General features: G+C 42.7%; 53 protein-coding genes, 1 pseudogene and 1 CRISPR repeat array (2 of these 55 cut by a window edge). Of the genes and pseudogenes, 50 read left to right on the forward strand and 4 right to left on the reverse strand.

The features are described 5' to 3' along the window. The 3 genes in view from QGT46_RS06625 to QGT46_RS06635 are tightly spaced (at most 53 nt apart) and all read left to right on the forward strand, a layout consistent with a single transcriptional unit that may run on beyond the window. Positions 1–1,136 carry the 3' portion of a fructose-bisphosphatase class III gene (locus QGT46_RS06625; RefSeq protein WP_006565581.1) on the forward strand. It extends 820 nt beyond the left edge of the window, so the window shows 1,136 of its 1,956 coding nt (coding positions 821–1,956); its start codon lies off the left edge, out of view; it ends in the stop codon at positions 1,134–1,136. A 12-nt stretch (positions 1,137–1,148) separates the two neighbouring features. Further along, entirely contained in the window at positions 1,149–1,631 is a 483-nt protein-coding gene (locus QGT46_RS06630) for a gamma carbonic anhydrase family protein (RefSeq protein WP_006565580.1), read from the forward strand. Between the two features lie 53 nt (positions 1,632–1,684). Further along, positions 1,685–3,370 (forward strand): S8 family peptidase, encoded by a 1,686-nt coding sequence (locus QGT46_RS06635; RefSeq protein WP_148458707.1) that lies wholly within the window; start codon positions 1,685–1,687, stop codon positions 3,368–3,370. Between the two features lie 367 nt (positions 3,371–3,737). Here QGT46_RS06635 and hydE read toward each other — a convergent pair whose 3' ends face one another. Then, the gene (gene hydE, locus QGT46_RS06640) at positions 3,738–4,787 is read right to left on the reverse strand and encodes a [FeFe] hydrogenase H-cluster radical SAM maturase HydE (protein WP_148458706.1); all 1,050 of its coding nucleotides are present in this window, start codon (positions 4,785–4,787) and stop codon (positions 3,738–3,740) included. 297 nt (positions 4,788–5,084) lie between these two features. On the opposite strand from hydE, the gene upp reads away from it, so the two are divergent. The 14 genes from upp (at position 5,085) to QGT46_RS06710 (ending at position 19,993) form a co-directional block, all read left to right on the forward strand. Continuing rightward, a complete protein-coding gene (gene upp / locus QGT46_RS06645) occupies positions 5,085–5,717 on the forward strand; it encodes a uracil phosphoribosyltransferase (protein ID WP_148458705.1) in 633 nt (210 codons plus the stop codon). A 111-nt stretch (positions 5,718–5,828) separates the two neighbouring features. Further along, entirely contained in the window at positions 5,829–7,655 is a 1,827-nt protein-coding gene (typA, locus tag QGT46_RS06650) for a translational GTPase TypA (protein ID WP_148458704.1), read from the forward strand. Between the two features lie 105 nt (positions 7,656–7,760). Next, positions 7,761–8,396 (forward strand): single-stranded DNA-binding protein, encoded by a 636-nt coding sequence (locus QGT46_RS06655; RefSeq protein ID WP_024726720.1) that lies wholly within the window; start codon positions 7,761–7,763, stop codon positions 8,394–8,396. A gap of 192 nt (positions 8,397–8,588) precedes the next feature. Then, entirely contained in the window at positions 8,589–9,077 is a 489-nt protein-coding gene (locus QGT46_RS06660) for a cob(I)yrinic acid a,c-diamide adenosyltransferase (RefSeq protein ID WP_148458703.1), read from the forward strand. Positions 9,078–9,106: 29 nt separating this feature from the next. Beyond that, a complete protein-coding gene (gene dapA, locus QGT46_RS06665) occupies positions 9,107–9,991 on the forward strand; it encodes a 4-hydroxy-tetrahydrodipicolinate synthase (RefSeq protein ID WP_148458702.1) in 885 nt (294 codons plus the stop codon). Positions 9,992–10,003: 12 nt separating this feature from the next. After that, positions 10,004–10,759: a 4-hydroxy-tetrahydrodipicolinate reductase gene (dapB, locus tag QGT46_RS06670; protein ID WP_024726723.1), complete on the forward strand. Its 756-nt coding sequence runs from the start codon at positions 10,004–10,006 to the stop codon at positions 10,757–10,759. 80 nt (positions 10,760–10,839) lie between these two features. Continuing rightward, complete coding sequence (locus QGT46_RS06675; protein ID WP_148458701.1) at positions 10,840–12,033, forward strand: pyridoxal phosphate-dependent aminotransferase; 1,194 nt, start codon at positions 10,840–10,842, stop codon at positions 12,031–12,033. Between the two features lies 1 nt (position 12,034). Beyond that, positions 12,035–13,087, forward strand: a complete 1,053-nt coding sequence (gene hisC, locus QGT46_RS06680) for a histidinol-phosphate transaminase (protein WP_024726725.1) — start codon at positions 12,035–12,037, stop codon at positions 13,085–13,087. A 150-nt stretch (positions 13,088–13,237) separates the two neighbouring features. Beyond that, the gene (locus tag QGT46_RS06685; protein WP_024726726.1) at positions 13,238–14,110 is read left to right on the forward strand and encodes a DUF5688 family protein; all 873 of its coding nucleotides are present in this window, start codon (positions 13,238–13,240) and stop codon (positions 14,108–14,110) included. Positions 14,111–14,195: 85 nt separating this feature from the next. Next, positions 14,196–15,374, forward strand: coding sequence for a sporulation integral membrane protein YtvI (gene ytvI, locus QGT46_RS06690; RefSeq protein WP_148458700.1), 1,179 nt, complete (start codon positions 14,196–14,198; stop codon positions 15,372–15,374). Next, entirely contained in the window at positions 15,371–16,219 is an 849-nt protein-coding gene (gene thyA / locus QGT46_RS06695) for a thymidylate synthase (protein ID WP_024726728.1), read from the forward strand. Before ytvI ends, thyA begins: the two co-directional genes overlap by 4 nt. 9 nt (positions 16,220–16,228) lie before the next feature. Then, positions 16,229–16,726, forward strand: a complete 498-nt coding sequence (locus QGT46_RS06700; protein WP_148458699.1) for a dihydrofolate reductase — start codon at positions 16,229–16,231, stop codon at positions 16,724–16,726. A gap of 69 nt (positions 16,727–16,795) precedes the next feature. After that, a complete protein-coding gene (locus tag QGT46_RS06705; protein WP_148458698.1) occupies positions 16,796–17,866 on the forward strand; it encodes a branched-chain amino acid aminotransferase in 1,071 nt (356 codons plus the stop codon). A gap of 150 nt (positions 17,867–18,016) precedes the next feature. Further along, positions 18,017–19,993 carry a sodium-translocating pyrophosphatase gene (locus QGT46_RS06710; protein ID WP_024726731.1) on the forward strand — a complete coding sequence of 659 codons (1,977 nt, stop codon included), beginning with the start codon at positions 18,017–18,019 and terminating at the stop codon, positions 19,991–19,993. Between the two features lie 159 nt (positions 19,994–20,152). Here QGT46_RS06710 and QGT46_RS06715 read toward each other — a convergent pair whose 3' ends face one another. Next, positions 20,153–21,079, reverse strand: coding sequence for an MATE family efflux transporter (locus tag QGT46_RS06715; protein ID WP_301590077.1), 927 nt, complete (start codon positions 21,077–21,079; stop codon positions 20,153–20,155). Between the two features lie 61 nt (positions 21,080–21,140). On the opposite strand from QGT46_RS06715, the gene QGT46_RS06720 reads away from it, so the two are divergent. After that, positions 21,141–21,482, forward strand: a complete 342-nt coding sequence (locus QGT46_RS06720; RefSeq protein ID WP_301590079.1) for a hypothetical protein — start codon at positions 21,141–21,143, stop codon at positions 21,480–21,482. A 136-nt stretch (positions 21,483–21,618) separates the two neighbouring features. Here the strand turns inward: QGT46_RS06720 and QGT46_RS06725 are convergent, their stop codons facing one another. Further along, entirely contained in the window at positions 21,619–22,854 is a 1,236-nt protein-coding gene (locus QGT46_RS06725) for a peptidoglycan-binding protein (protein ID WP_024726734.1), read from the reverse strand. A 138-nt stretch (positions 22,855–22,992) separates the two neighbouring features. On the opposite strand from QGT46_RS06725, the pseudogene mraW reads away from it, so the two are divergent. From mraW to QGT46_RS06860, 27 genes and pseudogenes are all read left to right on the forward strand, one after another. Then, positions 22,993–23,671: pseudogene (gene mraW, locus QGT46_RS06730) on the forward strand (16S rRNA (cytosine(1402)-N(4))-methyltransferase). A 29-nt stretch (positions 23,672–23,700) separates the two neighbouring features. Continuing rightward, complete coding sequence (locus tag QGT46_RS06735; RefSeq protein WP_148458697.1) at positions 23,701–24,234, forward strand: ferredoxin domain-containing protein; 534 nt, start codon at positions 23,701–23,703, stop codon at positions 24,232–24,234. Between the two features lie 189 nt (positions 24,235–24,423). Further along, positions 24,424–25,125: a CRISPR-associated endoribonuclease Cas6 gene (gene cas6, locus QGT46_RS06740; RefSeq protein ID WP_095142870.1), complete on the forward strand. Its 702-nt coding sequence runs from the start codon at positions 24,424–24,426 to the stop codon at positions 25,123–25,125. Between the two features lie 11 nt (positions 25,126–25,136). Further along, positions 25,137–26,861 carry a CRISPR-associated protein gene (locus QGT46_RS06745; RefSeq protein ID WP_301590083.1) on the forward strand — a complete coding sequence of 575 codons (1,725 nt, stop codon included), beginning with the start codon at positions 25,137–25,139 and terminating at the stop codon, positions 26,859–26,861. Continuing rightward, positions 26,862–27,803, forward strand: coding sequence for a type I CRISPR-associated protein Cas7 (locus QGT46_RS06750; RefSeq protein ID WP_148458695.1), 942 nt, complete (start codon positions 26,862–26,864; stop codon positions 27,801–27,803). Between the two features lie 3 nt (positions 27,804–27,806). Continuing rightward, positions 27,807–28,565 (forward strand): type I-B CRISPR-associated protein Cas5b, encoded by a 759-nt coding sequence (cas5b, locus tag QGT46_RS06755; protein WP_148458694.1) that lies wholly within the window; start codon positions 27,807–27,809, stop codon positions 28,563–28,565. A 75-nt stretch (positions 28,566–28,640) separates the two neighbouring features. After that, positions 28,641–31,208 (forward strand): CRISPR-associated helicase Cas3', encoded by a 2,568-nt coding sequence (gene cas3 / locus QGT46_RS06760; protein ID WP_148458693.1) that lies wholly within the window; start codon positions 28,641–28,643, stop codon positions 31,206–31,208. A gap of 14 nt (positions 31,209–31,222) precedes the next feature. Further along, positions 31,223–31,720 carry a CRISPR-associated protein Cas4 gene (locus QGT46_RS06765; protein ID WP_024726740.1) on the forward strand — a complete coding sequence of 166 codons (498 nt, stop codon included), beginning with the start codon at positions 31,223–31,225 and terminating at the stop codon, positions 31,718–31,720. A gap of 11 nt (positions 31,721–31,731) precedes the next feature. Further along, on the forward strand, positions 31,732–32,730 hold the full coding sequence (cas1b, locus tag QGT46_RS06770) for a type I-B CRISPR-associated endonuclease Cas1b (protein ID WP_024726741.1): 999 nt from the start codon (positions 31,732–31,734) through the stop codon (positions 32,728–32,730). Beyond that, positions 32,731–33,021: a CRISPR-associated endonuclease Cas2 gene (gene cas2, locus QGT46_RS06775; protein ID WP_024726742.1), complete on the forward strand. Its 291-nt coding sequence runs from the start codon at positions 32,731–32,733 to the stop codon at positions 33,019–33,021. A gap of 411 nt (positions 33,022–33,432) precedes the next feature. Further along, positions 33,433–34,056: a CRISPR direct-repeat array (repeat unit 30 nt; unit sequence GATAAATAAAAACATTAGATGTATTGAAAT). Positions 34,057–34,526: 470 nt separating this feature from the next. Then, positions 34,527–35,426: a type III-B CRISPR module RAMP protein Cmr4 gene (gene cmr4 / locus QGT46_RS06780; RefSeq protein ID WP_148458692.1), complete on the forward strand. Its 900-nt coding sequence runs from the start codon at positions 34,527–34,529 to the stop codon at positions 35,424–35,426. Between the two features lies 1 nt (position 35,427). After that, complete coding sequence (cmr6, locus tag QGT46_RS06785; protein WP_148458691.1) at positions 35,428–36,507, forward strand: type III-B CRISPR module RAMP protein Cmr6; 1,080 nt, start codon at positions 35,428–35,430, stop codon at positions 36,505–36,507. Continuing rightward, complete coding sequence (gene cmr1 / locus QGT46_RS06790) at positions 36,482–37,291, forward strand: type III-B CRISPR module RAMP protein Cmr1 (protein WP_148458690.1); 810 nt, start codon at positions 36,482–36,484, stop codon at positions 37,289–37,291. Before cmr6 ends, cmr1 begins: the two co-directional genes overlap by 26 nt. A 2-nt stretch (positions 37,292–37,293) precedes the next feature. Continuing rightward, positions 37,294–38,691, forward strand: a complete 1,398-nt coding sequence (locus QGT46_RS06795) for a Cas10/Cmr2 second palm domain-containing protein (RefSeq protein WP_148458689.1) — start codon at positions 37,294–37,296, stop codon at positions 38,689–38,691. A 10-nt stretch (positions 38,692–38,701) separates the two neighbouring features. Continuing rightward, positions 38,702–39,790, forward strand: coding sequence for a type III-B CRISPR module-associated protein Cmr3 (gene cmr3, locus QGT46_RS06800; RefSeq protein WP_024726746.1), 1,089 nt, complete (start codon positions 38,702–38,704; stop codon positions 39,788–39,790). After that, the gene (locus QGT46_RS06805) at positions 39,783–41,075 is read left to right on the forward strand and encodes a hypothetical protein (protein WP_024726747.1); all 1,293 of its coding nucleotides are present in this window, start codon (positions 39,783–39,785) and stop codon (positions 41,073–41,075) included. The genes cmr3 and QGT46_RS06805 overlap by 8 nt, the downstream gene beginning before the upstream one ends. A gap of 19 nt (positions 41,076–41,094) precedes the next feature. Continuing rightward, on the forward strand, positions 41,095–41,967 hold the full coding sequence (locus QGT46_RS06810) for a CRISPR-associated protein (protein WP_301590090.1): 873 nt from the start codon (positions 41,095–41,097) through the stop codon (positions 41,965–41,967). Then, positions 41,933–42,397: a type III-B CRISPR module-associated protein Cmr5 gene (gene cmr5 / locus QGT46_RS06815; protein ID WP_024726749.1), complete on the forward strand. Its 465-nt coding sequence runs from the start codon at positions 41,933–41,935 to the stop codon at positions 42,395–42,397. The genes QGT46_RS06810 and cmr5 overlap by 35 nt, the downstream gene beginning before the upstream one ends. A 115-nt stretch (positions 42,398–42,512) precedes the next feature. Beyond that, the gene (locus QGT46_RS06820; RefSeq protein ID WP_024726750.1) at positions 42,513–42,734 is read left to right on the forward strand and encodes a hypothetical protein; all 222 of its coding nucleotides are present in this window, start codon (positions 42,513–42,515) and stop codon (positions 42,732–42,734) included. Then, positions 42,715–43,026 (forward strand): YbjQ family protein, encoded by a 312-nt coding sequence (locus QGT46_RS06825; protein ID WP_148458687.1) that lies wholly within the window; start codon positions 42,715–42,717, stop codon positions 43,024–43,026. Before QGT46_RS06820 ends, QGT46_RS06825 begins: the two co-directional genes overlap by 20 nt. A 155-nt stretch (positions 43,027–43,181) precedes the next feature. Next, positions 43,182–43,787 carry an epoxyqueuosine reductase QueH gene (locus QGT46_RS06830; protein ID WP_034548907.1) on the forward strand — a complete coding sequence of 202 codons (606 nt, stop codon included), beginning with the start codon at positions 43,182–43,184 and terminating at the stop codon, positions 43,785–43,787. Between the two features lie 181 nt (positions 43,788–43,968). Beyond that, a complete protein-coding gene (locus tag QGT46_RS06835) occupies positions 43,969–45,048 on the forward strand; it encodes a carbamoyl phosphate synthase small subunit (protein WP_148458686.1) in 1,080 nt (359 codons plus the stop codon). After that, positions 45,041–48,241, forward strand: a complete 3,201-nt coding sequence (gene carB, locus QGT46_RS06840; RefSeq protein ID WP_024726754.1) for a carbamoyl-phosphate synthase large subunit — start codon at positions 45,041–45,043, stop codon at positions 48,239–48,241. Before QGT46_RS06835 ends, carB begins: the two co-directional genes overlap by 8 nt. 171 nt (positions 48,242–48,412) lie before the next feature. Then, on the forward strand, positions 48,413–49,744 hold the full coding sequence (locus tag QGT46_RS06845; RefSeq protein ID WP_301590095.1) for a glutamine synthetase family protein: 1,332 nt from the start codon (positions 48,413–48,415) through the stop codon (positions 49,742–49,744). 33 nt (positions 49,745–49,777) lie between these two features. Continuing rightward, a complete protein-coding gene (locus QGT46_RS06850; RefSeq protein ID WP_051405181.1) occupies positions 49,778–50,335 on the forward strand; it encodes an ANTAR domain-containing response regulator in 558 nt (185 codons plus the stop codon). 34 nt (positions 50,336–50,369) lie between these two features. Further along, entirely contained in the window at positions 50,370–51,584 is a 1,215-nt protein-coding gene (locus tag QGT46_RS06855; protein WP_024726757.1) for an LL-diaminopimelate aminotransferase, read from the forward strand. Positions 51,585–51,758: 174 nt separating this feature from the next. Beyond that, positions 51,759–53,024, forward strand: coding sequence for an SH3 domain-containing C40 family peptidase (locus QGT46_RS06860; RefSeq protein ID WP_148458684.1), 1,266 nt, complete (start codon positions 51,759–51,761; stop codon positions 53,022–53,024). 366 nt (positions 53,025–53,390) lie between these two features. Here the strand turns inward: QGT46_RS06860 and ychF are convergent, their stop codons facing one another. Further along, positions 53,391–54,488, reverse strand: a complete 1,098-nt coding sequence (gene ychF, locus QGT46_RS06865) for a redox-regulated ATPase YchF (RefSeq protein WP_024726759.1) — start codon at positions 54,486–54,488, stop codon at positions 53,391–53,393. A gap of 143 nt (positions 54,489–54,631) precedes the next feature. On the opposite strand from ychF, the gene lgt reads away from it, so the two are divergent. The 5 genes from lgt to QGT46_RS06890 all read left to right on the forward strand — a co-directional run. Further along, positions 54,632–55,513: a prolipoprotein diacylglyceryl transferase gene (gene lgt, locus QGT46_RS06870; RefSeq protein WP_148458683.1), complete on the forward strand. Its 882-nt coding sequence runs from the start codon at positions 54,632–54,634 to the stop codon at positions 55,511–55,513. A gap of 195 nt (positions 55,514–55,708) precedes the next feature. After that, entirely contained in the window at positions 55,709–56,140 is a 432-nt protein-coding gene (gene mraZ / locus QGT46_RS06875) for a division/cell wall cluster transcriptional repressor MraZ (protein ID WP_148458817.1), read from the forward strand. A gap of 16 nt (positions 56,141–56,156) precedes the next feature. Then, on the forward strand, positions 56,157–57,092 hold the full coding sequence (gene rsmH, locus QGT46_RS06880; protein WP_148458682.1) for a 16S rRNA (cytosine(1402)-N(4))-methyltransferase RsmH: 936 nt from the start codon (positions 56,157–56,159) through the stop codon (positions 57,090–57,092). A gap of 19 nt (positions 57,093–57,111) precedes the next feature. Then, entirely contained in the window at positions 57,112–57,612 is a 501-nt protein-coding gene (locus QGT46_RS06885; protein WP_024726763.1) for a hypothetical protein, read from the forward strand. 12 nt (positions 57,613–57,624) lie between these two features. Continuing rightward, positions 57,625–57,671, forward strand: partial view of a peptidoglycan D,D-transpeptidase FtsI family protein gene (locus tag QGT46_RS06890; RefSeq protein ID WP_148458681.1) — the 5' end (the start) only. It continues 1,768 nt past the right edge of the window; only the first 47 of its 1,815 coding nucleotides appear in the window; it begins with the start codon at positions 57,625–57,627; its stop codon lies beyond the right edge, outside the window.

Consider the following 57,671-nt stretch of genomic DNA (forward strand, 5'->3'; position numbering starts at 1 on the left):
GTTATAAGGATGATCCCTGCGAACTGTTTACGATCTCGGGGGATGTCCAGGAAGAGGATGTCAGGGAGCTGGATCTAAATAAAAAGATGCACAAGGCCATTGCCGTCATTCAATTTAAACTGGAGGGCCGTCTGATCAGGAGAAGACCGGATTTCGGCATGGAGGAGCGCCTGCTTCTGGATAAGATCAACTATGAAAAAGGCACCATCTGTATGCGGGGAAAAGAATACCCGTTAAAGGATACTCATTTTCCGACTATCGATCCAAAGGATCCGTACCGGCTGACCAAAGAAGAAGAGTATGTGATGGAACATTTGATTACTTCGTTCAAATACTGTGCTCATTTGCAGGAACATGTGCGGTTTCTTTTTTCAAAGGGCAGCATGTATCTTACATATAACGACATGGTGCTCTATCACGGCTGCGTTCCGCTGAATGCAGACGGAAGTTTCCGTCAGGTGAAGATCAACGGAAAGAAATACGCGGGGAAGGCCCTCTGCGATGTGCTGGAACACCACGCCCGCCAGGGATATTTTGAGCAGGAAAATTCACCGAAGAAAAAGTACGGACAGGATATCATGTGGTACATATGGTCCAATGAAAATTCTCCGGTGTATGGAAAAGATAAGATGGCTACCTTCGAGCGCTATTTTGTGGAGGACCCTGACTTGAAAAAGGAGACGAAGGATTATTATTATCAGCTGATCGAGGAGGAGGCAGTCCTTTACCAGATACTGGAGGAGTTTGATGCCGACGGCATGAAAGGTCATGTCGTCAACGGCCATATGCCTGTCGCTGTCAAGGACGGAGAAAGCCCAATCAAATGCAAAGGAAAGCTGTTCATCATTGACGGAGGCTTTTCAAAGGCATACCAGAAAAAAACAGGGATCGCAGGTTATACTCTCGTTTCCAATTCTTACGGAATTAAACTGGTTGCTCATGAGCCGTTTAAATCCAGAGATTTTGTTATCCGTGAAGAAACAGATATACATTCAGATACGGTCCTGTCTAAAAAGGTGATCCGCAGGAAACGGGTCGGGGATACGGACAACGGAAAACGAATAAAGGAAAGCATTAAGGATCTGGGCTGTCTCGTGACAGCATACCGAAAAGGAGAAATTTCAGAAAGAATCTAAGGAGCAGACACTATGGAAAAGACATATTATCAGGCACCTACGGCTGCAGTGCTGGGAGACGTGGAATTGGGAGACGGAGTTTCTGTCTGGTTCTCCTCTGTGGTCAGGGGCGACGAAAACCGTATAAAGATCGGAAACCAGACCAACATCCAGGAAAACTGCACGGTCCACGTGGAGGAAGGCCATCCGGTTCTCGTAGGGGAGCGGGTGACGGTAGGACACAACACGATTCTTCACGGGTGCACTATTGGGGATGAGACAATGATCGGCATGGGAAGCATCATCATGAACGGAGCCGAGATCGGCACCCATTGTTTCATCGGGGCGGGAAGCCTTGTGACGGAAGGAACCGTGATCCCGGACGGAAGCCTTGCGTTCGGACGTCCCGCAAAGGTGGTCCGTCCGGTAACAGAAGTAGAAATCCGCCATATCAGGGAAAGCAGCCGGTATTATGTGGAAACTGCACAAAATCATCTCATAGAGAAAAAATCATAATTTCAATAGACATTTCATAACTATTAAGCAAGATTATTTTTAGGGAGAATTTTATGCCGGATGCTTGCATTGGTGCGGCAGTCAATGAAAATTACCGCGATTTTATTTCCGGATTCAGGACCAGTCCGAATGAACTTCGGGACTTTTATCACACAGACTGCATCACTCAGGTGAATTTTCAATATGCGATCGTCTATGTAGATGAGCAGCAGGCGGCTGCTTCCCCTGTCTCCAATTTTTCGGGAAATGCAATTCCCAGGTGCTACGGCCTCATGGATATGCAGGTTCTGGAGGAGACCGGGGCGGCCCAGGTGCAGCGGTCGGGGCTGGATCTCACGGGACAGGGAGTCCTGGCAGCAGTCATAGATACAGGGATCGACTATACCAATACTGTGTTCCAGCTGGGAAATCAGACTACAAAGATTCAATATATGTGGGATCAGACGATACAGGGAGAAGATCCTCCAATGCCTTATGGATATGGGACAGAATATACAAAAGAGCAGATTGATGAGGCGTTGCAGGCAGAAGATCCCCTGGAGATTGTTCCGAGCCAGGATACGTCGGGGCATGGAACATTTCTTGCAGGCATGATCGCGGGAAATGAAGTACAGGAAGAGAATTTTTCAGGGATCGCACCAGGGTCCGAGCTGGTGGTGGTAAAACTGAAACAGGCAAAAAGCTACCTGAAAGAATATTACTGTATTGACCCTTCAAAGGAAGTATATGCAGAACCAGATATCATGCTGGCGATCCGCTATGTTCTGGAGAAGGCAGATGAACTTAATATGCCGGTTGTGATCTATCTGGGGCTTGGGACCAATCTTTCTTCCCACACCGGAACTTCACCGCTGGCCAGGCAGATTTCAGCTCTGGCATACCAGCCGGGAATTGCGATCGTTGTGACCGGGGGAAATGAAGGGCAGACCAAACATCACTATGCGGGTACTCTCTCAGATGGAGAGGTTGTGGTGGAAATAAAGGTGGGACCGGGGGAATATGGATTTACGGCGGAACTGTGGGGCTTTCAGCCAAACCAGTTTTTTGTGGACATCGAATCGCCCTCCGGCCAGAGAACCGGTGTAATATCAGGAGGCTACAAGGGCAGAAGAAATATCACATTTCTGCTGGAACAGACGAGTCTCATCGTAGATTATTTTACCATTGACATATCCACTGGTTCGCCTTTTATCCGCATGAGATTCCGTGCCCCGGCAGAGGGAATATGGAAGGTTCATGTCACAGACGAAAATGTAGGGAGCAGGGAGTTTGACATGTGGCTTCCCATACGGAATTTTATCACCGATGAGACTTATTTTTTGGAATCCACACCGTATAATACACTGACTGCACCGGGAAACGCGGCACCGGTCATTACTCCTTCCACTTATAATCAGAGCAATAACAGTTTTTTTATCGAAAGCGGAAGGGGATATCCCAGGACCATGACCATACAGCCAGATTTTTCGGCGCCGGGTGTCAATGTGATCGGAGTCCTTCCAAGGAACAGGTTTGGGATGAAGACGGGCGCCAGTATTTCAGGGGCAGTGGTCGCGGGTCTTGCGGCACTGCTGTTGGAGTGGGGTCAGGTCAAAGAAAATGACTTGATCATGAACACGCTGAGACTGAAAAATTATCTGATCCGCGGAGCCAGGAGAGATCCGGACCGAAATTATCCAAACAGGGAATGGGGATTTGGGGCCGTGGATGTTTATCAGGCTTTTTTAAGAATCCGTTAGAGACGGCACTACAAAAGAAACTCCATGTTTGCAGACTTATTTCCAGTTTTTTTCATTTTGTTTCGGGAATAATTAATTTATAGTAACAAGCAGAATACACAGGAGTAGTAGGATGTAGAGAGATAATATTTATGAAAAGCTGTGCCCTTATGTAGAGAGGGCAAAAGGCGGAGACGAACAGGCCTTCGAGTATCTCTATCACCATTGAACAGAGAGCTGGTCCTTCAATGTGAATCTGCAGATGAGCGCAATCATCGCTGTGACAGTAATTGCGGCACTTTAACAGCAAGAGGAAATAAATCATTATATCATGCGGGAGCCATAGGAAATTCGGCAAGAAACTGCCGAACGGAAGGGGAGACAGGATTTATAAATATTCCCGGTAATCTCCGCGGCTAAATTCCAGGTGATAACCGATGCTTTCCATCCTGCGTCCGAGACAGCCTACGCATTCGGCGGCCTCATCTCCGGTGCAGATCTTGTTGTCGTAGAGAGCATAATCTTTCCTGACATCAATCGGGGAGAGATTCGGCATAACCACATTTGCACCGGCGAGGATTCCTTTTTCACGGCCGTTCGGATCAATTGTTCCAAGTGCCGTGGTGGAAGGCAGCAGGAGATGGTGATTCATCAGGCGCAGGATGCTGATCATATAAGTTGTGAGGTCCGCTGTGCCGGACGGCTCGTCCTTAAACGGTGTATCGTGATGAGGGATGAACGGCCCGATCCCTACCATTTTAGGATTCAGCTCTTTGATAAACAGAAGATCTTCAGCCAGATGGGCAGCCGTCTGTCCGGGGGCACCTACCATAAAGCCGGTACCGACATGAAAGCCGGCTTTTTTTAAGTCCCACAGGCACTGCTTGCGGCGGGCCAGTGACATCGTTTCGGGATGAAGTTTTTGATAGTGCTCCTCGGTGGCTGTCTCATGGCGCAGGAGATAACGGTTGGCTCCCGCCTCAAAGAGAGCCTGGTAGCTTTCCGGTGAGCGTTCCCCAAGGGACAGGGTGATAGCGCAGTCTGGATAGGATTTGCGCATGGCGGAGACAATAGAGACCATACGCTCATCATGAAAATAAGGGTCTTCACCTCCCTGAAGGACAAAACTTCGGTATCCAAGCTCATATCCGCTTTCACATGCGGAGAGAATCTGCTCCTCAGTCAAACGGTAACGGCTGACATTTGGGTTGGAACGGCGGATACCGCAGTATAAGCAGTCATTTTTGCAGTAGTTGGTAAATTCAATGAGCCCCCTTGGGAAAACTCCGGTGCCATATATTTTCTGAGCTTCTTTCCGGGCCAGGGATGCAAGATATTCGGCATCCTCTGCTGTCCTGTGTTCGATCAGGCGTATAAAATCTTCTTTTGGCAAAATCTGTTCTTTATATAATCGGTTTATCAACTCAAAATGGTTCATGAAGATCAGGTTCCTTTCTTGGCATATTATGAGTTTTTTACCACTATTTTCGTCATGCTTTGAAATGCATTCCTATAATCGTGGTAAAAAACTATCGTTGAATTGTTCTTTTCTTCACAGCCAGTTATAAACTTTCAACGTTTTCATAACACTATGTGTGGAAAATATCATATCATAATAAGAATAGAATAGAAAGCATTTCTCTAACTGCCGGTTTGTGATAAACTTTTGTTATAAGTTGAAGCGGGATTATCCGCTTCATATTGATACCACAGGAGAAAAAGAAAGGAAAGAAACATGAATGAGAATGTAACCGTTTTTAGCCATCCGTTAATCAAACATAAGATTTCCCAGTTAAGGGATGAAACGTGCAAGACCAAGGAATTCAGGGCACTGGTGGAAGAAATATCTATGCTCATGGGTTATGAGGTGCTCAGGGATCTGGAGATGGAAGAAATCGAGATCAAGACACCGATGGAGACAACCACGGCACCGATTATTAAAGGAAAGAAGCTTGCTCTGGTCCCGATTCTCAGGGCAGGACTCGGCATGACCGGAGGGATTCTGTCCCTGGTGCCGTCTGCTAAAGTAGGACATGTGGGTATGTACAGAGACGAAGAGACTCTGGAACCCAAAGAATATTACTGCAAACTGCCAGAAGAGATCGACCAGCGCATGATCCTGATCGTAGATCCCATGCTGGCAACCGGAGGATCTGCGGATGCGGCGGTTCAGTTTGTGAAAAAAAAGGGCGGAAAGCAGATAAAGTTTGTTTCCATCATAGCAGCGCCTGAAGGAGTAAAACGCCTGTCGGAGGCGCATCCTGACATTCAGATCTACTGTGGGGAGATAGACAGGGGATTAAATGAAAATGGATACATTCTGCCGGGACTCGGCGATGCCGGCGACCGTATTTTCGGAACGAAATAAAGAATGAATGAGGGAATTACATTGGGAAACAATGAGAGTAATATTTGAATCTTATATCCGAATGTGCTAAACTACAAAAGTTGACGTTTTTTAAAGGAAAGTGAGTAAAAGATGGTAAGAGAAGATATTAGAAATATTGCGATTATTGCCCATGTAGATCATGGAAAGACCACATTGGTGGATGAGTTATTAAAACAGAGCGGTATCTTCCGTGAAAATCAAGAAGTAGAAGAAAGAGTCATGGACTCTAACGATATTGAGAGAGAACGCGGTATCACGATTTTGTCAAAGAATACCGGCGTGCGCTATAACGATGTAAAGATCAATATTATTGATACTCCGGGACATGCTGACTTCGGCGGCGAAGTAGAGCGTGTGTTAAAGATGGTAAACGGAGTGGTTCTTGTAGTAGACGCCTTTGAAGGCCCTATGCCACAGACAAAGTTTGTATTAAAAAAAGCGCTGGAATTGGACTTGTCCGTGATCGTCTGTGTCAATAAAGTAGACCGTCCGGAAGCAAGGCCTGATGAAGTGGTGGATGAAGTACTGGAATTACTGATGGAACTGGACGCAGACGACAAGCAGCTGGACTGTCCGTTTGTCTTCGCGTCCGCAAAGGACGGATATGCGGTTGCCGATCTTTCCGATGAGAAGAAAGATATGAAGCCGCTGTTCGACACTATCATTGAACACATTGAGGCGCCGGAGGGAGATCCGGAGAAACCGACTCAGGTATTGATCAGTACCATTGACTACAATGAATATGTGGGAAGGATCGGAGTCGGCAAAGTGGACAATGGTTCTATCAAGGTAAACCAGGAGTATATGGTTGTAAATGCCCATGAAGAAGAGAAACAGCAAAAGGTCCGCATCACCAAGTTATATGAATTCGAGGGTCTTAACAAAGTGGATGTGAAAGAGGCAGGCATCGGTTCTATTGTTGCCATTTCCGGAATTTCAGACATTCATATCGGGGATACGATCTGTGACATGGATGAGCCGGCTGCAATCCCGTTCCAGAAAATCTCAGAGCCTACGATTGCTATGCAGTTCATGGTCAATGACAGTCCTTTGGCCGGACAGGAAGGAAAGTTTGTCACCAGCAGGCATTTAAGGGACAGGCTGTTCCGTGAATTGAATACGGATGTCAGTTTAAGGGTAGAGGAAAGCGATACCACAGACAGTTATAAGGTATCCGGCCGTGGAGAGCTCCATTTATCCGTTCTGATCGAGAACATGCGCCGTGAGGGTTATGAGTTTGCAGTGAGTAAAGCGGAAGTCCTCTATAAGGAAGATGAGAAAGGCAAAAAGCTGGAACCGATGGAGATCGCCGTAGTTGACGTGCCGGAAGAGTTTGCCGGAGCCGTCATCGATAAATTAAGCCAGAGAAAGGGTGAACTTCAGGGTATGAGTTCTGCCAAAGGCGGTTATTCAAGGCTTGAATTCTCTATTCCGTCCAGAGGTTTGATCGGATACCGGGGAGAATTTTTGACAGATACCAAGGGAAACGGCATTTTAAATACAGTATTCGACGGTTATGGACCTTATAAGGGAGATATTCAATACCGCAAGCAGGGTTCCCTGATCGCGTATGAAACAGGGGAGACTGTGACCTACGGATTATTTGCGGCCCAGGAGAGAGGAACGCTGTTCGTGGGAGCCGGAGAGAAGGTTTACAGCGGCATGGTCATCGGGCAGAACGGAAAAGCCGAGGACGTTGAGGTGAACGTGTGCAGAACGAAAAAGCTCACCAATACCCGTGCATCGGGTTCCGACGATGCTTTAAAGCTTTCGCCGCCGAAAATTTTAAGCCTGGAGCAGGCCTTAGAGTTTATCGACACCGATGAACTCCTGGAGATCACTCCGGAAAATATCAGAATCCGAAAAAAAATTCTGGACCCTACGATGAGAAAAAGACAGGCGTATAAGAAACAATAATGTCAAAACCTTCCGAATATTTTGTCGAAGGATTTTTCTTCTAATTGATGTCAGTTTAGAATACTCTGTATAGTACACGAATTGATACAAGAAGGGAGAAAAAGTATGACAGAAAAAGGAATCAATAATAATCAAGTGGAGGTAGCGGGCGAGATTATATCCACCTTTGAATACAGCCATGAGATTTTTGGCGAAGGTTTTTATATGGTCAAACTTTTAGTAAACAGGTTAAGCGAAGCGACTGATGAAATACCATTGATGATTTCCGAACGTTTAGTGGACGTTACAAAGGACTGCCGGGGGAAATATCTCAGGGCTTTCGGACAGTTCCGGTCGTATAACAAACATGAAGAAAACCATAACCATTTGATCTTGTCCGTCTTCGTCAGGGATTTGGAGTTCCTTGATTCTATGGAAGACGTGAAGCCGAATCAGATCCAGCTGGACGGGTTTATCTGCAAGCAGCCGGTCTACCGGATGACGCCGCTCGGAAGAGAAATCTGCGACATTTTGCTGGCTGTGAACCGCTCCTACGGGAAATCCGATTATATCCCTTGTATCTGCTGGGGAAGGAATGCCAGATTTGCGGGGAGTCTTGAGATCGGCTCCAGGATTGAACTTGTGGGAAGGATTCAGAGCCGTGAGTACCAGAAGCGGATCAGTGAATTTGAAGTTGTAAAGAGGACTGCATATGAAGTGTCTGTGAATAAACTGGAAATGAAGGTCCCGGAAGAAGAGTAAAAGCCTTTGTTTTGCAGGACATACGGGTAAGTCAGCATAAAATCGGGGGATTTCACTAGGTATTCCCGCAGAGCACACCGTATTTTAAACCCTTCGGGTGGACGTACTTCGTACGATAATGTATAGATTTTTTGCCGGAATGGTGATATAATAAAGCGATATTACTAAAGGAAGATTCTTTGAGGTGAAAAGATGAAAGGACGAGTGGAAGTTTACTGCGGCCAGGGCAAAGGGAAGACATCGTCGGCCTTAGGCCACTGCATCAAAGCAGCAGGACAGGGGAAGCAAGTCATTATTGTTCAATTCCTGAAAGGAAAAGACACGGAGGAAATCAGCTTTATAAGACGCCTGGAACCAGAGATCCAGCTGTTCAGTTTTGAGAAGTATGAACAGCACTATATGGATCTGACGCCTGAACAAAAGAAAGAGCAGGAGCATTTCATCAGCAACGGCCTCTGTTATACGAAAAAGGTCATTGACACCAGACAGTGCGATGTCTTAGTGCTTGATGAGGTACTCGGACTTTTAGATCTTGGACTTCTTTCTGAGGAGGAACTGGTGGCTTTGGTCGCCGAAAGGGACGAGGAACTGGAAGTCATCATGACAGGAAGAAGGCTGCCTGATTCTTTGAAGGACTGGGTGGATGACATCTACTGCATTAACGCAATTAAAGAATCATAAGGTTACATAAGAGATTAGGAGGAATGTATATGGCTATATTTACTGGAGCCGGCGTTGCATTGATCACGCCGATGAAAGAAGACTTATCAGTAGACTATGACCAGCTTGAAAGGGTCATTGACGATCAGATTGATCACGGCACCGACAGTATCATCATCTGCGGGACCACAGGGGAAGCATCCACGATGTCTCACAAGGAGCAAATCGAGGTCGTTTCCGCATGTGTTTCATGCGTCAACAAACGGGTTCCGGTCATTGCCGGGGCAGGTGCTAATTGCACAGACGAAGCCCTTTATCTTGCCAAGGAGTCGGAGAGAGTCGGAAGCGACGGGCTTTTAGTTGTAACTCCATACTATAACAAAGCCACACAGGCAGGCTTGGTCGAGTATTACACGAGTATAGGTAATTCTGTAAACATTCCTATCATTATGTATAATATCCCGGGAAGGACCGGAGTAAACATTCAGCCTGAGACGACGGCAAAGATCTTCAAATCAGTGGAGAATATTGTGGGTATGAAGGAAGCCAGCGGCAATCTTTCACAGGTTGCGGATGCCCTCTATCTGACGGACGGAGAACTTGACATGTATTCCGGAAATGACGACCAGATCCTTCCGGTCTTATCTCTTGGAGGTAAGGGTGTGATCTCTGTATTGTCCAACATCGCACCGCAGGAGACTCATGATATGGTCATGAAGTTCTTAAACGGAGATGTAAAGGGCAGCCAGGAGCTTCAGATGAAGTATATGGACGTGATCCATAAACTGTTCTGTGAAGTGAACCCGATCCCTGTAAAAAGAGCTATGGCAGAGCTGGGCTTTGGAGCCAATGCAGTGAGAAGGCCGCTTACAGAGATGGAAGAAGGCCACGCACAGGAACTCATTGAATCTATGAAAAAAGCAGGAATTCTTTAAGGAGCAGCACAAATGATAAAAGTAATGATGCACGGCTGCAATGGCGCTATGGGACAGGTGATCAGCGAGATCATCGAAGAATCCGAAAGTGCGGTCATGGCGGCGGGAGTAGACTTTAAAGACGACGGACACAATCCATATCCGGTATTTAAAAATTTGGAAGACTGCAATGTGGACGTCGATGTAATCATTGATTTTTCCTCCTCCAAAGCCACGGACCGTCTGTTAAGCTATGTGGCTGAAAAGCAGATACCGCTTGTCTTATGTACGACGGGCCTGAGCGAAGAACAGTTAAAAAAAGTCGAGGAGACAAGCAAAAAGACCGCAATTTTAAGGTCTGCCAACATGTCCCTCGGAGTCAATATTTTATTAAAGCTTGTGAATACGGCGGCAAAGGTGCTGGCAGATGCGGATTTTGATATTGATATCGTAGAGAAACACCATAAACTGAAAGTAGACGCGCCGTCAGGAACTGCCCTTGCGTTGGCAGACGCTGTCAATGAAGCGCTTCACAACGAGTATGAGTATGTTTATGACCGAAGCCAGAGAAGGATCAAGCGTCCGAAAAAAGAGATCGGCATTTCGGCGGTCCGCGGAGGGACCATAGTCGGACAGCACGATGTGATCTTTGCCGGACAGGATGAAGTCATTGAATTTCATCACACGGCCTACTCCAAAGCAATCTTTGGGAAAGGAGCAGTCAGCGCGGCAATCTACCTGGCGGGCAAACCGGCCGGCATGTATGACATGAGCGACGTGATCGGTTAAATAATGTTTGAAACCAAAGGCGGTACGGCTGATTATTCGTACTGCCTTTTTGTGAACATACGAAAGAAAGAGTGAGTTTTATGTTATCAAAAAAAGTATTAGAGTTATCGAAACAGCACTCCGTGATCCGGGATATTTTTGAATTCGGCATGGAGAGGGCCAAAGAAGTGGGAACTGAAAATGTATTTGATTTCAGCATAGGAAATCCATCGGTGCCTGCCCCTAAGGAAGTGGATGATACAGCCATGGAGTACATAAAAGGCGGCGATCCGGTGGCAGTCCATGGATATACAAGCAACGCCGGAATATTTGAGGTGAGGGATGCCGTGGCGGCGTCTCTAAACCGCAGGTTTGATACAACTTACAGCGCGGATAATATTTTCATGACCATAGGGGCTGCTGCTGCCGTGGGCATCTGCTTTAAAAGCCTGGTGGACGGGCCGGAGGATGAGATCATCACCTTTGCGCCTTATTTTCCCGAATACCAGGTATATGCTGAGGGAGCCGGGTGTAAGCTCACCGTTATACCGGCTGAGACTGAGACATTCCAAATTGATTTTGATAGGCTTAAGTCTGCCATCAATATGCACACGAAGGCTGTGCTGATCAATTCCCCGAACAATCCTTCCGGAGCCGTTTATTCCAAGCACACGATTCAGAGGCTTGCAGATCTTCTCACGAAGAAGCAGAAGGAGACAGGCCACAGCATTTATATCATATCTGACGAGCCATACAGGGAGATCGTCTATGACGGAATAAAGCTTCCCCACGTTCCGAAATATTATGACAACACATTAGTCTGTTATTCTTTCAGCAAATCCCTTTCCATACCCGGAGAACGGATCGGCTATATCATCGCACCGTGTGAGGCGGAAGATTACGGGAACCTTCTGGCTGTATTTATTGCTGCGGGAAGGCTGCTTTCTTATGTGAGTGTGCCTGCCCTGTATCAGAAGGTAGTCGGCGACTGTGTTGATCTCACGGCGGATCTCTCCGTATATCAGGCAAACAAGGACTTATTTTATAACGCCTTGACGGATATGGGCTACGAGTGTGTGGAGCCGGGAGGTGCTTTTTATCTGTTCCCCAAGGCTTTGGAACCGGACGCAAATGCATTTTGTGAGCGGGCAAAGAAGTATGACCTGCTGATGGTTCCGGGGGACAGCTTCGGATGTCCGGGTTATGTGCGGATTTCGTACTGTGTACCTACGGAACGGATTGAGAAGGCGCTGCCTCTGTTTCAGAAACTGATCGATGAATACAAGGAGAGATAAGATGAAATCTTGGAGAGATAATATAAGAAATGTAGTCCCGTATACTCCGGGAGAACAGCCGAAAGAGGACGGTGTGATCAAGCTGAATACGAATGAGAATCCATATCCTCCTTCTCCGAAAGTTTTAGAAGCAATGAATCATATTAAAAATCTGAGAAAGTATCCGGACCCGGCGGCGGCGGATCTCACAGAAGCGATCAGTTCCTATTACGGTCTGAATCGGGATGAAGTCTTCGTCGGAGTCGGCTCAGATGACGTTTTGGCCATCGCTTTTCTGACATTCTTTAATTCCGGAAGACCGGTGTTTTTCCCGGACATCACCTATTCATTTTATGATGTCTGGGCCGGCCTGTTTCAGATACCTTATGAGACCAAAGCCTTGGACGACGAGTTCGGCATACGTGCCGGGGATTACTACGGGGAAAACGGGGGAGTGATCTTTCCGAATCCCAATGCACCGACAGGGGCTCTTTTAGAATTAGAAACAGTCAGGGATATTTTAGATCACAACAGAGACGTTCTTGTGATCGTGGACGAGGCTTACATCGACTTTGGAGGTGAAAGCGCGAGAAGCCTGATTCCTGAGTATGATAATCTGCTGGTCGTACAGACGTACTCTAAATCCCGCTCTCTCGCGGGGCTCAGGATAGGATATGCCATGGGAAATAAAGAACTGGTCAAGGCCATGAACGATGTGAAGTATTCCTTTAATTCTTATACGATGAACGAGCCGGCCATTGTCATGGGAAGGGCGGCGATCGAGGACGAAGCTTATTTCCAAAAGACAAGAGAAAAGATTATAAAAACTAGAGAATGGTTTCAGGAAGAGCTGAGAAATATGGGATTTTCTTTTGCGGATTCTAAAGCAAATTTTGTCTTTGCATCACATGAATCTATTCCGGCCAAAGAATTATTTGAAGCGGCAAAGAGAGAGAAAATATATGTCCGGTATTTTAATAAGCCGAGAATTGACAATTATTTAAGAATTACGATCGGCACAGATGATGAGATGCAGACTCTGGCGGAGTTTTTGAAAAAACAAATAAGGCCATAGGATAAAGCAGGCAGGTCACGGAAAATTTCCGGTACTGCTTGCTTTTTTAAAAACTTTGAGGTAAGATAATAATGTAATTATTTCTAAATTATGGAATATACGAGGTGGGGTATGACGTAGACTTCCGTTTCAGCAAGGAAGGAGACGGTTATGTTGACCAGACCAGAGTTTTTAACTTATGTAGAAGAACACATACTGGAGTATGTGAAGGACCCGGAGGAAAAGCAGGCCTCCATCCGGCAGGTGACAAAGAACAATAACATCAGTTTAAACGGCCTCTGTATCGGAAAAGGAGAAGAAGTCTGCCAGCCTATCATTTATTTAGACTCCTATTATGAGGATTACCGGGAGGGAGCAGATCTGGGAGAGATCTTATGCAGGATAGGCGGGGTCTATGAGGACAGCAGGGCGGACAGTCCGATTGATACTTCCCTTTACAGGGATTACAGCCATATGAGGGATCTTCTGTTTTTCCGTCTGGTAAATTATGAGAAGAACAAAGAACAGTTAAAGGACTGTCCCTGTGAGAGAATCGAAGATTTGGCCGTGACTTACCGGTGGTTTGCCCATCACGACAAGAATGGGATGGCCAGTGCTCTGATCCGCAATCAGGATCTTGACTTATGGGGCATCACGAAGGATAAGCTCATGGAAGATGCAAAAGCAAATACAAAGAGGGTCTTTCCGCCGCTGCTCCGCCCTATGGAGCAGTTATTTCCGCAGATGGAGGCAGGAGGAGAACTATATGTCCTGACCAACGAAGAAGGACTTAATGGTGCGGGAACTGTCCTCTATGACGGGATACTCGACAGTTTTTCCGATCAGATCAAAGGTGGATTTTATATCCTTCCCAGCAGTATCCATGAGGTTCTGCTTGTGCCTGAAAAGGAAGGAAGTGATCCGGCGGCCCTTTCAGAACTGGTGAAAGAGGTGAACCGAACCGTGGTGGATGACGGTGAGATCTTGTCTGACCGGGTTTACTATTATAAAAAAGGGCAGAATGTATTTATGTCGAAAGTGTGAATTTTACATCCGGAGGGACTGTGACCTTGTCATCCGGAGAACGTTACTTTATAATGTAAATAATTAAAAACTGGGGTGATGAAAGATGAGACGTTGGGAAATATATCTGGAAATATTCATGGAACTTATAGTGATCGCGGGAGGGGCCTTTCTTCTGATCTTTTTTCTGCCTAAGTGCATCGGATTCTTATGGCCCTTTGTGGCCGCTTGGATTGTGGCGATGCTGGCCCATCCGGTGATCGCATTTTTGGAAGACAAAATCAGTCTTCCAAAGAGATTCGGCTCGGCATTGATCATCATTGCGGTGATCGCAGGCCTGATCGCACTGATTTCATTTATTTTCAGCCAGCTGGCAGCCCAGATCGTGGGATTTGCGGCCAACCTTCCGGATTTAAGAGAGACGGTCCAGACGCAGCTGATGAATCTTAAAGAACAGGCGGTGCACCTGCTGGATTCTCTGCCGTACGGAATGGGGGTAAAGTTTGATACGATGCTCGGTTCCACAGACAAGGTGCTGGACAAGGCGGTGAGTGCCATCGGGAATTACGGCATGGAGCATTCCGGCAATGTGGCCAAAGGCATGACCAGCGGATTTATCGGTACGATCGTTATGTTCTTTGCCTCATATCTGTTTATCGTGGATAAGGATAAGATTGTACAGGGGTATGAAAAGCATGTCCCGAGGATGGTCCGTCACAAGATCGGCATCTTCTACCACAATACACTGGGAGTTCTGGCAAGTTACTGCTGGGCCCAGGTAAAGATCATGGTCATTATCATTGCGATCCTCTGGATCGGTTTTATCGTTGCGGGGATCAGCTATGCATTTTTCCTCGCAGTTGTGATCGCAATTCTGGATGTGCTTCCGATCCTTGGGACCGGGACGGCGATCATCCCGTGGGCACTTTATAAGATCCTCACAGGAGACATTAAGACAGCCATTATACTGCTGATCATCTACGTGATCTGTCTTGTGACCAAACAGGTGCTTCAGCCCAAAATGATGGGAGACAGTATGGGGATTTCACCCCTTGCCACTTTATTTTTGATTTATATCGGCTTAAAGCTTTCGGGCATCGGCGGCATGCTTTTGGCTCTGATCCTAGGCATCTTCGTGTATAATCTATATAAACTGGGGATCTTTGACCGGAAGATCGCATTCTTCCGGCGAAGGATCGAGATGCTGACGATCAACAGCGAGAAGGAAGAAGAACAGATAAAAGAAGAACTGGACAGACGGGAAAGAGAGGGAAAAAAATCATGAGTTATGCAGATACTCTGTTTATCAATATGTGCAGAGATATTTTAGAAAACGGGACCAGCACAGAAGGAGAAAAAGTCAGGCCCAAATGGCCGGACGGCACACAAGCTTATACGATCAAGCAGTTTGGCGTTGTGAACCGTTATGATCTGTCAAAGGAGTTTCCGGCGCTGACACTGAGGAAGACGTTTGTCAAGTCTGCTGTGGACGAACTGCTCTGGATCTGGCAGAGGAAGTCAAATAACATACATGATTTAAAGAGTCATGTGTGGGATGAATGGGCGGACGAAGACGGCTCGATCGGTAAGGCATACGGCTATCAGATGAGGGTAAAGCATCAGTATGCGGAAGGTATGATGGATCAGGTGGACAGGGTGATCTACGACTTAAAGAACAATCCATACAGCCGCAGGATCATGACAAATATTTACGTTCATCAGGACCTGCATAAAATGAATCTCTATCCATGTGCTTACAGCATGACATTTAACGTGACCAAAAAACCGGGACATGAAAAGCTTGTTCTGAACGGCATCCTCAATCAAAGATCTCAGGACATTCTGGCGGCGAATAACTGGAACGTAGTCCAGTACTCGGTTCTGCTCTATATGCTCGCACAGGTATGCGGCATGGAGCCGGGAGAGCTTGTCCATGTGATCGCTGACGCACATATCTATGACCGGCACATTCCGGTCATAAAGGAACTGATCAAGCGCCCGGTTTATGACGCGCCGAAGTTTTCCATGAATCCCGATGTGAAAGACTTTTATGAGTTTACTGTGGATGACTTTAAGATAGAAGATTACAAAGCAGGGGAGCAGATTAAGGACATCCCCATTGCCATATAGGAGAGAAATATGAATTTGATTGTGAATGCGGACAAGAACTGGGGAATCGGCAGGGAAAACCAGCTTTTAGTTCATATACCAAACGACATGAAGATGTTCCGGCAGACTACGACAGGAAAAGTCGTGGTGATGGGAAGGAAGACATTAGAGAGTTTTCCAAACAGCATGCCTCTTCCAAAGAGGACAAATATTGTCATGACGACAGATCAGGATTACGACGGCCGGGGAGCCATTGTGGTCCACAGCGAGGAAGAATTGTTTGAAGAACTTAAAAAATATGCGGATGAAGACATCTTTATCATTGGGGGAGAGAGTATATACCGGATGATGCTTCCTTACTGTGATACGGCTTATGTCACCAGACTCGACTATGCATATGATGCAGATACCTATTTTCCGGATCTTGACGCACTGGAAGAATGGGAGATTGTAAAGGAAAGTGAAGAACAGACTTATTTTGACCTTGAATATGTATTTTTGAAGTATCAGAAACGGAATGACGATTGACAGAAGATTCAAAAAGTTTCATAATAAAACTTAATGAAAAACTACATATAACAGGAAGGAAGAGATAACATGTTAGATATCAAAGTTGAAAAGACACAGTGCCCGAAAGAAAAACCGGGAAAAGATGATCCGCTTCTGTTTGGGACCATTTTTACAGATCACATGTTTGTGATGGACTATGATGAGGAAAAGGGATGGTATGATCCGCGCATCGTTCCCTATGCTGATCTCACATTGTCACCGGCTGCAACGATCTTTCATTACGGACAGGGTGTCTTTGAAGGGCTGAAGGCATATAATTCAGAAAACGGAAATGTGAATTTATTCCGCCCGGACATGAATGCAAAGAGATCTAACCGTTCATCTGACAGGCTGTGTATTCCGGAAATTCCGGAAGAAGACTACATCCAGGCGATTGAGCAGTTAGTTGCTCTGGACAAGGACTGGATTCCAAGTGAGCCGGACCATTCTTTATACATCCGTCCGTTTATTATCGGAACAGATCCGTTTTTGGGCCTGAAGACTTCCAGATACTATCAGTTTATTATCATTCTGTCACCGGTAGGGCCTTACTATCCGGAGGGACTGGATCCTGTCAGCATCTGGATCGAAGATGACTACGTAAGAGCTGTACGCGGAGGTATCGGAGAAGCCAAGACCGGGGGCAATTATGCGGCCAGCATTTTATCCCAGGTGAAAGCACATGATGAAGGATATTCCCAGGTACTCTGGCTGGACGGAGTGGAAAGAAAGTATATTGAAGAAGTAGGAGCTATGAATATCTTCTTCAAGATCGCCGGCAAGGTAGTGACTCCGAAGTTAAACGGAAGTATTCTGCCCGGTATCACCAGAGACTCAGTTATAGAGCTCTGCAAAGAGTGGGGATATGAGGTAGAAGAAAAGCGGATTTCCATAGATGAGATCTATGAAGCACACAAAGCAGGGCTCTTGGAAGAAGTCTGGGGAACAGGAACTGCGGCCGTTATCTCACCGGTGGGCAAACTGCGCTGGGGAGATGAGATCATGCAGGTAAAGGACGGAGGAATCGGTGAATTAAGCCATAAACTCTATGACACTGTGAGCGGAATCCAGCTGGGCAGGATTGAAGATACCCATGGATGGATTGTGGAAATCAAATAAATGTTACGGCTGGAAGAGGAACCTCTCTTCCAGTCTTTTTTTTAATTGTAATATTGTATTCTTGAAATGACTTTGGTATAATATAAAAACATGACTAAAAGTCATAAACTCAAATTCATATATTATGAGGAAATGAAAGGAGATTGGACAATGGAAATGTACATTGCGATTGCGGCCGGAATCTTATCTCTGGTTGTTGCATTTGCACTGATGACGAAAGTAAAAGGTGCGGATGAAGGAAATGACCAGATGAAAGAAATTGCCGGAGCGATCAACGAAGGAGCCCATGCATTTCTCAGGGCAGAATACAAGCTGCTTATATTATTTTGTATCGTAGTATTTGTATTGATCGGCCTTGGAATCCAGAGCTGGGTATCAGCAGTATGCTTTTTAGTGGGAGCATGTTTTTCTGCTCTTGCAGGATTTATCGGAATGCATACAGCAACAAAAGCAAACGTAAGAACTGCAGAGGCAGCAAGATCAGGCGGGATGAGCAAAGCTTTATCCATCGCGTTTTCCGGCGGTGCCGTTATGGGACTTACTGTGGTAGGTCTTGGACTGTTCGGTGTTACTATGGTTTACAAGGTGACAGGAGATGTCAGCGTACTGACAGGATTCAGTTTGGGAGCATCCTCTGTGGCATTGTTCGGCCGTGTGGGCGGTGGTATTTATACAAAAGCCGCTGACGTCGGAGCTGACCTTGTAGGTAAAGTAGAAGCAGGTATCCCGGAAGATGATCCGAGAAACCCGGCAGTTATCGCCGACAACGTAGGTGACAACGTAGGTGATGTAGCAGGAATGGGTGCCGACTTATATGAATCATATGTCGGATCTATCGTATCTGCCATTACCATCGGTGTTGTGGCATTCAGCGTAAAAGGGGCTGTTTACCCGCTGATACTCGCAGCGATCGGAATTGCGGCATCTATTCTCGGTGTTATTTTCGTAGTAAATACGAAGAGCCAGAATCCGCACAGGGCACTGGACGGAGGTACATACTTCTCAAGTGTAATCGTTTTGATTGCGGCATTCTTCTTAAGCCGTCAGTTCTTCGGAAACCTGGATACTTTCTGGGCAATCCTTGGCGGTGTCTTGGTTGGTAATATTATCGGTAAATTAACTGAGTTCTACACATCCAGTGACTACGGCGCAGTTAAGAAGATCGCTGATCAGTCTGAGACAGGATCTGCGACAACGATTATTTCAGGACTTGCAGTAGGAATGGAATCCACAGCATTCCCGATCATCTTCATCAGTATCGCGGTTATTGTGGCATATCAGTTCGCAGGTTTATATGGAATTGCTCTCGCAGCGGTAGGTATGCTTTCCACAACAGGTATCACGGTAGCAGTCGATGCTTACGGACCGATTGCCGATAATGCCGGCGGTATTGCAGAGATGGCAGAGTTAGATGAATCTGTGCGTAAGATCACAGATAAGCTTGACGCAGTAGGTAATACAACAGCGGCTATGGGAAAAGGATTTGCCATCGGTTCTGCGGCATTAACCGCATTGGCACTGTTCTCTGCTTATTCACAGGCTGTTGACCTGACAACGATCAACTGTCTGGACCCGAAAGTAATCGTAGGTGTGCTGATCGGCGGAATGCTTCCGTTCTTATTCTCAGCGTTTACTATGCAGTCTGTAGGTAAGACAGCAAACGAAATGATCGTGGAAGTGCGCCGTCAGTTCAAAGAGATTCCGGGAATCCTTGAAGGAAAAGGAAAGCCGGATTACAAGAACTGTGTTGAGATTTCCACATCAGCAGCGTTAAAAGAAATGCTTCTTCCGGGTGTTATGGCAATCATTGCCCCATTGATCATCGGTGTTCTTTTAGGAGTGGAAGCTCTCGGCGGATTATTAGTTGGATCTTTGGCATCTGGTGTTATGATGGCGATCTTCATGGCAAATGCCGGAGGAGCCTGGGATAATGCGAAGAAGTATATCGAAGAAGGAAACCACGGCGGAAAAGGCAGTGACGCTCATAAAGCAGCCGTTGTCGGCGACACTGTAGGTGATCCTTTCAAAGATACATCAGGACCGTCTATCAACATTTTGATTAAGCTGATGACGATCGTAGCTTTAGTATTCGCACCATTATTCTTGAGTATCGGCGGAATCTTATAAATGAATTTAAAAATCCATGGAATTATTTGAGGTTATCTCATCTGATTACCATGGATTTTTTATTTCTCAGGAAAGACCTTGTCACGCAAATTTGTCAAGCCCCTCAAAGAATGGGGGCCTAAGTGATGAAGCAGGTTTGCACTTTGTTCTTTTGCCGGGTCAGTTTTCTGCTGTGGCTGCATTGCATGTCTGAGATTTGGACGGATTTTTCAGCATAAGGACTGCAATAACAGTCACCGTGCATTCCGCGGCGATGATTCCGGTCCAGAGTGCCTGTCTTCCAAAGAGAGCAGGCAGAAGAAAGATACATGCTACATTTACAATAAAGCTTCTCAGTGAGGCGATTGCCAGGGCTTTAGCTGTCCTTTTGGACGCCAGATGGTAAGTAGTAAACACCATATTGACTGCCGCAAATAAAAAGGAGATTCCATAGACAGACAGGCTTTCACCGGCAAGCTTAACCAGAACCGGTTCCCGGTTAAATATGTGAATGACCGGCTTTCCGAACAAGAGCAATACGGCATAGAGGAAGAAAGCAAGGAGAAAGTTCAAAGTAATGCCTTTTTTGAAGAAGTACTGTTCCAATTCTTTCTTGCCCTCTCCTGCAGAACGGCTGATCAAAGGCTGTATGCCGTCTGAAACTCCGATATTTCCCAAGTAACGTATGATGATCAGATTATAGCAGAAGATCGTGATCGGCTGGCTCATCTGTGTGATCAGTTCCGGTATTCCCCGTTTCAGTATCTCTGAAATATAATATTTTTTCAGGGGAAGAAGTTTTAGCTTCAGTTTTCCTTTCCCGTGGATAAAATGCGGCAGCATGATCATACAGGAGATCACCTGTCCGAGGCCGGCCGCCATACCGGCAAATCCGAGTTTCGGGTTTCCGTCATTCCTCACAAAGGCTGCAAGCACCATGGCCATGCAAAAGAAGATACCGAATAAAATATAGTATCTGAGATAATCCGAAGTTAGGGAGACAAGCTCTCCGCTGGCACCCAGAAAGGCAGCAATCTGGTCTGAAAACAAAAAGCTGAACACTGTCATGGAACCTGAAAAAATCAACACCAGGAATATACTGTTCATAAAAGAGTGCAGAGCCTTCCGATCATTTCCGCGGCCGATGAAGACGGATGATAAAGCCTACATGAGTGAAATAACAAAGCTGTATACATTGTCCCAGAGATTAAATCTGACTGTATTTTATCAGCAGGGCATTATACATCATAGGAAAAGAGAAGAGACCAAATCCTATATCTTCCTGAAAATACAACAGACAGATGTAAAAGATCCCGGAATCTTCTGTCTGCCGGAGGGAACTTATGAGTGCAGCGTGTCTGAGGTCACCAGAATCGATGAAGAGGCAGAGACAAAAGGCCTGTCGGAAGATATATTAATGGTAGAAACAGATTTTTATTTCGGAAAACAGCCAAAAGACAGATACTTTTTAGAACTGCAGATATACAAAGGAAAAGGCAGCGGGAATTGAACCCCACCGCCTTTATGAATGGACGATATCTCTGCTGGATAAGTATCCTTTAAACAAAAGGAGCCATTCAGCGATCGTTTTTTATCACTATTGGAGGAACGCATTTCAAAGCGTGACGGAAATAGTGATGAAAAGCTTATGGATTAAGTTCCGCGATCCGACTCACTGCCACATAGATCTCGCTGATCTTATACCAGGTTGGATAATCTACGACTCCGGTCTGTCCAAGGCCGAATACATTTTGGAATACTCTCACGGCATTGGCCGTCTGCTGTCCGTATGTACCGTCCACCGGTATCGTAGGAATAGAAGGATAGTCCTTTGCGATCCGGTTTAATTGTTCCTGCATCTGACGGACTTTTTCCCCGGTGGAGCCTATGGTCAGATCATAACCCGGCCAGGAGGAAGGAATGCCTGAAATCTGCTCTGCGGTATTGATATACATACTTTCTCCATAGTAATATCTGAGAATTTCGATAGGAGTATATCCTTGATCTCCCAGATACTTAGAACCCCATTGTGTCATCCACTCCGGACAGCTTACCCGTTTGCCGTCACAGTATTGTGTCAGGATCGGCTGGCGCACGTTCGGCCGGGACAGATAACTGGCGAAGATTTCATCCACAATGGTGTTGATGGAATCATATGTTGTCTTTCCATTGATCCATTTGTGGTCATAGGCGGTGGAGGAAGTAATCGTAAAGTCGTGTCCTTTGTTTCTGTACCACTCAGTGTAAACTCTGTTCAGAGTAAAGGACATGATCGCCAGAATGTTGGCCTCCAGGGACGAACGAGGCCATGTGGAGTAAACCTCACAGGCAGCCACATTTTTAATGTAGTCTTTATAGCGCACATAATAGTTTTGGGCGGTCTGGTCAGTAATAGCTCCGTCGTGGACAATGACGAATTCAGGGATCACTACCCGGCTAAGTACGATCTCACCGGATTCATTGACTGGCTTGATCTCATCTTCTGCAATTTTAGGAGGATAATCCCCCCAGAGGGTATGAGGGCCTATGACTATATTATCAAGTGTTGTAGTTGCAGTTTCCAAGGGAACCATGGAAACATTTTGAAGACCGTTTGTATCTGCCAGAATCTGAGCTCCCGAGATCGTTACCGGCTCATAGCCGGGTGCTGTCACATGCAGATTATATTCTGAGTATGGCTGGTTTTCACTCGGGGAAAGACTGTATTCCACCGGAGGAGCATCAAGCGCTACCTCTTCGGTCTGTCCGTTCTGATCAGTGGTTACTTCCTCTAGAACCTGATCGGATTCTCCGGTATAGGAGATAGATATAGTAGCATTCCGCACCGGAACATATCCAATGGTAGAGTTTACTTGAATTTTTAAGTTGCCTTTGTCTGCCATTTAAAAAATCCTTTTTCTTTTACTATATGCCGGCGTGATAAAAATATAACCAGAGTCACTTCTGATGTGTGTTTCCTAGATTTAAGAAATATGATAACATTAGAAAAGAATAGGAAGCAAAAAGAGAAAGAGGTAATCATGGAAAATCAGGAAGAAAAACAGAAGCACAAGAGACGTATCCGGTACAGCGGAACCCATCCTAGAAATTATAAAGAAAAGTATAAGGAACTTCACCCGGAAAAATATCCGGACACGGTTGCAAAAATTATTCAAAAAGGCAGTACGCCTGCCGGCATGCACATTTCTATCTGCGTGAAAGAAATCCTTGAGTTCCTCCAGATCAAACCGGGACAGACCGGTCTGGATGCAACGTTAGGTTATGGAGGGCACACGCTGGAGATGATGAAATGTCTGGAATCGAAAGGACATATGTATGCTCTGGATGTGGATGCCATAGAACTTAAGAAAACTAGAGAACGCCTAGAGAAACTTGGTTACGGACCGGAAATTTTAACGATCCGTCAGCTGAATTTTGCAAAGATTGACGAAATAGCGAAAGAAGCAGGACCGTTTGATTTTGTCCTGGCGGATTTAGGCGTCTCGTCCATGCAGATTGACAATCCGGACAGGGGATTTTCCTACAAAACAGAAGGTCCGCTGGATCTGCGCCTAAATCCTGAAAAAATCTTTTAAACGTCTGCTGCGGGAAGGGATTTATCAAGAGATTTCAACCGATGTGATCCGTCCGTCGGCAGAAGAATGCAGGATGAACAGCCGTGCACGGTCGACAAAGATGAGATGGGCTATAAAGGCGTAATAAGTTCTATAAGTCAGGAGGATGAAGGGATGATTTATGAGGAAAAAGAACTGGAAATGGAAGGCGTGCTTCAGACAGCCAGACAGATGTGTACTGCTGCCAGAACCGCACCGAAAGCAAGAGGACTGGATTTTATCCACACTGCGGTAGTTACGGGGGAAGATCTGAAGAATCTTGCTGATGAGACACAACGGCTTGGGAAAGAACAAGGTCAGGATTTTTATGTGAGAGATGCAGATAATCTCCGTAAAAGTCAGGCGGTGGTTTTAATTGGGGTGACTTATCAGCAAAGAGGACTGAATGAGTGCTGTGGTTGGTGCAATCAGGCAAACTGCCAGGGATGCAGGGAGAACCAAAGCGTCTGTGTATTTGATCCGATGGATCTGGGAATTGCATTGGGCTCGGCAGTCAGCGTGGCGTCCATGAATCATGTGGATAATCGGATCATGTTTTCTGTTGGAAAAGGAGCATTATCATTAGGGATGCTGGGACCGGAAGTGAAGATGATCCTTGGAATTCCGCTGGCGGCAGCAGGAAAGGCACCTTATTTTGACCGCAAATAACTGTTTAAGGGAAGCTGAAGAATGGCTGAAAAACGTTGTATTATTTTGAAAAATATAGTAAAATAGAACAATAGAGTGGTTTGTGTATAAAAGCTATTAATGAATCATTCCCTCTAGGGCAGTCGTTATGATAGGTACTATCAGCATTTATACGATATGAGGGTGCATACAAAAGAAAGGGGTGGGGCAGTGGATTTACAAGTTTTTGAAATTCGGCTAAAAGTATATCTGTTAGAAGATATCCCTGTAGAAGCAGTTCAAAAGAAGACAGCCGCACTGATTGACATTTGTCTGAGCAGAGACGAAGCACTTCAAAAATTTCATGAGGCAAATCAATTTAAAAATTATTCTTTTGGAAATCCATATCCATTAGAAAAGGACAAAATTTATAAAAAGGATAAGGTGTATGTCATAACAATCCGCACCATTGATCCACAGCTTGCAAAAGTATTTTCCGAAAAATTAATTCATGAGCGATCCGATGAGATGCAGGCATTAACCTGCGAAATCAAAATTATCCCCAAAGAAAAGAAAATTATTGATACTATTTATTCTATCTCTCCGGTGATTGTGAAAGCAGAGCGCTACTGGAGGGGTGTTTTTTCTTTACAGGAGTATGAAAAAAGACTGACCGTAAATCTTATAAAAAAATATAATGCCTTCTGCGATACAAAGATAGATGAAGATTTTGAATTCATTCGTATGATTGAGGTCAAAAACAGAACTCCGATCACTGTTTCTTATAAGAAAATAAAACTTTTAGGAGATAAAATTACGTTAAAGGTAGCGGACAATGAATTGTCACAGGAACTGAGTTATATGACTTTGGGAACAGGACTGGGAGAAATAAATGCGCGGGGGGCTGGTTTTGTAAATTACAGGTGGATGTAGGAGGTAGCATTTTGCTTAGAGAGTGTACGGAAATATTCAAGGAACAATTACAGCAAAACAATAATCTGCTGTTCGATTCTTACATACCGGCCAACGGAACATATCTGATCGTGAAGGAAGACGGAACATTATTGGAGCCTGTGGAAATTGAACTAGATAAAAAAAGCGGTCAGATAAACCGCACCAACCGTTATTTCACTAAAATCTGCCAGTATGACTATTACAGCAGGCTGATCGATATGAATAAACCGCAGGACAATAAAAAAATCATTCATTCCAATAATTATCTTTCATTTTTTGTGAAGAAAGAGAGTTTTCAAAACGGAAAACTGGATGCGGAAGCCATTGATCGTTATTTTGATGCGGTCAGCCATCCGGAGCTTAAATATAAGGGACAGACATTGAAGATTTATCAAATGCTGGAAGAAGAAATCGGAGGTGTTCCCAGGGATATAGCAGAAAAGAACCGCATGTGGATAAAAGAGAATATTTTTCAGCTGGATGTGGATCTTTCCAAAAAAGATTATCTGAAAATATTTTTTGAAGCACCGATGGAGCAGTATCAACGGGAAAATGACAGATATCTGGTGCCGAATATTTATAACAGCAATGATTATAATCTGGAGATGAAAGGCGAAGTTTACGGCCTGCCAAATAACAATCTCGGAATGAATGCGAAAAAACCTTTCCTGTCCAGCCGTACGAAAAAAATTGAGGTGCCGTTTCTGCTGAACAAAGAGGAAGTCCTTCTTCAGAAAAAGTTTTTTGATCATCTGATGAACTTTGCCATGGCGAGTAAATCCAATGTATATATCGATACGGATCAAAGGACGATATGTGCGTTCAAAAACAATGAAATCATTGATCGTGACTTTAAGGGATATTATCTGCGGATTCAAAAAGGAAAAGAAGTGGAAATCCACAGCAGCGATATTATTCCAAGTTATCACCCTTCTGTAAGAAGGCCGTTAGTATATCGAAATGCCCTTTCCTATACTCCGAAAGAGCATAAAGAAGGAACCGAATATGGCACTTATTATACGAAAGAGAAGATCCAGAGTCTGCTGGACGCAGTTTTCTTTTCTAAATTTCTGAAGGGCAATTATTTTACGCCCCAGGATAAACTGGGAATGAATGATGGATATATCAAGCGGAATCTCATCATTTCCAGGGAAGCTATTTTTGACTGGCTGTACAAAGATGAAGAGGTGCAGGCCGCAAAGGTTCTGGGAAACGTATCTTTGGATTTAGTACTGGGAGCGTTGAAGGAAGGCTACATTTTTAAGGCCATGGACTGCTTTAATTTGCGCCACTCACTGTTGGAATATTTTTCGGATAAAGGAGAGGATACGATGGAGAATAGAATTAATCAGATAGTGACCGATTTAAAGGCAAAACTGGATGCGAAGGAAACATCTGAAATACAGTCAGATGATGAATACTTTTTTGCCGTCGGACAGCTGGTACAGTATTATATTTCATTAAATAAAGGAAAAAAGAAGACACATGCATTGGTAAATCCGTTTTTAAATGCAAAAACAGATGCAGTCTTAAAAAAGAAACTGGTACAATTTTTCTTGAAATATAATTATGATATCGAAGTATCGAGCAGACGTTTCAATAACCTTTACTGCATGATAACGGAATATGAGCTGAAAGGGCAATTTGAGAAGGATTTGATGATAGCAGGCTATTTACACAGCAGTCTGATTTATGTACCAAAGGAGGATAAGTAAATGGATAAAAGAGTATATGGAGTCTTAGGAATTTCTTCAATCATGGCTAACTGGAATGCCGATTTTACCGGATATCCGAAAACCACACAGGATGGAACAACCTTTGGCAGTGACAAGGCACTGAAATATCCAATGAAAAAAATGTGGGACAATGAAGGGAAGAAAGTTCTTTATATCAAATCTATGAAATTTTCCGACGGGAAAAAGGGTGAAGTGACATTGGTTCCAAATTCCCTGAAAGAGCGGTACGAATATTTATATGGCATAGAGGATCTGAAAAAATGTAATGACACAAAGGAAGTGATCACAAACTTATTCCAAGCGGCAGACGTAAAAAATTTTGGAGCAACGTTTGCCGAAGAAAAAAACAATATATCCATCACCGGAGCCGTTCAGTTTGGACAGGGATTCAATAAATATGAGGGGACAAGCCCGGAGGAACAGCAGATTTTATCTCCGTTCAGGGACGGATCGAAAGACGATAAAAAGGAAGAAGCGAAAAACTCTACACTCGGAACAAAAATCGTCAGCAATGAGGCTCATTATTTCTATCCGTTTGTTGTAAATCCTCTGGCATATAAAGAGTTTGTCCAGCTGGGCGTGACTGACGGATACACAGAAGAAGACTATGAGAATTTCAAACGCACGGCGTTAGTTTCAGCCACTGCTTTTGCCACTAACTCAAAAGAAGGCTGCGAAAATGAGTTTGCTCTGTTTGTGGAGACAGATCCGGATTTATATCTTCCGAACCTCTCTGAATATATGACATTTACAAAGGGAGAGGATAAAAACATCATCGCATTTGAAGATACCGCATTTTTAGATGATCTCGCAGACAAAATCAAAAGCGTGGAAATTTACTATAATCCTTATACAACCAAATTAGATTGTGAAATCCAGGGAGCAAAATACTATAATATCATTACACAAAAAGAGGTGTAGCCAATGGAAGTATGCAAGGTTACTCTGAAAGGAAGGACTGCGTTTTTCAAGAAGCCGGATGTGAACAGTTATTATTATTTTACTTATGGCCAGATTCATAAAGTTGTTCTTCTCGGGATCTTTGGAGCCGTACTTGGCTATTCAGGCTATGAATCCATAAAAACAGATAAAAGGAAAAAGCATTCCATGGCAGGACCAGGTTTCCCGGAGTTTTATGAACGGCTCAAAGACTGCAGACTTTCCATCGTGCCGAAGAATGAGAAAGGCTGGATTCCGAAAAAAATCCAATACTTTAATAATTCAGTTGGCTATGCCTCCAGGGAGCAGGGCGGCAATCTGATCATAAAAGAACAATGGCTGGAATCACCGGAGTGGGATATCTATATTCTCCTGGATTGTGAGGAAAGCCGTAAACTCTCTGAAGCTTTGATGGGCAGGCGCTGTGTTTATTCTCCTTATCTCGGGAAGAACGACCATCCTGCGGATCTTTTGCATCCTGAGATTATGGAGGCAGAGGAAATTTCACCGGAAAACAGGCAAATGGATTGTCTGATGCCAAAAGGAAAAGTCACATTTGCATATTTGGATGAAGACGACGATGAGGAAGAGGATTTCTATAAGTATGAGGAAGGACTGCCATATGCATTGGACCCTTTCACAAACCTTTATGTCACAGAGCCGTTTGTTTATACGAACCAATATATAAAAGAATGTGGAGTGCCCTTATACCTGGCAGGAGAAAATATGATTGTGTTTTATTAAAATACCGCCGGAGAGGATTCTGTCTTTGAGCAGAATTCTTTCGGGCGGGTTTTTACATTATTAGGGGGAACAGATATGTATTTTGATAAAGATGTTGTAAAAATAGAGGATCTGATCAAACAACCGGAGCAGTATTTTGCTCACAAGCCAAAGAAAGATGACAGGAAAAAAGAAACATTAAAAGAGCACACCAATCTGGCAGAATCTTATTTTCTAAAGATTTTTGAGGAAAAGAATCTGGAGCACTGCATGGAGGTGTTTGAAAAAAAATATTTTGATCAGATCAGCTGGGAGGCGAAGAATCTTTTCAGGAGTATGATATTTGGAATTGTGACCTTTCATGATTTTGGAAAAGTAAATCCTTATTTTCAGAAGGAGAAGATGGATCATGAAATGCCGGAGACTAAAAAGATTTTTTCTAATAGCCATCACTCTTTGATCTCGGCTGTTCTTTATTTTGAATATTTTATGGAAAAAGTATGGGCGCTTGACAAGAGTGATAAGAAGCAGCTGAAGGAGTTCTTATTTCTGAATTCTTATTTGATAGCAAAACACCACAGTGATTTAGACACATTTGCAAATTATCTTAAAAGTTTTGAAGATGAAGATATTTATCATTTGATTGAAATGTTGGAAGATGAAGAAAATCTTGAATTTTATAAAAAGCGATTCAAGTGTTCTCTTGGAAGAGAAAAACTTGGGAAAGCCGCAGGAAATGTAAAAAAGACAGCCCGTGATAAAAAAAGCCGGACCAGACAGATTCTTTTTTACGCGTATGAACGGCTGATCTATTCCCTGCTGGTTGCCAGTGACCATTATGCTACATCAGAATATATGAGTGGAGTGCAGATCAGGCATTTTGGCGGAATGGAGCATATGGATGAGTTTTGCAGACAATATTATGGGACAGAACTTAATCATGGAATACGAAATTATGAGCAGGAAAAATATTTGGAAGAAAAAGATCTGCAGAAAGAAGAGAATATCAATATTATGCGGACGGAACTTTTTCTGGATGCTGAAAGGGAATTAAAAAAGCATATGGATCAGAACGTTTTCTTCATTGAAGCACCGACCGGAAGCGGGAAGTCGAATTTGGCTGTCAATTTAAGCTTTCAGCTTATGAAGAAAAATTCTCGCATTGGAAAGATATTTTATGTATACCCATTTAATACATTGATTGAGCAAAACCTTGAGTCTATGGAAAAAATATTCGGGGGATCAAAGGTTATGGAGGATATTGCAGTGGTAAATTCCATGAAGCCGATTCCAATGGATCGGGTTAAGTTAAAAACAGATGAGCTTCAATATTATCAGGAAGCACTGCTGAACCGCCAGTTTTTAAATTACCCTATGATCTTAACGACCCATGTCAGCCTGTTTGATACGATGTTCGGGAGCAGAAAAGAAAGTACATTTGGCTTTCATCAGCTGGCAAACAGCGTTCTTGTCTTGGACGAAATCCAGAGTTACCGAAACAGTATCTGGACGGAGATTATTTTATTTTTAAAAGAATTTGCATCATTTCTTAATATGAAAATTATCATAATGTCCGCCACACTGCCGAACCTGGATGTGTTATCTCCGGAACTTGAAAATGCCGTGCCGCTGATCAGGGACAGAGAGAAATTTTTTTCTCATCCGGTTTTTAAAAACAGAGTACATGCGGATTACAGTCTTATGAAGAAAGACTTTACCATGGAAGATCTGCTGGATCATGTATTAAGTCAACAGGAGCTTAAGAAAAAGGTCCTGGTAGAATTTATAAAAAAAGAGTCTGCTTATACATTTTTTCAAATGCTTCAGGAGGATGGACGACTGGAAGTACCGGCTGAACTGCTCACAGGAGATCAGAGCATTCTGGAGAGAAAGCAGGTGCTGAAAAAGATTGATTCCGCAGGGGAGCAGGGCATGATTTTGGTGTCAACCCAGGTGATCGAGGCCGGCGTAGATATTGACATGGATATCGGATATAAAAACTGGTCTAAATTGGACAGTGAGGAGCAGTTTATGGGAAGGATCAACAGGTCCTGTAAAAAGCAAGATGCAGTCGTATACTTCTTTGAAATGGATAATCCGCGGCATATTTACCGGGACGGAGATGCCAGGATAGAAAATCTGGAATATACGCTGGCCAATGAAGAAATGAGAGTGATTCTTTCTGAAAAAGCGTTTCAGAAATATTACGGTTCTGTTTTAGAGGTATTAAAGCAAACCTTTATGGAAAGTACGGGAGATTACGGAATCACAGCATTTTTTGCGGCACAGCTCGGTCTCCTGGATCATACTAAGATTGAAAAAAGAATGCAGCTGATTCAGGATGATATGTGGAGCATGTCAGTTTACCTTTGCCGAAAAGTAGAAGAGGAAGATGGGACAGTAATCGATGGAAAGGAAATCTGGGACAAGTACAAAGAACTTTTGTTGGATCAGAAAATGGATTATTCCAAGAAAAAATATGAGCTTTCAGAAGTCAGGAGTAGGATGAACTACTTTACTTATACGATCCAGAAAACAGACTTAATGTACAGTGACAAAATCGGGGAACTCTATATGATTGAGGATGGGGAGAAGTATTTTCAGAATGGAAGGCTTGATAAAATGATGCTGGAAGGAAAGGACGGGACACCGGATTTTTTATAGGATGGAGAAAGCATATGGAGATCAATGGGACGTTAATCAATTATTATTTTCACTGTAAACGGCAGTGCTATTTGTTTGGAAACCGGATGAATCTGGAGGATAACAGTGAGGAGGTTAAGATCGGAAAGGCGATTCATGAGCAGAAAGCAGAGCAGGGAAAAAATACAGAACTGGCGATTGAAAACATTAAGCTGGATCGTTTGACAAAAGAATATCTGACAGAGATCAAAAAGTCTGATGCCGACCCGGAAGCGGCAAGATGGCAGATTTTATACTATTTAAAAGTGCTGAAAAGAAACGGGATTATCAGAAAAGGAAAACTTGAATTTGTTGAAAAAAACAAAAAAGAAAAGAAGATTGAGGTTGTGGAGCTGACTCCGGAACTGGAAGAAGAATTGCGGTTGTATGAGGAAAGGATCAAAGAATTGCTGGAAAGTGATCATGTACCGGGTGTGTTAGGAAAGCCAAAGTGTAAAAAATGTGCGTACTATGAGTACTGTTATATCGAGTAGGAGGAGAAGGTATGGGAAGTACAAAATATATTACATCCATGGGAGAATTGACACGAAAAGATAATTCCCTATGTTTCAGAAAAGACGGAAAGAATATTTACATACCCATTGAAAATACAAAAGAAATTTACTGCCTTAATGAGGTATCTATGAATTCAAAACTCTTAGACTTTTTATCACAGAATCATGTGGTTGTACATTTTTTTAACTACTATGAGGGATACAGCGGTACATTTTATCCGAAGCCCCAATATATGAGCGGCAGGCTCTTAATGAAACAGGCAGAGGCTCATCAGACAAAGCGGATAGAAATTGCAAGGGCTATTGTATGCGGAATCGGAGAAAATATCAGGGAGGTTTTATATCATTATTATAAGCACGGCAATGATGAAGTGAAGACAACGATTGATTGGCTTGGAGATGAATTCATCAGGCAGGTAAATGAAGCGTCAGATATTAAACAGCTGATGTCAGCGGAAGGGGAAGCATGGCAGAGGTTTTATCAAGATTTTAAAAGCTTTCTTCCAGAAGATTTTGTTATGAACAAAAGAGTAAAACGTCCGCCGGACAATCCTATCAATGCCTTGATTTCCTTTGGAAATACTCTTTTGTATGCGAAGACAATCTCGGCTATTTACCGGACACATCTGGATCAGAGAATCAGTTTCCTGCATGAGCCGTCAGAAGGAAGGTTTTCGCTGAGTCTTGATATGTGTGAAGTGTTCAAACCTGTTATTGTATATCGGACTATTTTTGATCTGGTGAATCGAAAGCAGCTGAAAGTAGAGAAGCATTTTGATAAGAGAGTAAACTATTGTCTCTTAAATGAAGATGGAAGAAAAATATTCATTGAAGCATTTGAGAAGCGAATGGAAACTGCATTCCAGCATCCGAAATTAAAACGAAAGGTAACGTATCGAACTGCCATTAAATTGGATTGCTATAAGCTGATTAAATTTATTTGGGAGGATAAGGAATTCCGGCCATTTAGTCTGAAGGAGAAGATGTAGATGAAAAAGAAGATGAATTACAACTATGCTTTTGTATTTTACGATGTAAATGAAAAACGAGTGCAGAAGGTGTTTAAAGTCTGTAAAAAGTATCTGACCCATTTTCAAAAATCTGTATTCCGGGGAGAAATGTCCCCTTCTAAACTGATTAGGCTCAGGAATGATCTTAAAAAAGTATTGGATGAAGATGAGGATTTTGTCTGCATTATTAAGCTGATGAATGATAATGTATTTGGGGAGGAGATCTTGGGAAATCCGGAAGATAATGTGGGAGAAAGTTTGATACTGTGAAGATTTTTCATTAACTTTCATCAGTTTTTAACAGGTATTTATCGAACAACAAAAAGTTTTTGAAAAGCTGTTTTTTGCTTGGCAGACTAGTTCACTCCAATGAAGATTAGGTTTGATGTGGAAATGAACTAGTCTGTCTGAAAGGTATAATATATGAGAAGATCGGTGGGTCGAGCTGTTGAGGATGCTATTAAACTAGTCTTGAAAATGGATTTAATTCCACAATAAGGAAGGTTGTTTCCCAACCATATTTATATTAAAACTGAAAAAAAGCGTGATTTTATGCGGGTTAGGAGGACATATGGGAGAAAATTGAAATTTCAGGGCGGAGGTTGGGAAAATATTTAAAAAATGTTGAAAAATAAGGGTTTATAGGGTATGATAAAAAATAGAAATGGCTTAAAAGCGTTGGATAAATAAAAACATTAGATGTATTGAAATCCGCAAAAGCTTTCATGCCTTTGAATTTGTCAGATAAGATAAATAAAAACATTAGATGTATTGAAATCAGATAAATTTAAAGTCACCAATACAGGAGCGGTCAGATAAATAAAAACATTAGATGTATTGAAATTGGATGGTATGCCCATCCACTTCTACTCTATACACTGATAAATAAAAACATTAGATGTATTGAAATGTTCTTGTTTATTCAGCAACTGGAATGTTCTTCATTGATAAATAAAAACATTAGATGTATTGAAATTCACAAAAGTTAAAAGAGCAGATATCGTAGTGTTAGATAAATAAAAACATTAGATGTATTGAAATAAACAATCCTTTAAGTCCTTGCAAAAGTGAAATCCTGATAAATAAAAACATTAGATGTATTGAAATTTCAGTTCAGCCGGAACAAGTTCACTCACATTTAGATAAATAAAAACATTAGATGTATTGAAATAGGCAATGCATATGTCAGAACTGGATATGGCAGGGCAAGATAAATAAAAACATTAGATGTATTGAAATTTGAGGCTTCTTTCGCAAAGTAGTATGGGATACGCTGATAAATAAAAACATTAGATGTATTGAATTCTCCTCTCTTACATAAAATTTTTTACATTTTTATCTTTAAGATATAAGTGAAGGATTTTTTCTGGAATTTGTTGAAAAAACAGGATGATTGTAGTAAAATAGTAGATAGAATGGTTGAGGATTTAGGGATTATAATATAGATATGATGAACAAAAATGTCTTACATAGATATGGGGATCAATCCGTTTCAAAATGGGATAAGAAAAAGAATAGCAAATTCATTAGAATAGCTGACTATAGCTGTTCTTATAAGTATGTTTTGCATAGAAATAATTAGACAGAAGTTGTAAATATACAATTTCTGTCTTTTCCTTTTGTTAATAAGGGGGATGAGAGTCAGTTCAACAAAAATCGGGCATAGTATTTATAACTTAATTCTTAGTAATGTAGAAATGTATTTGTATAAAAAGAAAAAGTAAATATTAAATAAAAAGGAGAAACAGCTGTTATAAAAACGCTGAGTATTGATTATGAAATTCCTAGTATTTTATCGAAATGAAACACCTTTACATATGGGAACAGGAACTGAATTAGGGGTTGTTGACCTTCCTATACAAAGAGAAAAGCACACTGGGTTTCCTAAGGGAGAGGCATCGAGTATCAAAGGGACTTTTAGAAGTATCAGTGAATATAAAGACTATTTTGGTAAAGAGAGCGATAGTGATTCGGATCAGGGAGAGCCAGGAAAGATTTGTTTTACAGACGCCAGAATTCTCTTTCTCCCTGTAAAAAGTAGTGGAAAAGAGTTATTTGTATGGGTGACATGTCCATTTGTTTTAAATAGGTTTTTAAATGAGATTGATGGATCTAAAAGGTTTGAGAAACTAACAAGAAAATTCAGAGAATGGGAAGAAACACTTGATGATAATAAAATAATTATGATAGGTAAAAATGAAGATCCAGGAGACAAAAAAATACTGGAAGATTTTGAATTTCAAGTTCAGGAAAATAAGGAATTAATATTTCCTTCGGATAACATCGTTTCAAAGAAAGATAAGTATCTAAGAAATAAAATACAAAATGATATTTACATGGTCAGCAATGATATGTTTTCCTATTTTTGTGAATTCAGTACAGAGGTGATTACCCGAATTAAAATTGGAGATAGCGGAGTCGTACAGGATGGCGGACTGTTTACAGAAGAATTTTTGCCGGAACAGACTGTACTATATAATTTTGTAGAAGATATGCAGAACTGTGATAAAAATTCTTTTGCTAAGACAATATTGGAGGAACAGGGGAAAGAAATAAAGGAAGCAGAATCAAACAAATACCCTAGAGTTGAGGGAATGATTCAACTTGGCGGAGATATGACAATAGGAAAGGGAATTACTTCTTTCGTGGCGATTAAGACAGAGGAGGGTAAGTAAGTTGAAAACAGAAAAGGAATGTTTGACTTATATAATGGACTGCATGAAAGAATTTAGTAGTTCGGATATAAATCTCCTCAAAAAAATACCAGCTTATGTCTATAAATTTGGACTGGATTATACGATGGAGTTTTTGTTTACAAAGAGGTCAGAAAATGATTCTGAGAGACATATTTTCCAGTTCATATACTATTATTTGTTTGGTGAAGGAGGGATGAATAAAGATCAATGTAAATTTCCCGCTGATAACGAAAGCTATGCTGAGTGTGTAAGAGATACAATGAAATTATGTAAAACTGCAATCTTGATGTCTGTTCATCCTGAAAGCAATAATGCCAATAAAAAATGTAATGACCAACTAAAAGGGAAAGAATACATGACTAGAATTGAGCATACAGAGCAAGAGCTTTTGGATATTCAAAATCCATATCTACATTATTATTTTACTAGTTCCAAAAAAGATTTGTTTGTCAGAACTCCTAATATACCTAAAGAGTATATTCATCATAAAAAAAATAAAATACAGTCAATATATTCAAAAGAGAAATGGCATACTTTAAACTTTTCTTTGCAAAGATTTGGAGAAAGCAGAATGCTGATTGGGGCAGGTCAAACAATCAAGAAAGACTTATATTTTCATATGAATTTTTTATATGGTATCCCTGAGCTGCCAGCGACAGCAATCAAAGGAGTCTTCCGTTCCTTTTGTGAACAAGATGGGCACATATCTGAAGCAAAAATCAAAAATTGGTTTGGCGATGAAGAAAATGAAGGACAAATTATATTTTTAACTGCTACACCGGAACAATACACAATAAAAAAGGATATCATTTCTAATCAATATGGTAATTATTATCAACAATCACAAATCGGAAAAGACATGGATTTTCCAACACTAAAAGAACCAAATTTGGTAAATTTCTATGCAGTAGAAGTTAAAGATATGACGATACAAATGATAATTGGAAAAGACAATAGGGATAAAGATGATATAGAAAAAGCATTTCTTGAGTGTATTCAAGTATGTAATTTTGGGGCAAAAGGGGCGGTTGGTTATGGCTATCTTGAAAAAAAGAATTAAGTTAGAATTAATAACGGCTATGGGGACACATGGTGCTAATAATAAGGAATTAGAATTTCGTATTACAGAGTTAAAGTCTGCCATGAGATTTTGGTGGAGAGCTGTACAGTGCTTTGATTCCGCAGAAGAGTTGTATCGTAAAGAATCAGCGTTGTTTGGAAGTTTAGGTAGAAAGGCTCCGGTCAGCATACGTCAATATAAATTTGATAGACCAAATGCGCAATCCGTTAATTTAGGAAAAGGGGGAACTGTAGATTTCTTCGAGGAAGGAGAAGTGATTGAAATTGAGTTGCTTTCCCATGACTCTGAGAAATTAGATAAATACTTGCAAATTTTAAAACTGACCTCTTATCTTGGAGGAATCGGACAAAGAAGCCGGAAGGGGTATGGAGCCTTTAAGGTTATTGAAAATAATGATGCTGCACCAAAAGAAAAAGATATAATTGAGATACTGAAGCAATTAATCATCAGTATTACTGGTGAAGACCATATAAAACAGTTAAATAAAGGGCAAAATATTATTTTTAATTGTAACGACCCTAACTATTTATGTCTGGAAAAGATTAGGATTGGCAGAGAAAGAAAATTGAAGAAATTCTATAAAGATGTAAAGAAATGTATCCATGAGACGGCCAATACAAAAGAATATTTATTAAATGCATCTTGTTATGGCAGCGAAGATTCAAAAGTAATACCGATAGTCAGTGAATTTAGAGTAAAGAGATATAACAATTTTGTCAGGAATTATTGTCAAACATACATTAAGTATTTAATAGAGGGGTAATTATGGGAGAAAAGTTACTGTTGGTATCAGTCAGCGGTGTTCAAGAATACATTAGTCGTGCCAAAAAGACTGCAGATCTTTACGGAAGCAGTCAGAGAGTCATTAAGCAGATTTTATGGATTAAAAAAAGAATTCAAAGAGAGTTTGAATCCTGCGAATTATTGCTGGGTGAGGGTGTTGTCGGAGATCCTCCGAATTTTTTTATTGCTAAATTACAGACAGACAAAACTTCTGAAGAAGTAGAAAAACAGATTTTAGATGTATTGATGAAAGAAGGAGAGAGATGTTCTGAAGATCTGCCATGTTTTATTACCGTATGTTCTATGAAAGAGAATTATCAGGAGACATATAAATTTTTGTACCGAAAATTTCAAGCGTATAAAAATAATAGGCTGAACGCATTTTTGCCGAAACAAGAATCTGAAGAACAAGTGACATCCCATATTTGTAGTATTTGTGGAATTCGGTTAGCTAACTCTCTAGTAGATGAAGAGTATTTGTGCAGTGAATGCCGTAACAAAAGAAAAGAAGGAAAACGCATTGCATTTCCATCAACAGAGAACTTTGGTTCTCTATATTACGCACTAGTACGAATTGATATTGATGATATGGGGATGTACATCTCAGGGGAAAAAGGATGGGAGAGGGATGAAGAATTACATAATTATCAGAAAAAAATAAGTCGGGCAGCAAATGAATTTTTCATAAAAGAGAAAGAATTCATTAACCAAGAGGTGAAAAAAGTAACAGAGAACGAGAACGCTGTGATCTATGCCGGGGGAGATGACATGCTCTTTTTTTGTCCTGTTTTTTGTATAGAGGATATTACAAAGAAGCTAGAGTCAGACTGGATTGAAATGTGTGATTCAGGGATGACATTTTCTAAAAGTATTATAGTTGCACACTGCAAGGAGCCGCTTCGATATGTTCTGAAAAAGTCCAGAGAGAGCATGCAACAAGTAAAACAACATTATAGAAAAGACGGAAAAGGGGGATGCTGTTTCTCTGTTTTATATAGAGGCAGTGGTTCAAGAATGATTTTTGTAAAAGGCGATAGAATGCAGAATCATTTTTACAGCCTGATTTCCGCGTTTTGCAGGCATCAGTTTTCAAGAAGCGTTATTTTTCAAATGGAAGAGGAATTCATGGGCTGGGGAGAAAACTTTGGTGTGGATGAATATACAGATTTAAGATTCATCATGAATAATGAGACAAAAAGGATTGTGGCAAGGAAAAGCGAGGGAAAGAGCTCTGAGGAAAAACAAGAATTAACTGATTTGTTAATTAATCTTAGAAATGATGTTACAAAAGAAGCCAAAGATGGATTTTGCATAGACTTTAATGCTTATTTTGATCTGATGCATATAGCAGAGAAATTAGCATCTTTCAGTGAAAAATAGGAGGAATGGGATGGGGATCATTACAGTAAAAATAGAACCGTGGGATACAGTTATGTTTCGGGATGGGACTTTATTGGATAAAAAAACTTCTAATTATGTAGAAAGCAGATTTTTTCCGTATCCCTCTGTTTTTTATGGTGCAATATGCACGAGTTTGATGGAAAATGGATATTTGAATGAGGTTCATAAAACTCTTATAGAAAGAAATACGACAATACTGGAAGATGTTTTAAAAGAGAATTTAAAAATCAGACAGATATATTTAGAGATGGAGAATGAAATTTATCTTCCTGCTCCAAGAGATCTTATGGTAAATGAGGATGGTGACATACGGGATAGTAATTTTCAAAAGGGATTGCTTTATACGAATCCTCAGCTTCAAGAAAAAGTCAAACCAGCTTCGGGAAAATATATCAGTTTATATGAATTTATGACTTGCTATGATATATCTGAAAAAGAAGAAATTTATTTAAAAAATCAACAAGAGTTTGCAGGTGAATATCAAAAGACAGGAATAGAATTGGAAGATAATAAGAAGATAGCAAAAAAAGAACATCTATATTTTACAACAATGAGAGATTATACATATAAGAATACTTGCTTTCTTATCGAGGCAGAGATGCATGATGAAATATCAAAGGGATTTAGAGCGAATATTTTATTAGGGGGAGAGGCCAGGATGGCCAGGCTAGAATTATTTTTGGGGTCATTGGACGAGTATCATAAAGATGTTAGAGAATATAACAAAAAGAAAAGCAGCAGTGAAAACTTAAAATTAATCTTTACCACACCGTTTATTATGAAGAATGAGAAAAGTCTGGAGAGTGTATTAAAAGAAAAAGGAATTTCGGTCTTGTCAAAGATTATAGGAAAACCAGAGACAGCCGGAGGATGGGATATGGCAAAGAATAAGCCCAAAGAATTGAAAAAAGTCATCCCAGAAGGAAGTTTATATCTGTTAAAAAGCACCCAATTTAAATCTAATACGAATGAACAAAACAAAAAATTATTATCGGAGATACTGTCGGATGTAATTGTTCAAAAGCATCGAGGATTTGGAAGTTTTATACTGGGAAATGAGGAGGCTGTCTATGACTGATTTTGAAAATAGATGGAGACAAGCTCAGGAAAAATGCGATGTATATGTCATGTGTTCTACACTAAATCAAATTGTAAACTATCTGCCGGTAGAAAATTTAAAAAATAGGGAAAATAAATCTTTAGAAATTATAAATTTAACTTATGAAGACGGGGAAAATAAACGATTTTCAAATAAGATGTGGGACGAAAATTTTTCTTCAGTTTATCACCACAGATATGAGGAAAGGCCATGGATTGACTCTGATGATATAAAATTGCCTAGAAGATTTAAGTGTGAAGATTATATTAGAAAAATTGAAAATTGTATTGAGGACAAAAAAAATAAAAACTTTATTTGGAATGTCACGGGAGGACAGAGAAATATATTATTTACCGCAATGAAATATATAGAGGATAATGCCGATACAAGTTCAAATCATACAGTTATGTACTTAGAGGGAAATACCCAGAAGATTACTGTTGGCTATTATGATACAAATGAGTGGAAATTTGGAGCTGTAAACAATAGTTATAGAAGCGATACAATAGATTTACACAACCTGTTTCGTCTGGCAGGATACGAAACGGATATCAGTGATGCTGTATTTATTCATGAAGGAAAAAACGAAGGAGATTTTTTAAATCTGCTGAAGGCTTATTCTAATTTTTATTCCAAACTATATGAAGTAAATGAAGAAGTACGGAAAAAGTTAATCGAGTCAAATAAGTGGAATAAGAAAGAAAATAATGCAAATGAGTTTTTTAAATTGCTTGACGGTATAAACCATAAGGGTAAAGTAACTGATGATATTGAGATAATAAAAGAGTCGTTAAATAATAGAAGCAATTATCTTTTTGGATATTTTCTGGAATATATGGCGGCAGCAGTGATTTGGAATGCGGTACAAGAAATATCAAAGCCAGATGCAGATTTTTTTCAGAGTTTATCCCATAGTGTAAAAGTATACAAAAATGATTGGAATGGGAAAGAAAAATTTTGTGAATTGGATCTTGTCTTATTGCTGAGATCAGGACAAACAGTTGTTTTTGAATGTAAATCTGGGTTTATGTCAGCAGAAAACGCAAAGTCACGGGAGTATACAGCTTATGCGCTAGGCGGTGTATATGGAAAACCTATATTGATAACACCACTGAGCAAGCGTGAAGCAGTAGAAGGTGTAAAGTCTGATGGATATGAAAATATAATAAAGGCATATTCATCTGCACGCCGGGCCGGATTGGAAGTTTTTCATTTGGATACTCTTAAAGAGGATTTAAAGGATTTGTTCAAAGATGCACTGTGAGAAAAAGGGGGTGAATATTATGAGCATTAAAAACAGAGCAAATGCAGTTTGGTGTATAGCAAATACGCCAGTTTGTGCAGGGTCAGGCGAAGGAGATTTTAGAGCGGACTGCAATATCCAAAGAAGTGATGATTTCCCTAAAATAAATGCAGGGACGTTCAAAGGAAGTCTGCTCTATAAAATGGACGGTAAGCTAAAAAAAATAATTCAAAATAAATCACCGGAGCAGGCAAAACTTTCTTTTTCAGATTTAAGGCTGCTGTTTTTTTCGGTTCAATCGTCACATGGGATTTACAGGCTTTTAACAAGTGTAAACTGTTTAGAACAATTCTTTTTAGAAATTTCATGGAACGAATATGAATGTGATGATGTTTCCCAAGAATTGAAGGGACTGAAAAGGCGGGTTGTAGATGGTGTGATATGTCAGTGGTCTCATCACGATGATACAGAATGGATTGGAGGATATAAATTACAGGCTGTTAACTATAAAGATAATGTGATAAAGGATCTTTTAAGAAAGCTTGGACTTTCCCAAACAGTGATCAAACATATTGGAATCGTATCTGATAAAGATTTTAGATATTTTACTAGATATCATACAGAGATTATTACTCGCAACAGACTCGAAAATCAGGCACTGTTTACAGAAGAATATTTGCCGGAAGGAAGTATTTTGTATGGATTTATTTGTGAATTCAAGGATCTTGTCAGACCAGTAAAAGCACCTGTGCTTCCTCAAATTTCTAGATGGATTGAAACGAATGAAAAAGAAGGTAAAGTATATCAGATTGGAAGAAATCTTAATACTGGAAAAGGAAGTGTGACAATCAGTGAAATGAAAAGGGAGGAAGTAAAGAATGGAAAACCACTTTGTAGATCTAAATCGTCGTAGGGCATTGGCTTCCTATAATGCAATCAACGACCTCATAGAACATATTGAGGAATCAAAAGATCTTGGAGATCCAAAAGTACAGGAAAGTATAAAAAGCAAAAAAGAGCAATTAAGAACCATCTGCAGAAAACTTCCAGTTCTTATGCGGGATAATGGATTTATCACTACTTTTGCTTTTTTAAAAGGAAAAGGGACGTCTTCAATAGAACAGAAAATATTTGAGCAATCAATGAAATGGATTTCATTTGTCTTTTCAATTCCCAAAGAGGCGGACAACGCATTTACCTACATAATCGATGAAGTTAGTCAAAAAGAATATATGATGATATCCAGGGAGATAATTAAATATTTTGTTTGGTTAAAGAGACATGCTGAAATGGAAGTAAAAAGAGACATTACAACAATAAGCTGTACACAAAATGATGAATAAGAATTTGAAAAATAATGATTCGTCATTAATTTGGATAAAATTTTCTAATTGACACTATAATAAAAATATTATATTATTGTATTATAAAATTAATACAAAAGGAGACGCATTCTTTATGCTGAAAAAGCTGATTGCCCCAATCATTGTGACGGTTTTCACAATCGCATTTTTATTATTTTACTTTGGACTGATTTTTGTACTCATTCCATTATCTGTCGTTCTCCGTCTGCTGATCGGTCTGATTCCGCTTTGTCTGGCGGGTGTCTCCGTTTTCGTACTCGTTGAACGCATTAAGGAAGTAAGGAGTGGTGAGGAAGATGATCTTAGTAACTACTGAAGCAATACCGGGAAAAGATTTCGAAGCATTAGGAATGGTCAAAGGCAATACCATTCAGACCAAAAATGTGGGAAGAGATATTACTCAGGGGTTTAAACATTTGGTTGGCGGTGAACTGAAAGCCTATACAGAGATGATGAACGAAGCCAGGGCGCTTGCCACAAAACGTATGGTAGAGGAGGCAGAAGCATTAGGGGCAGATGCAGTTGTATGTGTCCGCTATGCATCAACGGAAGTCATGTCGGGTGCTGCCGAGATTATGGCCTACGGCACAGCAGTTAAATTTAAATAAACAATGGCATTGCCGGTTCTGGTGTAATTCAGATGGCAATGCTGTTTTTTTGTTGCTGAGGAAAATATTAAACTTGTCCTCTTTGTACAATTTTCAACTTTGATAAATTGAAATCCTGCTGTTTTCGTGTATAATAATACACAGGAGTGAAAAAGATGAAGGAAAATTATCAGAAAAAGTTAGACGGTATCATAGAAGGGCTTCAGGGAAAGAGGCCTTCTCTTTTGCTGCACAGCTGCTGTGCCCCGTGCAGCAGTTATGTTTTGGAATATCTCTCGAAGTATTTTCAAATCACAGTATATTATTATAACCCTAACATTGACTCCAAAGAAGAATACGAAAAAAGAGCCAAGGAGCAGGAGCGTCTGATCTCAGAGATGGAACTTCCGGATAAAGTATCTTTTATAAAGGAAGAGTTTCGTCCGGAAGAGTTCTATCAGGCAGTCAAAGGATATGAAAGAGAGCCGGAGGGCGGGAAGAGATGTCTTCGGTGCTATCGGCTGAGACTTACTGAGGCGGCGAAAAAGGCAGGAGAATTGGGGAGTGACTATTTTACCACGACCCTGACGATCAGCCCACTGAAAAATGCCCAATGGCTCAATGAAATCGGTCAGCAATTAGAGGCGCAGTACCAGGTGAGGTTTCTGCCGTCCGATTTTAAAAAGAAAAACGGTTATAAACGCTCTGTGGAATTATCACAAAAGTTTGACTTGTACCGACAAAGGTTTTGCGGGTGTGTTTTTTCGAAAAACAAAAAATAATTGTCAAAAACCCTTGCAAAAGGTTTTTATTTGTGATAAAATTTTTACAATTTGTAGAGAGATATATCTAAAATAATACCACATATTGCATTGAACTGCGTCTGGCATCAATGCTTGGATTCGTGATTTTTATTTTTGGATATATTTTTTTTATGCACATTTTTAAGGAGGAAACAGATTCATGGACGCATTTTTGATTTTGGAAGATGGGCAAGTGTTTAAAGGAAAAAGTTTCGGCGCCAGGAAAGAAGTCATCTGCGAAGTTGTATTCAATACATCGATGACAGGCTACCTGGAGGTGCTTACGGACCCGTCCTATCAGGGACAGGGAGTCGTCATGACATATCCGCTGATCGGTAACTACGGTGTATGTCTTGAGGATGCGGAATCCGTAAAGCCATGGCATTCGGCTTTTATTGTAAGAGAATTATCAAGAACCGCAAGTAACTTCAGAAGTGAACAGGATTTGGAAAGTTATCTGATCGCTAATGATATTCCTGGAATCCAGGGAGTGGATACGAGAGCGATTACAAAAATTTTGAGAGAAGAAGGCTGTATGGGAGGCATGATCACAACTAATCCGGACTATGATCTGGATGAGCTCCTTCCAAAATTAAAAGGGTATCAGGTAAAAGACGCGGTTAAGACCGTATCAAGAAAAGAAAAAGAACATTTTCCGGGAGACGGACTGAAAGTTGCCCTGTTAGATCTGGGTACAAAGAGCAACATTGCAAATTCTCTCAACAAAAGAGGATGTGATGTGACCGTTTATCCGGCATTTACAGCGGCAGAAGAAATCCTCGGGGATCAGCCGGACGGGATTATGTTATCCAACGGGCCTGGAGATCCGAAAGAATGTGTGTCCATTATAAAAGAAATAAAAAAATTATATGACAGTGATGTGCCGATCTTTGCGATCTGTCTGGGGCATCAGCTGATGGCTCTGGCAAACGGAGCAGATACGAGAAAGATGCGTTTCGGGCACCGGGGCGGCAATCACCCGGTAAAAGACCTGGCTACTGGCCGCGTTTATATTTCTTCCCAGAACCATGGATATGTGATCAAAAAAGAGAGTGTACCAAAGAATCTGGCAGAAGTTTCATTTATCAACGTCAATGACAAGAGTATTGAGGGACTCCGGTATAAGGGGAAAAATGTCCGCACCGTACAGTTCCATCCGGAGGCCAGCCCGGGGCCGGTAGATACCGCTTACTTGTTTGATGAATTTATTGAAATGATGAAAGGAGCAAAAAATGCCTAGGATTGAAAGTATTAAGAAAGTATTAGTCATTGGATCCGGACCAATCGTCATCGGACAGGCAGCAGAGTTTGACTATGCAGGAACCCAGGCCTGCCGTGCCCTTCAGGAAGAGGGAATCGAGGTTGTTTTGGTGAACTCTAATCCGGCTACCATCATGACCGATAAGGATATTGCAGATAAAGTCTACATTGAACCCCTGACTGCAGAGGTCGTGGAAAAGATCGTAGAAAAGGAAAAACCGGACAGTATTCTCCCGACATTGGGAGGACAGGCTGCGCTGAATCTGGCGATGGAGCTGGAAGAAAAAGGGTTTCTTGAAAAGAGCGGAGTGCGCCTGATCGGTACTTCCTCCACTACGATCAGAAAGGCTGAGGATCGCCAGGAATTTAAAGATACGATGGAAAAGATCGGCGAGCCTATCGCGGCAGGAAAAGTTGTCACAGACATCCCAGCGGGTGCTGAGTTTGCCGAAGAGATCGGGTACCCGGTCGTCTGCCGTCCGGCCTATACTTTAGGGGGGAGCGGCGGAGGAATCGCCCATGACAGAGAAGAATTAGAAGTGATCCTGGAAAACGGTCTCAGACTGAGCCGTGTCGGGGAAGTTCTGGTAGAGCGCTACATCGGCGGATGGAAAGAAGTCGAATATGAAGTGATGCGCGATGCAAGCGGAACCTGCATCACTGTATGTAACATGGAAAATATCGATCCGGTCGGCGTTCATACCGGAGACAGCATCGTAGTGGCTCCTTCCCAGACCTTAGGGGACAAAGAATACCAGATGCTGCGTACTTCTGCGCTGAACATTATCACAGAACTTAAGGTAAACGGCGGGTGCAACGTACAGTTTGCGCTGAATCCGGACAGTTTTGAATATTGTGTCATCGAGGTAAACCCTCGTGTCAGCCGCTCTTCTGCGCTGGCGTCCAAGGCTACGGGATATCCGATCGCAAAGGTGACGGCAAAGATCGCCATCGGATATAATCTGGATGAAATTCCAAATGCCATCACAGGAAAGACTTATGCAAGCTTCGAGCCGATGCTGGATTACTGCGTTGTAAAAATGCCGCGTCTTCCGTTTGATAAATTCATTCATGCAAAGAGAACTTTGACGACTCAGATGAAAGCTACCGGAGAAGTCATGAGTATCTGCGACAACTTCGAGGGTGCCCTGATGAAGGCCATCCGTTCTCTGGAACAAAATGTAGACAGCCTGATCTTTGGCAGCTACGGGGACATGTCAGATGAAGAACTGACAAAGGAATTAGAAAAGATCGACGACATGAGGATCTATGTGATCGCAGAGGCAATCCGCAGAGGATTTGATTACAATACTATTTTCAATATCACAAAGATCGACCGCTGGTTCTTAGATAAGATTGCCGTTCTGGTAGAGATGGAAAAGAAATTGAAAGAAGCAGGGGAATTGGATAGAGAACTGCTGGCAGAGGCAAAGCGCTTGGAGTTCCCGGATTCTGTTATCGGAAAGCTGACAGGGAAAACTGCAAAAGAGATCAAGCAGCTGAGAAACCAGTTTGGTCTTCATGCGGCTTATAAGATGGTAGACACATGCGCAGCTGAATTTGAGGCGAGCACTCCTTACTATTATTCTGTATACGGAAGTGAAAACGAAGTAGAAGAGCTGAGCAAGAAGAAAAAAGTCATGGTACTGGGCTCCGGACCGATCCGTATCGGACAGGGAATCGAGTTCGACTACTGTTCTGTGCACAGCGTATGGGCATTAAGAGACGTAGGGTATGAAACCATCATCGTCAATAACAACCCGGAGACGGTTTCCACGGACTTTGATGTGGCAGATAAGCTTTACTTTGAACCGCTGACAGCCGAGGATGTGGAGAGTATCGTGGATCTGGAAAAACCGGACGGAGCCGTAGTGCAGTTCGGAGGACAGACTGCGATTAAGCTGACACAGGCTCTGATGGAGATGGGAGTTCCGATCCTCGGGACAAGTGCAGAAAATGTAGATGCGGCCGAAGACAGAGAGCTGTTCGATGAAATTCTGGAAGAGTGCTGTATCCCAAGACCAAAGGGAACGACCGTATTTACATGCGAGGAGGCGCTGAACGCAGCACATGACCTGGGTTATCCGGTTCTTGTAAGGCCGTCCTATGTTCTTGGAGGACAGGGAATGCAGATTGCTGTTTCCGATGAAGATATTGTATCCTTTATCGAGATCATCAACCGCCAGACCCAGGAGCATCCGATCCTGATCGACAAATATTTGGTCGGAAGAGAAGTGGAAGTGGATGCCGTATGTGACGGGGAAGAGATCATCATTCCTGGTATCATGGAACATATCGAGCGTGCCGGAATTCATTCCGGAGACAGTATTTCCGTCTACCCGACGATCAACCTGAGTGATAAGGTGAAACGGGTGATCGCAGAGTATACAAGGAAGCTGGCGAAATCATTGAATGTAGTCGGCCTGATCAATATCCAGTTTATTGTCTGTGATGAGGAGGTTTATGTCATCGAGGTAAATCCTCGTTCCAGCCGTACGGTACCTTACATCAGCAAGGTAACCGGAATTCCGATTGTAGATCTGGCTGCCAAAGTGATCGCCGGAGCCAAGATCAGGAATCTGGAATATAAGCCGGGACTCCAGGAAGAGTCTGAATATTATGCGATTAAAAAACCGGTGTTCTCCTTTGAAAAACTGAGGGGCGCGGAAGTCAGCTTAGGGCCGGAAATGAAATCCACCGGAGAATGTCTGGGAGTTTCCAAAAACTACAATGAGGCATTGTATAAGGCGTTCCTCGGAGCGGGAATTAACCTTCCGAAGTACAAGAAGATGATTCTCACGGTGAAGGATTCAGATAAAATCGATGCGGTGGATATCGGAAGAAGATTCGTGGATCTTGGTTACGAAATTTTCTCCACAAGGAGCACGTGCAGAGTGCTGAATGAAAACGGCGTGCCTGCCCATCCGATCAACAAGCTGGAAGAAGAATCTCCAAACTTGCTTGATTTGATTTTAGATGATAAAATAGATTTAATCATAGATACACCTTCTCAGGGAGTAGGGCGCAGCAGGGACGGATTCTTGATCCGCCGTTATGCGATTGAAACCGGTGTGACTTGTCTGACCAGTCTGGATACGGCAGATGCACTGCTCACCAGCCTGGAATCAGGAAGCAGAGACAATTTATCAGTTGTGGACATTGCACAAATTTAAACGTACAACGGGGTACCTTTAAGTCTATTAAAGGTACCCCTTTTTCAGTATTACAGGAGGACGGTGTTCCCTCTGCCCTGATTGACAATAAAAATGTAACTTGATAGAATTATCTTAACCGCTGGCTGTAATTTTAAGTCAGATATTAAAAAAGAAAAGAGGAGTGATGATATGGACCGATATACCAAGCAGGACATCATAGATCTGGTCAGGGAAAATGACGTACAGTTTATCCGGCTGCAGTTTTCCGATGTGTTCGGGACGCTTAAAAATGTGGCAATCACTGCAAGACAGCTGGAAAAAGCATTGGATAATAAGTGTATGTTTGACGGATCTTCAGTGGACGGTTTTGTGCGGATAGAAGAATCCGACATGTATCTGTACCCTGATCTGGACAGTTTTCTCATATTTCCATGGCATTCCCAGAGCGGAAAAGTCGCGAGACTGGTCTGTGACGTGTACGGACAGGACGGACTTCCATTCATCGGGGATTCCCGCTATATCCTGAAGAAAGTGCTCAGGAAGAGCAAGAAGCTTGGATATAATTTCAATGTAGGGCCGGAGTGTGAATTCTTTTTGTTCCACACGGACGAGGAAGGCTGTCCCACGACGCTGACTCATGAAAAAGCAGGCTATTTTGATGTGGCGCCGCTGGATCTTGGTGAGGCGGCCAGAAGAGATATGATCCTGAACCTGGAGAATATGGGATTTGAGATCGAAGCCTCTCACCATGAGGTGGCTCCGGCTCAGCATGAGATTGATTTTAAATACGACAATGCACTCCGTACTGCGGACAATATCCTCACCTTTAAATTTGTAGTAAAGTATATTGCAAAACGGCATGGGCTGTATGCGAGCTTTATGCCGAAGCCGATCTCCGGTGTGGATGGTTCCGGAATGCACCTTAATATGTCTCTTTGGAGCGAAGGCCAGAATATGTTCGCAGACTCCAGAGGAGAACTGGGGCTCAGTGATGAGGCGTACCACTTTATGGCAGGCCTGATGAAGCATGCGCCGGAGATGTCGCTGATCACAAATCCATTGGTGAATTCCTATAAGCGCATCGTGCCGGGATATGAGGCTCCGGTGGATATTTCCTGGTCTCCGGCAAACAGAAGTCCGCTGATTCGTGTGCCGACGGCCAGAGGAAGCGGAACACGTCTGGAATTCAGAAGCCCGGATTCTGCGGCCAATCCTTACCTTGCGCTTGCAGTGAGCCTCGCGGCAGGGATCGACGGCCTTGAAAATAAGCTGCAGCCCGGAAAGGCATCTACAAAGAATCAATACGAAGTTACAGAGAAGGCAAAATTAAAAGCCGGTATCGGGGCCCTTCCAAGGGATATGAAGGAGGCAATGGACCTGTTCAAGGACAGTGAGTTCATGAAAGAGGTGCTCGGACATCATATTTTTGACCGGTATCTGGATGCAAAACAGGGAGAATGGGAATCCTATCAGAAAAATGTCTCTCAGTGGGAAATAAATGAATATTTGTACAAGATTTGACCGGCAGAAGGCAGGCGTCATTCATACGGGGAGGTGGGAAGCTTGGTTCATATTTTTGTTCTTTTCCCGAAACAGGAGCAGGCAAGGAGTATTCGCAACCTGCTTGTGAGAAACGGATTTGAAGTGACGGCTGCCTGTGTCACAGGCGCCCAGATCATGCAGCGGGCCGAAAGCCTGGAAGACGGGCTGATCGTCTGCGGATATAAGTTTGCGGACATGGTCTGCAGTGAACTGAGAGAATATCTCCCTGACGGATTCAGGATGATTGTTTTAGCTCCACAGGCGAGTCTGGAATTTTTGGATATCCAGGGGATGGAGTATCTGCCAATGCCTTTAAAGCCCCCGTTTCTGATGGAAAAAGTACGGGAAATGGCGGACGCTCTGTGCAACGCTCAGAAGAAAAAACGGCACAGGCCGAGACAGCGTACGAGGGAAGAGCTGGAGATCATCGAAGAAACGAAGGAACTGCTGATGAAAAACAACCGGATCTCAGAACAGGAAGCCCACGAGTATATTCAGCGCCGCAGCATGAACAGCGGTGTGGGACTGATTGAAATGGCTAAGATGATCCGGGATTCATATAGATACTAAACGGACTTTTATAGTAAATTATTAGGAGGACATCATGTTTAAGATTAACGAAAATTATTTAAAATTACCAGGAAGTTATTTGTTTTCAACCATTGCCAAAAAGGTCAATGCATACCAGGAAGCCAATCCGAACAAAGAGCTTATCCGTCTGGGGATCGGGGATGTGACACAGCCGCTGGCTCCGTCGATCATCGAGGCGCTTCACGGCGCAGTGGATGAGATGGCGGCAGCGGAGACCTTTCATGGCTATGCACCGGACCTTGGATATGAATTTTTAAGAAATGCTATCATGGAAGGTGATTACAGGTCACGGGGCGCGCAGATTGAGGCGGACGAGATCTTTGTCAGCGACGGAGCAAAGTGTGACTCGGGAAATATCCAGGAGATCTTTGCACAGGATAATAAAATCGCTGTCTGCGATCCTGTTTACCCGGTCTATGTAGACACCAATGTCATGGCAGGCAGAACGGGTACCTATGACCCAAAGAGTGAGACATGGAGTGATGTGATCTATATGCCGTGTACGGCAGAGAATAATTTCGCGCCGGAATTTCCTGAGGAAGTGCCGGATATTATTTATCTGTGTTTCCCAAATAACCCGACTGGTTCTACGATCACAAAAGACCAGCTTCAGGGCTGGGTGGATTATGCCAACAAAAACGGAGCGGTCATCATTTATGATGCGGCATATGAGGCATATATTTCAGAAGATAATGTGGCCCACACCATCTATGAGTGTGAAGGAGCACGGAACTGTGCCATTGAGTTAAAGAGTTTTTCTAAAAATGCAGGCTTTACCGGTGTGCGCCTGGGATATGCGGTGGTTCCGAAGGATCTGAAATGCGGAGACGTAAAACTCCATGATTTATGGGCAAGACGCCACGGAACAAAATATAACGGTGCACCATACATTGTTCAGAAAGCGGGAGCGGCTGTTTATACAGAGCAGGGAAAAGCCCAGCTGAAAGAACAGGTCGGCTACTATATGAATAATGCAAAAGTCATCTTTGAGGGATTAAAAGAAGCGGGATATACCGTGTCCGGCGGAGTCAACGCACCATATATCTGGTTAAAGACTCCGGAGGGAATGTCTTCCTGGGATTTCTTTGACCACCTGCTGGAGCAGGCGAATGTGGTGGGAACACCGGGATCAGGATTCGGACCGAGCGGGGAAGGCTATTTCCGGCTCACGGCATTTGGAAATTACGAGAATACGGTGAAAGCCATTGAACGGATTAAAAATATATAAATGTATTTTGCAGGACCATGCCTTTGCCGGCATGGTCCTTTTAAAGTTCCTGACACAGAGTTTTGTCAAAATATGACGATTCATTGACATTTTACACAGAATGTGTTAAGTTAATTTTAATAATGTTATAATAAGTTCATAATACGCAGGAAGGAGAGGGAGACACAGAGGGATATGAAGCATAAGATAGCAAAGGGAACGATGGCAGCCGGACTGTCACTGGCATTCATTCTCGGAGTTTCTACATTCGCAGACGCCAAAGGCGATCAGTACCAGACCGGTCTTGCGGGATCTGCGGCAGCTATGGAACAGTACACAGAGTCAGACAGTTCAGCACCAAAGAAAAATGTAAAAGCAGCCTCGGCTACGGCGGCAGTGAAGAAGACGACAAAGACACAGCATATTACAGAAGTTAAAAAGCAGCCGGCAGCGACTTCCGCAAAACAAAAGGTGACAGCAAAACAGCCGGTGACGGCTGCGGTACAGAAAAAGACAAAAGAGCCTGAATTTTCTGCTTCTTTTTACAGGGGAAAGGCAACACCCAACGTGCGGTCTGTACTGAATATCAGAAAGAAAAAGAGTATTTCCAGTCCTGTGGTTGGAAAGTTCAAAAAAGGAAACATCGGCACAGTATTAAAAAAGGGAAAAGAATGGAGCAGGATCCGTTCTGGAAAAGTGACCGGTTATGTGAAGAACGAGTATCTGATCTGGGGAAGCAATATTCACAGTTACGCAAAGGAACATAATTTTCCGAAAAAAGCAGTGGTGAAAGTAGATACACTGAAGGTCAGACAGAAACAGTCTACCAAAGCAAAAGTTTTGACACTGGTCTCCAGAGATGACAGCTACAAAGTCCTCGGAGAATCTGCAGAGTGGGTCAATGTGAAGGCAGACGGGGACAAAGGCTATCTGGCAAAAGATTATGTCAGTATTGGGTATTACTATACCAGTGCAAAGTCAACGGTAAAAAATACAAAGACAGCAAAGAGTACTGCGAGTACAGAGAGAACAACCGAGAGCGAAAGGCAGGATTCCTCTTCTCAGGAGAGTGGGAGCAGTTTCTCAGGAACTACCCGCCGGCAGGTTGTAAATTATGCTCTGAAGTTTGTGGGGAATAAGTACCGCTACGGCGGAAACAGCCTGACAAACGGCACGGACTGTTCCGGATTTACTCAGCAGGTGCTCGGTCATTTTGGTTATAACATCAGCAGAACATCCTATTCCCAGGCAAACGATGGACGCACCATCTCCATCAGCAGCGTCAAACCCGGAGATCTGCTGTTCTATAAACGGGGAGGCCGGATCAATCATGTGACCATGTACATTGGAAACGGTCAGGTAGTCCACGCGAGCAATTCCGCCCCATATCCAAGGGGAGGCATCAAAGTATCCGGCATAGGATACCGGACACCGTGCAAAGCAGTGCGCATCATCAACTAAGTGAGAGAAGATTATTTACATATACCAAGAAACCGCCGCAGTTCACAAATGTGAACTGCGGCGGTTTCTCTGTAATAAAAAACAATTTCTACTGGATAAGTACCCAGCAAACAAATGGAACTATCCAACGATAGTTTTTTATTTCATAGGAAAGTTCTACGACCTTCCCTATGAAATAAAAACGCTCCGCGGGTTGTGCACAGATGCGTAAGGAAATTATTTGCCTGCGGCAAATTGCATCTGGCACGCAAAGTTGTCAAGCCCCTCAAAGAGTGAGGGGTTGGGGAGATGAAGTGGGCTTGCCCACTTTGTTCTTACTATTGGAGGAACGCATTTCAAAGCGTGACGGAAATAGTGATAAAAAACTCATACATTAAACTTAAACACAATCACGTCTCCGTCCTGTACGACGTATTCTTTCCCTTCCTGTCTCACCAGTCCTTTTTCTCTGGCTGCCGCGATGCTTCCATTTTCAACCAGGTCATCATAGGAAACCACCTCGGCGCGGATGAAGCCCCGCTCGAAATCAGTATGGATCTTTCCGGCCGCCTGGGGTGCTTTTGTTCCTTTTGTAATCGTCCAGGCCCTCGTCTCGTCTTCCCCGGATGTCAGATAACTGATCAGGCCAAGCAGTGAATAGCTGGCAGAGATCAGTTTATCAAGGCCTGACTCTTTAAGGCCCAGATCCTCTAAAAATTCTTTTCGTTCTTCGTCGTCCAGTTCTGCGATCTCCTGTTCAATCTGGGCACAGATTACGAAAACACCGGCATCTACATCTTTTGCATAAGTTCTCACTTCATTTACAAACTCGTTGGATGCGGCATCATCCATGAGATCATCCTCACAGACATTGGCGGCAAAAATCACAGGCTTGATCGTTAAGAGATTGCAGGAATTCAGGATTTCCTGTTCTTCTTCATCATCGGTCACGAATGTCTTGGCCAGTTTTCCGTCTTCAAGATGGGCTTTTACCCGCTCCAGAAGTTCTACTTCCTGGGCGAGGGACTTGTCATTTCGGGAACCTTTTTTTGACTTGGCAATTCTTCTGTCAAGAACTTCGATGTCGGAAAAAATCAGCTCAAAATTGATGGTTTCGATATCCCGAAGCGGGCTGACTGAACCGTCTACATGGACGATGTTTTCATCTTCAAAGCAACGGACTACATGGACAATGGCATCGACCTCACGGATATTGGCCAGAAACTGGTTGCCGAGGCCCTCACCTTTGGAAGCTCCCTTGACGAGACCTGCGATGTCTACAAACTCGATAACTGCGGGAATGACTTTTTTTGAGTGATACATCTCGGACAGCACGTCCAGCCTTTTATCCGGCACGGTAACGATCCCTACGTTCGGGTCGATGGTGCAGAACGGATAGTTGGCAGACTCGGCACCCGCTTTCGTGAGAGAATTAAACAAAGTACTCTTACCTACATTTGGCAGTCCTACGATTCCTAATTTCATTGTGTATTGATTCCTTTCTTAATGTCTTTGCGTAAATATAGTCCTGTGATCCAAGGACATTGATACAACAAGTCTACCATAAGAACCTTGAAAAGAAAAGAAAAATGGGATAAGATGAAACGACGGAAAGGAGTAATGCGAATATGGAAAATGAAATCCGGTTTCCATTTTTGGGTATTGTGTTCAAACATGTGGGAGAGGGCATCAGTATCGGAGGATTTGAGATTAAATATTACGGTATGGTCATTGCACTGGGTTTTCTGCTGGGGATGCTGGCGGCGGCCAGGATGGCTAAGAAAAACGGAGTTAATCCGGAGCTGGTCTTTGATTTCATCATCGCGGTGATGATTCCTGCTATCATTGGGGCAAGACTTTACTATGTTATTTTTTCCTGGGATTACTACAAAGATCATCTGACGGAGATACTGAATACCAGGAGCGGAGGCCTTGCCATTTATGGAGGGATTATCGCTTCGATCATTGTGATGGTAATCTTCTGCAGAGTGAAGAAAATAGAATTTTTCAAACTGGCGGATATTGCGGTGCCGGGGCTGCTGATCGGCCAGATCCTGGGCCGGTGGGGGAACTTTTTCAACAGGGAAGCGTTCGGCGGCTTTACCAATGGGCCTTTGGCTATGCAGATCCCCACAGACTATTTCGTAAAACACGGAAGACTTTCGGAGATTGTGGATGCCGGGCTGTATGACCAGGCTGTGTTTGTGGGAAGCGGAAGCCATATGAACACCTATATTCAGGTACACCCTACGTTCTTATATGAAGGACTGTGGAATCTGGCACTGCTGATCATCATTGTCATCATGTCCAGGCACAAAAAATTTGACGGCCAGATGCTGGTAATTTATGCCATGGGATATGGGATTGGACGATTCTGGATCGAGGGTCTTCGGACAGACCAGCTTCTGATCCCGGGGACACAAATTGCCGTATCCCAGGTAGTTGCGGTACTTTTGGCTGTTGGGGCACTGCTCGTCCTTCTCTGTAAGTGGAGAAAACGGAAACAATAAAAGTGTGGAAAAGAAACTGTTCACAGAAAAAATTCTGTGGACAGTTTTTTTATTTCTTGATTTTTTGTGGACAATCCATTAGAATGGAGACAGTAGTGGTGAGAAGTGGTGGATAGTGGGTAGAAAAGACCACAAAGTGTCACAACTGATCATCAGGTGGAGCGCACCCGGTTTGGGAAACGGCAGGTGATTACCATGTTCATGGGCGAATACAATCACACAATCGATGCTAAAGGCAGACTGATAATCCCCTCAAAGTTCAGAGAAGCACTGGGCAATGAGTTTGTTCTTACAAAGGGATTGGATGGATGCCTATTCGTGTTCCCTATGAAAGAGTGGGAGGCTTTTGAGGAAAAATTAAGAAGCCTGCCGCTGATCGATAAGAATGCACGGAAGTTTTCGAGATTCTTTTTGGCCGGAGCATCCACTTGTGAATTGGACAAGCAGGGCAGAATCCTGGTGCCGGGCACACTGCGTGAATTTGCACAGATGGATAAGGAAGTAGTTCTTACGGGCATGCTGGACCGTATTGAGGTATGGAGCAAAGAACAATGGCTTGAAAATAATGCTTATGACGATATGGACGATATTGCCCAGAGCATGCAGGAACTAGGTTTGAATATCTGAATGGAAGGAAAGACAAATGGATTTTGAACATGCATCTGTGTTGTTGGATGAAACAATAAGGGAACTAAAGATAAAACCGGACGGTATCTACGTGGATGGGACTCTTGGAGGAGGCGGACATGCCTTTCATGTTCTTAACAGGCTCTCTGAAAAGGGAAGATATATTGGCATTGATCAGGACGAGGATGCGATCAGGGCAAGCACCAAGCGGCTTGCTCCGTTTCAGGATAAAGTTACGATTGTAAGAGATAACTATGTGAATATGCCGAAAGTGCTGAAGGATCTGGGGATATCCCGTGTGGACGGAATTCTTCTGGATCTTGGCGTTTCCTCTTTTCAGCTGGATGAGAAGGACAGGGGATTCACATACCGCGAGGACGTACCGCTGGATATGAGGATGGATCAGAGGCAGACTTTTTCTGCAAGAGACATAGTCAATGGATACAGTGAACAGGAGTTGTTTCATATTATCCGCGATTATGGAGAGGACAAGTTTGCTAAAAATATTGCCAAACATATTGCAGCAGAGAGAGAGAAAGCACCGATTGAGACAACAGGACAGCTTATTGAGGTGATCAAACATGCAATACCGATGAAGGTGAGGGCTGTGGGAGGACATCCTGCAAAGAGGACATTTCAGGCCATCCGGATTGAATGTAACCGGGAGCTGGAAGTCTTAAAGACAAGCCTTGACCAGATGATCGAGCTGTTAAACCCCGAAGGAAGACTGTGTATCATTACCTTTCATTCTTTGGAAGACAGAATTGTGAAACGGGCATTCAGAAAAAATGAAAATCCGTGTACCTGTCCACCGAATTTTCCGATTTGTACCTGTGGAAATGAATCGAAGGGTAAGGTTATTACAAGAAAGCCAATTTTACCGACCGAAGAAGAACTTATGAGGAACAAAAGAGCAAAAAGTTCAAAATTAAGAGTGTTTGAGAGAAAATAGTGAGGGGGAGAACAGCGAAGTGAATAAGACGAGACAAGAGCGATATGAATTTATTTACGGAAATACTGCGCGGAAAATGGAAGCGGCACCGGCAAAACCCGAGTATGAACCATCCAGGCAGCCGAAAAGGAAACCGGCAGTACGCACGAAAAGAAAGACAACACCTCAGACAAAGGCAAACCAAACAAAAGCTCTGGAATTTGATTTTGCGTTTATCAAAGCGCTGGCAGCAGGAATGCTTGTGATCGCACTGGTAAGCTTCTTCTATTTATCGGAGCAGTCAAAACTGGAGCGACAGCGGTCTGTGGTCTCTTCCAAGAAATCGGAGCTCAGCACACTGCTGGTCGAAAATGAGGATCTGAACCTGGAGATCGAACAGAGTATCAATCTTTCTGCGATCCAGGAAACGGCCATGAAGAAATATGGAATGAAGAAACCTGCGCAGAGGAAGGTGATTGCATATGAAAGTAAGAATGTTGACTATGTGAGACAGTACAATAAAGTACCCGATTCAAAGTAAGGAGCGGTTTTATTGAGAAAAAAGAAATATAAGAAGATCAAAAGAATAAACAATGCTAT

This window comes from Anaerostipes faecis, assembly GCF_910574135.1.
Taxonomy (GTDB): Bacteria; Bacillota; Clostridia; order Lachnospirales; family Lachnospiraceae; genus Anaerostipes; species Anaerostipes hominis.

What these genes read in the sequence shown, in the direction of transcription:
- QGT46_RS06630 (WP_006565580.1), top strand. Translation starts at nt 1,149, where the DNA reads ATGGAAAAGACATATTATCAGGCACCTACGGCTGCAGTGCTGGGAGAC.
- QGT46_RS06635 (WP_148458707.1), top strand. Translation starts at nt 1,685, where the DNA reads ATGCCGGATGCTTGCATTGGTGCGGCAGTCAATGAAAATTACCGCGAT.
- hydE (WP_148458706.1), bottom strand. Translation starts at nt 4,787, where the DNA reads ATGAACCATTTTGAGTTGATAAACCGATTATATAAAGAACAGATTTTG.
- upp (WP_148458705.1), top strand. Translation starts at nt 5,085, where the DNA reads ATGAATGAGAATGTAACCGTTTTTAGCCATCCGTTAATCAAACATAAG.
- typA (WP_148458704.1), top strand. Translation starts at nt 5,829, where the DNA reads ATGGTAAGAGAAGATATTAGAAATATTGCGATTATTGCCCATGTAGAT.
- QGT46_RS06655 (WP_024726720.1), top strand. Translation starts at nt 7,761, where the DNA reads ATGACAGAAAAAGGAATCAATAATAATCAAGTGGAGGTAGCGGGCGAG.
- QGT46_RS06660 (WP_148458703.1), top strand. Translation starts at nt 8,589, where the DNA reads ATGAAAGGACGAGTGGAAGTTTACTGCGGCCAGGGCAAAGGGAAGACA.
- dapA (WP_148458702.1), top strand. Translation starts at nt 9,107, where the DNA reads ATGGCTATATTTACTGGAGCCGGCGTTGCATTGATCACGCCGATGAAA.
- dapB (WP_024726723.1), top strand. Translation starts at nt 10,004, where the DNA reads ATGATAAAAGTAATGATGCACGGCTGCAATGGCGCTATGGGACAGGTG.
- QGT46_RS06675 (WP_148458701.1), top strand. Translation starts at nt 10,840, where the DNA reads ATGTTATCAAAAAAAGTATTAGAGTTATCGAAACAGCACTCCGTGATC.
- hisC (WP_024726725.1), top strand. Translation starts at nt 12,035, where the DNA reads ATGAAATCTTGGAGAGATAATATAAGAAATGTAGTCCCGTATACTCCG.
- QGT46_RS06685 (WP_024726726.1), top strand. Translation starts at nt 13,238, where the DNA reads ATGTTGACCAGACCAGAGTTTTTAACTTATGTAGAAGAACACATACTG.
- ytvI (WP_148458700.1), top strand. Translation starts at nt 14,196, where the DNA reads ATGAGACGTTGGGAAATATATCTGGAAATATTCATGGAACTTATAGTG.
- thyA (WP_024726728.1), top strand. Translation starts at nt 15,371, where the DNA reads ATGAGTTATGCAGATACTCTGTTTATCAATATGTGCAGAGATATTTTA.
- QGT46_RS06700 (WP_148458699.1), top strand. Translation starts at nt 16,229, where the DNA reads ATGAATTTGATTGTGAATGCGGACAAGAACTGGGGAATCGGCAGGGAA.
- QGT46_RS06705 (WP_148458698.1), top strand. Translation starts at nt 16,796, where the DNA reads ATGTTAGATATCAAAGTTGAAAAGACACAGTGCCCGAAAGAAAAACCG.
- QGT46_RS06710 (WP_024726731.1), top strand. Translation starts at nt 18,017, where the DNA reads ATGGAAATGTACATTGCGATTGCGGCCGGAATCTTATCTCTGGTTGTT.
- QGT46_RS06715 (WP_301590077.1), bottom strand. Translation starts at nt 21,079, where the DNA reads ATGAACAGTATATTCCTGGTGTTGATTTTTTCAGGTTCCATGACAGTG.
- QGT46_RS06720 (WP_301590079.1), top strand. Translation starts at nt 21,141, where the DNA reads ATGAGTGAAATAACAAAGCTGTATACATTGTCCCAGAGATTAAATCTG.
- QGT46_RS06725 (WP_024726734.1), bottom strand. Translation starts at nt 22,854, where the DNA reads ATGGCAGACAAAGGCAACTTAAAAATTCAAGTAAACTCTACCATTGGA.
- QGT46_RS06735 (WP_148458697.1), top strand. Translation starts at nt 23,701, where the DNA reads ATGATTTATGAGGAAAAAGAACTGGAAATGGAAGGCGTGCTTCAGACA.
- QGT46_RS06750 (WP_148458695.1), top strand. Translation starts at nt 26,862, where the DNA reads ATGGATAAAAGAGTATATGGAGTCTTAGGAATTTCTTCAATCATGGCT.
- cas5b (WP_148458694.1), top strand. Translation starts at nt 27,807, where the DNA reads ATGGAAGTATGCAAGGTTACTCTGAAAGGAAGGACTGCGTTTTTCAAG.
- cas3 (WP_148458693.1), top strand. Translation starts at nt 28,641, where the DNA reads ATGTATTTTGATAAAGATGTTGTAAAAATAGAGGATCTGATCAAACAA.
- QGT46_RS06765 (WP_024726740.1), top strand. Translation starts at nt 31,223, where the DNA reads ATGGAGATCAATGGGACGTTAATCAATTATTATTTTCACTGTAAACGG.
- cas1b (WP_024726741.1), top strand. Translation starts at nt 31,732, where the DNA reads ATGGGAAGTACAAAATATATTACATCCATGGGAGAATTGACACGAAAA.
- cas2 (WP_024726742.1), top strand. Translation starts at nt 32,731, where the DNA reads ATGAAAAAGAAGATGAATTACAACTATGCTTTTGTATTTTACGATGTA.
- cmr4 (WP_148458692.1), top strand. Translation starts at nt 34,527, where the DNA reads ATGAAATTCCTAGTATTTTATCGAAATGAAACACCTTTACATATGGGA.
- cmr1 (WP_148458690.1), top strand. Translation starts at nt 36,482, where the DNA reads ATGGCTATCTTGAAAAAAAGAATTAAGTTAGAATTAATAACGGCTATG.
- QGT46_RS06795 (WP_148458689.1), top strand. Translation starts at nt 37,294, where the DNA reads ATGGGAGAAAAGTTACTGTTGGTATCAGTCAGCGGTGTTCAAGAATAC.
- cmr3 (WP_024726746.1), top strand. Translation starts at nt 38,702, where the DNA reads ATGGGGATCATTACAGTAAAAATAGAACCGTGGGATACAGTTATGTTT.
- QGT46_RS06805 (WP_024726747.1), top strand. Translation starts at nt 39,783, where the DNA reads ATGACTGATTTTGAAAATAGATGGAGACAAGCTCAGGAAAAATGCGAT.
- QGT46_RS06810 (WP_301590090.1), top strand. Translation starts at nt 41,095, where the DNA reads ATGAGCATTAAAAACAGAGCAAATGCAGTTTGGTGTATAGCAAATACG.
- cmr5 (WP_024726749.1), top strand. Translation starts at nt 41,933, where the DNA reads ATGGAAAACCACTTTGTAGATCTAAATCGTCGTAGGGCATTGGCTTCC.
- QGT46_RS06820 (WP_024726750.1), top strand. Translation starts at nt 42,513, where the DNA reads ATGCTGAAAAAGCTGATTGCCCCAATCATTGTGACGGTTTTCACAATC.
- QGT46_RS06825 (WP_148458687.1), top strand. Translation starts at nt 42,715, where the DNA reads ATGATCTTAGTAACTACTGAAGCAATACCGGGAAAAGATTTCGAAGCA.
- QGT46_RS06830 (WP_034548907.1), top strand. Translation starts at nt 43,182, where the DNA reads ATGAAGGAAAATTATCAGAAAAAGTTAGACGGTATCATAGAAGGGCTT.
- QGT46_RS06835 (WP_148458686.1), top strand. Translation starts at nt 43,969, where the DNA reads ATGGACGCATTTTTGATTTTGGAAGATGGGCAAGTGTTTAAAGGAAAA.
- carB (WP_024726754.1), top strand. Translation starts at nt 45,041, where the DNA reads ATGCCTAGGATTGAAAGTATTAAGAAAGTATTAGTCATTGGATCCGGA.
- QGT46_RS06845 (WP_301590095.1), top strand. Translation starts at nt 48,413, where the DNA reads ATGGACCGATATACCAAGCAGGACATCATAGATCTGGTCAGGGAAAAT.
- QGT46_RS06855 (WP_024726757.1), top strand. Translation starts at nt 50,370, where the DNA reads ATGTTTAAGATTAACGAAAATTATTTAAAATTACCAGGAAGTTATTTG.
- QGT46_RS06860 (WP_148458684.1), top strand. Translation starts at nt 51,759, where the DNA reads ATGAAGCATAAGATAGCAAAGGGAACGATGGCAGCCGGACTGTCACTG.
- ychF (WP_024726759.1), bottom strand. Translation starts at nt 54,488, where the DNA reads ATGAAATTAGGAATCGTAGGACTGCCAAATGTAGGTAAGAGTACTTTG.
- lgt (WP_148458683.1), top strand. Translation starts at nt 54,632, where the DNA reads ATGGAAAATGAAATCCGGTTTCCATTTTTGGGTATTGTGTTCAAACAT.
- mraZ (WP_148458817.1), top strand. Translation starts at nt 55,709, where the DNA reads ATGTTCATGGGCGAATACAATCACACAATCGATGCTAAAGGCAGACTG.
- rsmH (WP_148458682.1), top strand. Translation starts at nt 56,157, where the DNA reads ATGGATTTTGAACATGCATCTGTGTTGTTGGATGAAACAATAAGGGAA.